Origin of the sequence: Allobosea sp. LjRoot9 (assembly GCF_964252745.1) — a bacterium.
Classification (GTDB): Bacteria; Pseudomonadota; Alphaproteobacteria; order Rhizobiales; family Beijerinckiaceae; genus Allobosea.
In genome coordinates, this window is sequence record NZ_CAXUPC020000003.1 from 111318 (window position 1) to 168273 (window position 56956).

The 56956-nt window shown below is 66.4% G+C and carries 49 protein-coding genes (2 of these 49 only partly in view); 24 read left to right on the top strand and 25 right to left on the bottom strand.

What is annotated here, in order from left to right; translation table 11 throughout:
* The 10 genes from ACSQ3P_RS15075 to ACSQ3P_RS15120 all read right to left on the bottom strand — a co-directional run.
* On the bottom strand, window positions 1-1413 hold the 5' portion of the coding sequence (locus ACSQ3P_RS15075) for an ABC transporter substrate-binding protein (protein ID WP_436166363.1). The gene continues 204 nt to the left of window position 1, outside the view; the window shows 1413 of its 1617 coding nt (coding positions 1-1413); it begins with the start codon at window positions 1411-1413; the stop codon falls past the left edge of the window.
* 137 nt (window positions 1414-1550) lie between these two features.
* A complete protein-coding gene (locus ACSQ3P_RS15080) occupies window positions 1551-3188 on the bottom strand; it encodes an ABC transporter substrate-binding protein (protein ID WP_436166364.1) in 1638 nt (545 codons plus the stop codon).
* A 188-nt stretch (window positions 3189-3376) separates the two neighbouring features.
* Window positions 3377-3898 (bottom strand): hypothetical protein, encoded by a 522-nt coding sequence (locus ACSQ3P_RS15085; protein WP_436166365.1) that lies wholly within the window; start codon window positions 3896-3898, stop codon window positions 3377-3379.
* A 35-nt stretch (window positions 3899-3933) separates the two neighbouring features.
* Complete coding sequence (locus ACSQ3P_RS15090; RefSeq protein WP_436166366.1) at window positions 3934-4860, bottom strand: nucleoside hydrolase; 927 nt, start codon at window positions 4858-4860, stop codon at window positions 3934-3936.
* 4 nt (window positions 4861-4864) lie between these two features.
* On the bottom strand, window positions 4865-5629 hold the full coding sequence (locus ACSQ3P_RS15095; protein WP_436166367.1) for an ATP-binding cassette domain-containing protein: 765 nt from the start codon (window positions 5627-5629) through the stop codon (window positions 4865-4867).
* Window positions 5630-5791: 162 nt separating this feature from the next.
* On the bottom strand, window positions 5792-6733 hold the full coding sequence (locus tag ACSQ3P_RS15100) for a sugar ABC transporter substrate-binding protein (protein ID WP_436166368.1): 942 nt from the start codon (window positions 6731-6733) through the stop codon (window positions 5792-5794).
* Window positions 6734-6754: 21 nt separating this feature from the next.
* On the bottom strand, window positions 6755-7711 hold the full coding sequence (locus ACSQ3P_RS15105) for an ABC transporter permease (protein ID WP_436166369.1): 957 nt from the start codon (window positions 7709-7711) through the stop codon (window positions 6755-6757).
* A gap of 4 nt (window positions 7712-7715) precedes the next feature.
* On the bottom strand, window positions 7716-8495 hold the full coding sequence (locus ACSQ3P_RS15110) for an SDR family NAD(P)-dependent oxidoreductase (protein WP_436166370.1): 780 nt from the start codon (window positions 8493-8495) through the stop codon (window positions 7716-7718).
* Entirely contained in the window at window positions 8492-10015 is a 1524-nt protein-coding gene (locus ACSQ3P_RS15115) for a xylulokinase (protein ID WP_436166371.1), read from the bottom strand. The genes ACSQ3P_RS15110 and ACSQ3P_RS15115 overlap by 4 nt, the downstream gene beginning before the upstream one ends.
* Window positions 10016-10279: 264 nt before the next feature.
* A complete protein-coding gene (locus ACSQ3P_RS15120; protein ID WP_436166372.1) occupies window positions 10280-11422 on the bottom strand; it encodes an acyl-CoA dehydrogenase family protein in 1143 nt (380 codons plus the stop codon).
* Between the two features lie 370 nt (window positions 11423-11792).
* Here ACSQ3P_RS15120 and ACSQ3P_RS15125 point away from each other — a divergent pair, with 370 nt between their 5' ends.
* From ACSQ3P_RS15125 to ACSQ3P_RS15150, 6 genes are all read left to right on the top strand, one after another.
* Entirely contained in the window at window positions 11793-12464 is a 672-nt protein-coding gene (locus tag ACSQ3P_RS15125) for an amino acid ABC transporter permease (RefSeq protein ID WP_103720040.1), read from the top strand.
* Window positions 12465-12475: 11 nt separating this feature from the next.
* The gene (locus ACSQ3P_RS15130) at window positions 12476-13126 is read left to right on the top strand and encodes an amino acid ABC transporter permease (RefSeq protein WP_436166373.1); all 651 of its coding nucleotides are present in this window, start codon (window positions 12476-12478) and stop codon (window positions 13124-13126) included.
* Window positions 13127-13173: 47 nt separating this feature from the next.
* Window positions 13174-13998 (top strand): transporter substrate-binding domain-containing protein, encoded by an 825-nt coding sequence (locus ACSQ3P_RS15135; RefSeq protein ID WP_436166374.1) that lies wholly within the window; start codon window positions 13174-13176, stop codon window positions 13996-13998.
* Window positions 13999-14432: 434 nt separating this feature from the next.
* On the top strand, window positions 14433-15032 hold the full coding sequence (locus ACSQ3P_RS15140) for a nitroreductase family protein (protein ID WP_436166375.1): 600 nt from the start codon (window positions 14433-14435) through the stop codon (window positions 15030-15032).
* 7 nt (window positions 15033-15039) lie between these two features.
* The gene (locus ACSQ3P_RS15145; RefSeq protein WP_310146913.1) at window positions 15040-15354 is read left to right on the top strand and encodes an NIPSNAP family protein; all 315 of its coding nucleotides are present in this window, start codon (window positions 15040-15042) and stop codon (window positions 15352-15354) included.
* Between the two features lie 218 nt (window positions 15355-15572).
* A complete protein-coding gene (locus ACSQ3P_RS15150) occupies window positions 15573-16352 on the top strand; it encodes a VOC family protein (RefSeq protein WP_436166376.1) in 780 nt (259 codons plus the stop codon).
* 10 nt (window positions 16353-16362) lie between these two features.
* Here the strand turns inward: ACSQ3P_RS15150 and ACSQ3P_RS15155 are convergent, their stop codons facing one another.
* The 11 genes from ACSQ3P_RS15155 to ACSQ3P_RS15205 all read right to left on the bottom strand — a co-directional run bounded on the left by ACSQ3P_RS15155 (window position 16363) and on the right by ACSQ3P_RS15205 (window position 26139).
* Complete coding sequence (locus tag ACSQ3P_RS15155) at window positions 16363-16932, bottom strand: flavin reductase family protein (RefSeq protein ID WP_436166377.1); 570 nt, start codon at window positions 16930-16932, stop codon at window positions 16363-16365.
* A 14-nt stretch (window positions 16933-16946) separates the two neighbouring features.
* Complete coding sequence (locus ACSQ3P_RS15160; protein ID WP_436166378.1) at window positions 16947-17777, bottom strand: ATP-binding cassette domain-containing protein; 831 nt, start codon at window positions 17775-17777, stop codon at window positions 16947-16949.
* A 10-nt stretch (window positions 17778-17787) separates the two neighbouring features.
* The gene (gene ssuC / locus ACSQ3P_RS15165; protein ID WP_436166379.1) at window positions 17788-18639 is read right to left on the bottom strand and encodes an aliphatic sulfonate ABC transporter permease SsuC; all 852 of its coding nucleotides are present in this window, start codon (window positions 18637-18639) and stop codon (window positions 17788-17790) included.
* Window positions 18636-19811 (bottom strand): FMNH2-dependent alkanesulfonate monooxygenase, encoded by a 1176-nt coding sequence (ssuD, locus tag ACSQ3P_RS15170; protein ID WP_436166380.1) that lies wholly within the window; start codon window positions 19809-19811, stop codon window positions 18636-18638. Before ssuD ends, ssuC begins: the two co-directional genes overlap by 4 nt.
* Entirely contained in the window at window positions 19808-20755 is a 948-nt protein-coding gene (locus tag ACSQ3P_RS15175; protein WP_436166381.1) for a sulfonate ABC transporter substrate-binding protein, read from the bottom strand. Before ACSQ3P_RS15175 ends, ssuD begins: the two co-directional genes overlap by 4 nt.
* A gap of 43 nt (window positions 20756-20798) precedes the next feature.
* Window positions 20799-21758 (bottom strand): sulfonate ABC transporter substrate-binding protein, encoded by a 960-nt coding sequence (locus ACSQ3P_RS15180; RefSeq protein ID WP_436166382.1) that lies wholly within the window; start codon window positions 21756-21758, stop codon window positions 20799-20801.
* A gap of 39 nt (window positions 21759-21797) precedes the next feature.
* A complete protein-coding gene (locus ACSQ3P_RS15185) occupies window positions 21798-22019 on the bottom strand; it encodes a hypothetical protein (protein WP_436166383.1) in 222 nt (73 codons plus the stop codon).
* A gap of 449 nt (window positions 22020-22468) precedes the next feature.
* On the bottom strand, window positions 22469-23794 hold the full coding sequence (locus tag ACSQ3P_RS15190; RefSeq protein ID WP_436166384.1) for an LLM class flavin-dependent oxidoreductase: 1326 nt from the start codon (window positions 23792-23794) through the stop codon (window positions 22469-22471).
* Window positions 23795-23977: 183 nt separating this feature from the next.
* Window positions 23978-24553 carry a peroxidase-related enzyme gene (locus tag ACSQ3P_RS15195; RefSeq protein WP_436166385.1) on the bottom strand — a complete coding sequence of 192 codons (576 nt, stop codon included), beginning with the start codon at window positions 24551-24553 and terminating at the stop codon, window positions 23978-23980.
* Window positions 24550-25029, bottom strand: coding sequence for a CMD domain-containing protein (locus ACSQ3P_RS15200; protein ID WP_436166386.1), 480 nt, complete (start codon window positions 25027-25029; stop codon window positions 24550-24552). The genes ACSQ3P_RS15195 and ACSQ3P_RS15200 overlap by 4 nt, the downstream gene beginning before the upstream one ends.
* A gap of 45 nt (window positions 25030-25074) precedes the next feature.
* On the bottom strand, window positions 25075-26139 hold the full coding sequence (locus tag ACSQ3P_RS15205) for a PLP-dependent cysteine synthase family protein (protein ID WP_436166387.1): 1065 nt from the start codon (window positions 26137-26139) through the stop codon (window positions 25075-25077).
* A gap of 141 nt (window positions 26140-26280) precedes the next feature.
* On the opposite strand from ACSQ3P_RS15205, the gene ACSQ3P_RS15210 reads away from it, so the two are divergent.
* From ACSQ3P_RS15210 to ACSQ3P_RS15260, 11 genes are read left to right on the top strand one after another with little or no spacing between them, the layout of a single operon-like run.
* Window positions 26281-27279, top strand: coding sequence for a LysR family transcriptional regulator (locus ACSQ3P_RS15210; RefSeq protein WP_436166388.1), 999 nt, complete (start codon window positions 26281-26283; stop codon window positions 27277-27279).
* Window positions 27276-28748 carry an NAD(P)-binding domain-containing protein gene (locus ACSQ3P_RS15215; protein WP_436166389.1) on the top strand — a complete coding sequence of 491 codons (1473 nt, stop codon included), beginning with the start codon at window positions 27276-27278 and terminating at the stop codon, window positions 28746-28748. The genes ACSQ3P_RS15210 and ACSQ3P_RS15215 overlap by 4 nt, the downstream gene beginning before the upstream one ends.
* Window positions 28735-29598 (top strand): alpha/beta fold hydrolase, encoded by an 864-nt coding sequence (locus tag ACSQ3P_RS15220; RefSeq protein ID WP_436166390.1) that lies wholly within the window; start codon window positions 28735-28737, stop codon window positions 29596-29598. Before ACSQ3P_RS15215 ends, ACSQ3P_RS15220 begins: the two co-directional genes overlap by 14 nt.
* The gene (locus tag ACSQ3P_RS15225) at window positions 29595-30515 is read left to right on the top strand and encodes an ABC transporter permease (protein ID WP_436166391.1); all 921 of its coding nucleotides are present in this window, start codon (window positions 29595-29597) and stop codon (window positions 30513-30515) included. Before ACSQ3P_RS15220 ends, ACSQ3P_RS15225 begins: the two co-directional genes overlap by 4 nt.
* Window position 30516: 1 nt before the next feature.
* Window positions 30517-31368, top strand: coding sequence for an ABC transporter permease (locus ACSQ3P_RS15230; protein WP_069688340.1), 852 nt, complete (start codon window positions 30517-30519; stop codon window positions 31366-31368).
* A 2-nt stretch (window positions 31369-31370) separates the two neighbouring features.
* Window positions 31371-32546 carry a M24 family metallopeptidase gene (locus ACSQ3P_RS15235; RefSeq protein ID WP_436166392.1) on the top strand — a complete coding sequence of 392 codons (1176 nt, stop codon included), beginning with the start codon at window positions 31371-31373 and terminating at the stop codon, window positions 32544-32546.
* An 11-nt stretch (window positions 32547-32557) separates the two neighbouring features.
* Complete coding sequence (locus tag ACSQ3P_RS15240) at window positions 32558-33571, top strand: ABC transporter ATP-binding protein (protein WP_436166393.1); 1014 nt, start codon at window positions 32558-32560, stop codon at window positions 33569-33571.
* Entirely contained in the window at window positions 33568-34482 is a 915-nt protein-coding gene (locus ACSQ3P_RS15245; RefSeq protein ID WP_436166394.1) for an ABC transporter ATP-binding protein, read from the top strand. The genes ACSQ3P_RS15240 and ACSQ3P_RS15245 overlap by 4 nt, the downstream gene beginning before the upstream one ends.
* A gap of 54 nt (window positions 34483-34536) precedes the next feature.
* Window positions 34537-36042, top strand: a complete 1506-nt coding sequence (locus ACSQ3P_RS15250) for an ABC transporter substrate-binding protein (RefSeq protein WP_436166395.1) — start codon at window positions 34537-34539, stop codon at window positions 36040-36042.
* Between the two features lie 10 nt (window positions 36043-36052).
* Window positions 36053-38317, top strand: a complete 2265-nt coding sequence (locus ACSQ3P_RS15255; protein WP_436166396.1) for a molybdopterin-dependent oxidoreductase — start codon at window positions 36053-36055, stop codon at window positions 38315-38317.
* Window positions 38318-38365: 48 nt separating this feature from the next.
* The gene (locus tag ACSQ3P_RS15260; protein WP_436166397.1) at window positions 38366-39664 is read left to right on the top strand and encodes an aspartate aminotransferase family protein; all 1299 of its coding nucleotides are present in this window, start codon (window positions 38366-38368) and stop codon (window positions 39662-39664) included.
* A 77-nt stretch (window positions 39665-39741) separates the two neighbouring features.
* On the opposite strand, the gene ACSQ3P_RS15265 is transcribed toward ACSQ3P_RS15260, so the two are convergent.
* The 3 genes from ACSQ3P_RS15265 to ACSQ3P_RS15275 are packed head-to-tail and all read right to left on the bottom strand — an operon-like array spanning window position 39742 to window position 45621.
* Window positions 39742-41205, bottom strand: coding sequence for an efflux transporter outer membrane subunit (locus ACSQ3P_RS15265; RefSeq protein ID WP_436166398.1), 1464 nt, complete (start codon window positions 41203-41205; stop codon window positions 39742-39744).
* 34 nt (window positions 41206-41239) lie between these two features.
* On the bottom strand, window positions 41240-44404 hold the full coding sequence (locus ACSQ3P_RS15270; RefSeq protein ID WP_436166399.1) for an efflux RND transporter permease subunit: 3165 nt from the start codon (window positions 44402-44404) through the stop codon (window positions 41240-41242).
* Window positions 44405-44406: 2 nt separating this feature from the next.
* On the bottom strand, window positions 44407-45621 hold the full coding sequence (locus ACSQ3P_RS15275; RefSeq protein WP_436166400.1) for an efflux RND transporter periplasmic adaptor subunit: 1215 nt from the start codon (window positions 45619-45621) through the stop codon (window positions 44407-44409).
* Window positions 45622-45762: 141 nt separating this feature from the next.
* Here ACSQ3P_RS15275 and ACSQ3P_RS15280 point away from each other — a divergent pair, with 141 nt between their 5' ends.
* Window positions 45763-46434 carry a TetR/AcrR family transcriptional regulator gene (locus ACSQ3P_RS15280; RefSeq protein ID WP_436166401.1) on the top strand — a complete coding sequence of 224 codons (672 nt, stop codon included), beginning with the start codon at window positions 45763-45765 and terminating at the stop codon, window positions 46432-46434.
* A gap of 30 nt (window positions 46435-46464) precedes the next feature.
* Here the strand turns inward: ACSQ3P_RS15280 and ggt are convergent, their stop codons facing one another.
* Window positions 46465-48072 (bottom strand): gamma-glutamyltransferase, encoded by a 1608-nt coding sequence (gene ggt / locus ACSQ3P_RS15285; protein ID WP_436166402.1) that lies wholly within the window; start codon window positions 48070-48072, stop codon window positions 46465-46467.
* 234 nt (window positions 48073-48306) lie between these two features.
* Between ggt and ACSQ3P_RS15290 the strand changes: the two genes are divergently transcribed.
* From ACSQ3P_RS15290 to fhuB, 6 genes are all read left to right on the top strand, one after another.
* Window positions 48307-49518, top strand: a complete 1212-nt coding sequence (locus tag ACSQ3P_RS15290; RefSeq protein WP_436166403.1) for a M24 family metallopeptidase — start codon at window positions 48307-48309, stop codon at window positions 49516-49518.
* Between the two features lie 425 nt (window positions 49519-49943).
* Window positions 49944-50447, top strand: coding sequence for a sigma-70 family RNA polymerase sigma factor (locus ACSQ3P_RS15295; RefSeq protein ID WP_436166404.1), 504 nt, complete (start codon window positions 49944-49946; stop codon window positions 50445-50447).
* A gap of 121 nt (window positions 50448-50568) precedes the next feature.
* A complete protein-coding gene (locus ACSQ3P_RS15300; protein ID WP_436166405.1) occupies window positions 50569-51531 on the top strand; it encodes a FecR family protein in 963 nt (320 codons plus the stop codon).
* A 164-nt stretch (window positions 51532-51695) separates the two neighbouring features.
* Window positions 51696-54056 carry a TonB-dependent siderophore receptor gene (locus tag ACSQ3P_RS15305; RefSeq protein WP_436166406.1) on the top strand — a complete coding sequence of 787 codons (2361 nt, stop codon included), beginning with the start codon at window positions 51696-51698 and terminating at the stop codon, window positions 54054-54056.
* A 16-nt stretch (window positions 54057-54072) separates the two neighbouring features.
* Window positions 54073-54978 carry an ABC transporter substrate-binding protein gene (locus ACSQ3P_RS15310; protein ID WP_436166407.1) on the top strand — a complete coding sequence of 302 codons (906 nt, stop codon included), beginning with the start codon at window positions 54073-54075 and terminating at the stop codon, window positions 54976-54978.
* Window positions 54971-56956, top strand: partial view of a Fe(3+)-hydroxamate ABC transporter permease FhuB gene (gene fhuB / locus ACSQ3P_RS15315; protein WP_436166408.1) — the 5' portion only. Its footprint extends 6 nt past the window's final position; the window shows 1986 of its 1992 coding nt (coding positions 1-1986); the start codon lies at window positions 54971-54973; its stop codon lies beyond the right edge, outside the window. Before ACSQ3P_RS15310 ends, fhuB begins: the two co-directional genes overlap by 8 nt.

Genomic DNA, 56956 nt, shown 5'->3' on the forward strand with positions numbered 1-56956 from the left:
GTCGGAGAACTCCTTGTTGCACCAACGCGCCCGGTTGGCGCCGGATTTGACGCCGTCGCAATGCCAGCCAGAGAGCAGGATCTGGCTCGGATCGGGATAATCCCAGGTGTAGCCGAACATGCCGACCTCATGGTCGCCGGCACGGCCGCGCTTGAGATATTCGCCCCATTCATAGCTCTGGATCTCGGCCTGGACGCCGATCTTGGCCCAGTCGGCCTGGATCAATTCGGCGGCGCGCCGGCCATTGGGCATATAGGCGCGCACCACCGGAATGGCCCAGAGCACGGTCTTGAAACCGTTGGGGTAGCCGGCCTCGGCGAGCAGCGCCTTGGCCTTCTCGGGGTCGTAAGGGCGCGGCTTCAAGGCGTCGTCATGCGACCAGAGCGAGGGTGGCACCAGCGCCGCCGCCTGTTTGCCGGTGCCCTGATAGACCGCATCGATGATGGCGGGGATATTGGTGGCGTAGACCAGCGCCTCGCGCACGCGCTTGTCGTCGAAGGGCTTCTTCTGCTGGTTGAAGGCAAGGAAACTCTGATCGGCAATGCTGCCCGAGAGCATGGTCAGGTTGGAGTCGGCCCGCATCGCCGGCAGGTCGCCGGGATTGGGATAGCGTGCGATCTGGCACTCGCCGGACTTGACCTTGGCGTAGCGCACCGAGGCGTCGGGCGTGATCACGAAGATCAGGTCGTTGACCAGCGCCATGCGATCGCGATTGCCGACGGCCTTGGTCCAATGATCCGGCACCGCCTTGAAGCGGATCGTCGCATCCTTCTGATAGACGACGAGGGAGAAGGGGCCGGTGCCGATCGGCGCCTGATTGACCTGCTCCGGCGTGCCTGCCTTCATCATCGCATCGGCATATTCGGCCGAGAGGATCGACATCGGCTCGACCGAGAGCGCGCTCAGGAGCGGTGCGTAGGGCTTGGTTAGCGTGACCTTGAGGGTGTAGTCGTCGAGCTTCTCGACCGCCTTCAGGCTCGGCTTTACGATCTCGCCGAAGAACTGGTAATTCGAGCCGCCGACTTTGTAATAGGGGTGGTTCTCGTCGAACATCCGCGTGATCGTGAAGATCACGTCGTCAGCGTTGAAGTCGCGCGTCGGCGTGAAGATCTTGCTGGAGTGCCACTTCACGCCGCGGCGCAGCTTGAAGGTGTAGGTCAGGCCGTCATCCGAGATCGTCCAGGATTCGGCGAGGCTGGGAATGATCTGCGAGCCGCCGCGCTCGGTCGTGACCAGCTTGTCGTAGATCTGGGCTGCGACATCATAAGCGGTGTTCTGCGACGAGAATTGTGGGTTGAGGAAATCGGGGCTGGCCTCGGAGCAAACGACGAGCGCCTGCGCGCCAGCCGTACTTGGCTGCAGAAGGGCGCTCAAGCCAAGGGCCGCCGCGGCGGCGAACATGCGAACGGACATCGTGGTCTCTCCGAAGCCTATCAAAGGCAGAGCTGGACTCGAGAACCGGTTTCCGCCTTTGACAAAACCTGCTCTAGCAAAACGGGCGCGGCTCGAAAGCCGCGCCCAGCCGTCAATGCATCAGGCGGGCCAAGGCCTCAATTGGCGATGTCGACGCCGTAGAAGACATGGCGGCTGAAGGGCGAAAGCTTGAAGTCCTTCACCTCCTTGCGGATCGGCTTCAACTGCACTGCGTGCGCAATGGTGAACCAGGGCGACTGCTCCTTGAAGATCACCTGAGCCTGGCGATAGAGCTCGGTGCGCTGCGCCGGGTCGGAGACCGTCTTGGCCTTCTGCACCAGCTCCTCGAAGGCCGGGAAGCAGAACTTGGCGACGTTGGAGCCGTTGGTCTTGGCGGAATCGCAGCCGAGCAGGGTGTGCAGGAAGTTGTCGGGATCGCCATTGTCGCCGGTCCAGCCGAGCATGCCGGTCTGGTGTTCGCCATTCTGCATGCGCTTGCGGTACTCGCCCCACTCAAAGCTCTTGATCTCGGCCTTGACGCCGACCTTGGCGAGGTCGGCCTGCATCAATTCGGCGATGCGCTTGGCGTTGGGATTATACGGACGCTGCACCGGCATCGCCCAGAGGTCGATCTCCATGCCATTGGGGTAACCCGCCTCGGCCAGCGCCTTCTTGGCGGCTTCCGGATCGAAGGGGTCGTCCTTGATCGTCTCGTTATAGGACCACATCGAGGGCGGGATCGGGTTGGTCGCGGCGATGCCGCTCGACAGATAGACCGCGTCGATGATCGCCTTCTTGTTGATCGCCATATTGACTGCGTGGCGGACCTTGACGTTGTCGAAGGGCTTCTTGGTGGTGTTGTAGGCGAGATAACCGATGTTCAGGCCCGGCTGCTCCAGGATCTGGACATTGGCGTCCTTCTTCATCGCTTCGAGATCGGCCGGATTCGGATAGGGCATGACATGGCATTCGCCCTTCTGGAGCTTGGCCCAGCGGACGGAGGCGTCAGGCGTGATCGCGAAGATCAGGTCGTCGATCTTGGCCTTGCCGGCCCAGTAATCGGGATGCGCCTTGTAGCGGATAATCGCGTCCTTCTGGTACTGCACCAGCGAGAACGGGCCGGTGCCGATCGGATCCTGGTCGATCTTTTCAGGTGTGCCGGCCTTGAGCATGGCGTCGGCATATTCCTTCGACTGCACGCTGGCGTACTGCATCGCGAGGTCGGAGAGGAACGGCGCTTCGGGTTGGTTGAGCGTGATCTTGACGGTGTAGTCGTCGATCTTCTCGACTGATTTCAGCAGCTTGGGCATGCCCATGTCGTTGAAATAGGAGTGGTTCGAGCTGGTGACCTTGAAATAGGGGTCGCTCTCCTTCCACTGCCGGTCGAGCATGAAGATGAAGTCGTCGGCGTTGAAGTCGCGCGTCGGCTTGAAGGCGCGGGTGTTGTGCCACTTCACGCCCTTGCGCAGGCTGAAAGTGTAGGTCAGCCCGTCCGCCGAGATATCCCATTTCTGGGCGAGAGCCGGCTCGACCTTGGTGCCGCCGCGCTCGAACTGCACGATGGTGTCGTAGATCTGGGTGTTGGCGTCGAAGGAGGTGCCGGTCGTGTTGATACTCGGCGCGAAATTCTCGGGGCTGCCTTCGGAGCAATAGACCAGGGTCTTGGCCATCAGCGGCTGCGCCGCCATCAAGGCCGACGCCGAGAGCGTGGCCAGCAAAATCTTCTTCATGATCAGCTTCCCCAGTGTGTGATCGCGCGGATCAGGGTCGTTCATGCCCAACTCCGTCCGATCTTTTCATGGGACCATGGCGCGAGCCTCGGCCCGGCCGGAATTTGGTCCCGATTGGGGCGGAGCTTATTGGAATGCGAGCAAGCTGGGTAGCGGATTTGCTGGGGTTGCAAGGCGGGGCGTCTTATCCAAATGGCTCAGATGCATGGTACAGGATCGTCTTGACGGTCGTCTCAGCGACAGAAATCGGCGCAAGCCTGGTCCCAGAACGGCGTGTTGGCTGCCGGCTGCGGAATCGACGGGCGCGGCTTGCTACCCGGCAGGTCGGCCGGCGTCGGGCTGACCTGGTCCCACCAGCCATGGGCGCATTGCGAGCGCCAGGCCATCTGGTCGGAGATCGAGGTGCCCTCGCGCGCGAGCACTGCGTCCAGAGCCTCGCAGCTCTGGCGCAGAATGGCGTCATGCGCGTCCGAGGGGGTGTTGGCGTAGTCGTGGAAGGCCTCGGTAAAAGCCTCCATCTCGCGGGCGATATGGGGCCATTGCGTGCGTTCGAGATTCCAGGCCTGCATCCACTCGCTCACGACGGTCTCCACAGCCTCGGCCTTCGGCTTGTCGGCGACCTTGCGCGCGGTCGTCAGCATGTGACGCATCAATTCGGCGCGGGCGTGGATATGGCGGGCGGCGAGTGCGGCTTGCTTCATGCGTGCGATGGCGCCGGCCGCTTCCTGCTGAAGCTCTTCGACGAAATGGGGCATGCGGGTTTCCTTGAGGGCGCACCGACGGCTTCCGGTCAGGGGAGGGTGGCGAGGCGCTGGGTCATGCGCTCGAACAGTTCATGGGCTTGCACGCCCGCGACGACATGGGCATTGGCCGGGCGCTTCAGCCGGCCGTTCCAGTCGATCGTCGTGCGGCCGCGCTGGGAGCCGTCCGAGGTCTCGACTGCGACGAAGCAATCGCGTCCCTCGAACAGTTCGGGCCAGAGCAGGAAGGCGATGACGCAAGGGTCGTGCATCGGGTGGCCGGCCGTGCCGAGGCCGCCGGGCCGCGGCCGTGTCAGCATGCCATGGATCGCTTTGCCGGTCGCGGTGCCGAGCGCGCCGAGGCTTGCGACCTGCTGATGGCTCGCGATCGCCTGATGCGTCACGCCCAGGCCCATCATCACGATCGGTCGGCCTGAAGCATAGACGATCGCGGCGGCATGGGGGTCGACATAGATGTTGAACTCGGCTGCCGGCGTCATGTTGCCGAGCCCGAGCGCGCCGCCCATCGAGACGATGCGCTTCACCTTCGGCAGAATGTCGGGCGCGAGGCGGAAGGCGAGCGCGAGATTGGTCAGCGGCCCGAGCGGGCAGAGCGTGACACTGTCATCGGGCGCAGCGCGGCAGAGTGCGATGATCGCCTCGACGGCATGGCCGGGCGCGGGCTCGCTTTGGGGCGGCGGCAGATCGGCGCCGGCCAACCCGTCCGGCCCGCTGACGAATTCGGCGGTTTCGAGCGGGACGAGCAGGGGGTTTTCCGCACCACGATGGACGGGTGTCTCGGCGCCGGCAAGCTCACGGATGCGCAGCGCATTCGCCGTCGTCTGGGCGACGGGGACATTGCCGGCGACCGTCGTGATGGCGCGCAGATCGAGCTGCTGGGTGCTGGCGAAAGCGAGCAGCAGGGCAACCGCGTCGTCCTGGCCCGGATCAGTGTCGATGATGATCGTCTCACGCATCGCTTCAGGCCGCCTTGGCGTTGCCGCTCATGATCATATGGGCGATGTCGTCGGCGCTGAGATCGCCGATCGGTCGGTCGACATATTTGCGGCCCGCTCCCATGATCACGACCCGGTCGGCCAGCGCCACGACATCGCGCATATTGTGGCTGATCAGGATCACGGTGCGCCCGTCCGCCTTGAGCTTGCGGATCAGGTCGAGCACCAGCGCCGTCTCCTTGACGCCGAGCGCCGCCGTCGGCTCGTCCATGATGATGATCTCGGCGTTCCAGCGCAGGGCACGCGAGATCGCGACCGCCTGGCGCTGGCCGCCGGAGAGCCGCTCCACTGGGCGGTCCATGTCGGCGACAGTGACCGAGAGCTGCGCGAGGAAGCCGCGCGCCTGCTCGCGCATCTGCGCCTTATCGAGCACGCGCAGGAAGGGCAGCAAGACCGGCCTCGTCAGCTCCGAGCCCATGAAGACGTTCTGGGCGATGGAGAGGCGCGGGGCAAGCGCGAGATCCTGGTAGATCGTTGCGACGCCGTGCTTGAGGGCCTCCTGCGGCGAGGCGAAAGCGACTGGCTTGCCGCGCATGGCGAGCGCGCCGGCCGTCGGTTCCTCCGCGCCGGAGATGACCTTGATCAGGCTCGACTTGCCCGCGCCATTGTCGCCGCAGATCGCCACGACCTCGCCGGGGAAGATGTCGAGATCGACCTCGCGCACGGCAGCGACGGCGCCATAGCTCTTGCTGACGCCGCGCAGCGAGAGGAGGGGAGTTGCTTCAGTCATATGTCGGAACCGGTTCGCAAAAGGCGTGGCGCCCTTCCCGTCATGCTCGCCCTTGTGGCGAGCATCCACGTCTTGAACACGACCCTCGACCAGCGAAGACGTGGATGGTCGGGACGAGCCCGACCATGACGGGTGAGGGAGCGCACGGACCCCTTCAAGGCTTCACTTCAGGAACTTGTCGACATTGGTCTTGTCGACCAGCACAGCCTCGGTGAAGAGATAGGGACCGCTGGTTACCGTCTCCTTCGGCTTCTTGTCGACGGCGATGATCTGGATCGCGTCGACCGCCTGCTTGCCCATCTCCTCGAAGGGGATCGAGACCGTCGCCGTGAAGGTCGAGGCCGGGTCGGCGATGCGGGCATAGGTTTCCTTGCCACCATCGACCGAGACCAGCGGGATCTGGCCCTTCTTGATCCCTTGAGCCTGCAGCAGGTCGTCGATGATGTAGGCTTGGCCGTCGAAGGAGGCCCAGATGCCGTTGATCTTGCCCTGGTTCTGCAGCAGCAGCGCCTGCATGCCGGCGCGGACATCATCCCTCCAGCTCTGGGTGCGGGCCATCGAGAACTTGCCGATCTCCTTCACGCCCTGGTTTTCGGCCAGCACATTGTCCAGCACCTTGCCGCGGATGCGCGAGGCGACATTGAGGTCGAAGCGGGCGGTGACGATGCTGCCCTGATAGCCGAGCTGGCCGAGCAGATAGAGCGCGGCATCGGCGCCGATCTTGTATTCATTGCTCTGGATGTCGAAGAGCGCATGCGGGCTCGCGCCCGACTGCACGGTGATCACCGGGATCTTGGCGTCCTTGGCCGCCTTGAACTGGGCGTCGGCCTCGACCGGCTTGCCCATGGCGATGATGATCGCGTCGACCTTCTTGGCGATCAGCGCGTCGAACTGCTCGGCATGCTTGGGCAGCGAGCCCTCCGAGTTCAAAAGCGTCACGCCCCAGCCCTTGGCCTTGGCGGCAGCGGCGGCGGCATTGGCGACGCGCGCATGCGTCTCCGAGGAGAACTGGAAGCCGATGACGCCAACCTCGAAAGCCCCAGCCGATTGGCAAAGCGCGATCAGCGTCGCAGTCGCGACCAGGAATTTGCGAAACCCTGACATGATGAACTCTCCCCCTGTCTTCTAGACCTTGAACGCCGCCTTCTTCATCGCGCTGGCCGAGAAGGCGACCGAGCCGATGATGATGACGCCGAGAACGATATCCTGAGCGTAATAGGGTGCGCCCATCATGACCAAGCCGTTGCCGAGAACCTTCAGCACCAGCGCGGCGAAGACCGTGCCCGGCACATTGGGTTTTCCGGGCTCGAACATGGTCATGCCGAGCAGCACGGCGGCGATCGCATAGAGCAGATAATCGCCTGCCATATTGGGCGCGGCAGAGGATAGGCTCGCCGCCAGCAGCATGGCCGTGATGCCGGCGAAGAGACCGGTCAGCAGCAGGCCGATCCGCTTCATCCTGCCCGTTGCGATGCCGGCGAGCCGCGCGGCTTCATCGGCCTCGCCGGTCGCCACCATATGCGCGCCGGTGCGGGTCCATTTGACCAGGCCATAGGCGAAGAGCGTGACCGCCGTCATCCAGAGGACGAGATTGGGAATGCCGAAGGAGGTGCCGCGCGCCAGCCCGGTGAAGCCGACCGGCCAGCGCCCGACGAAGGCGATGCCCTGCGTGATCATGAAGGCCAGGCCCTTGGCGATCGCCGCCGTGCCTAAAGTCATGATCAGCGAGGGGATGCGCAGCACGGTGACGCCGAAGCCGTTGAACAGGCCGAGCGCGCCGCCGACGCCGATCGCAGCCGCGACGGCGACGATGGGTGGATATTGCGACTGGATCAGCCAGCCACAGACGACGGCTGCCAGGCTCGCCGTCTCGGCGATCGAGAGATCGAGCTCGGCGACGGTGAGGGCGAGTGCGAAGCCGAGCGCCAGGATGGCGAGGCAGCTCGTATCCTTCAGCACATTGACGATATTGGTCGGGCTGGCGAAATTCGGCGCGAAAACCAGGAAGAAGACGATCAGCGCGAGCCCGGCGATCGCCGTGCCGTAATGTCCGACCACGTCACGCCAATTGAGCCCGAGCACGGCCTCAAGCTCCCTTGGCGATGGTCGAGATCGACGGCAGGATCTCGATGCCGCCGGTGATCGGGATCAGCGCGCCGGTGACGAAGGCGGCTCCAGGCGAGAGCAGGAAGGCGATCACGGCTGCGACATCCTCAGGCTTGCCCAGCCGGCCGAGCGGTGTGCGGACCGCCGCGCTTGCGACCAGGGCGTTGAACTGCTGCGCGAAGCCGCCACGCACCATCGGCGTGTCGATGATGCCGGGCGCGACTGCATTGACCCGGATCCCATGCGGGCCGAGCTGCTGGGCCATGCCATAGGTCAAGGTGGCGACGCCACCTTTGGCCGAACCGTAAGCGAGATTTGCACCGCCATTGGCATGGGCGATCGAAGAGATGTGGACGATGGCGCCGCCCTCGCCCTGGGCGATCAATTGCTTCGTCACGGCCTTGGAGATGCGGAAGACCGCCGACAGGTTGATGTCGACGAGCCTGTCCCACTCATCGTCCTCCATCTCGACGAGCTTGACGGGCCGCGTGGCTCCCGCTGCCGTGACGAGATTGTCGAGCCGGCCAAAGCGGGCGATGGCGAGATCGACGAGGTCCTGCGGCAAATCGTGTTCCCGGACATTTCCGGCGAGCGTCGCGACCTCACCGCCTGAGCGGGCGATCCCTTCGGCCATCTCCTCAAGCGGTGCGGCGTCGAGCCCGGAGAGGACGAGCCGATGGCCGGCAGCCGACAGCATTGCGGCAAGTGCGCCGCCGATGCCGCCTGATGCGCCGGTGACGAGCGTGACGGGAGCGCTCATGGCGCGGGCCTCCTTGCGGTCAGGGCGTCGGTGCCGTGCGACAGGGCCGCAAGCTCGGCCGAGATCGGCGCGAGCGCTGCTTCGCTGCGGCGGTAGAGCGAAAACAGGCTGTCGTAGAGCGCGGCGCGCGCCGGGTCGGGCTCGAAGCGCGCGGCAACGCCGACCAGCGCGGCCTGCGCCTCGGCGAGCGTGGCGAAGCGGCCGAACCCCGTCCAGGCGATGATCGCCGCGCCCAGAATGCCGGGCTCCTTCGCATGGCCGACCACGACGGGACGCTGGCAGATATCGGCTTTGATCTGGCACCAGAGCCGGTTGTTGGCAGCGCCGCCGCCGAAGCGGATTTCCGAGACCGGCGCACCGAGCGCGGCTTCCGCCCGCTCCAGCACGATCCGGTTGAGGAAGGCGACGCCTTCCAGCACCACCCAGGCGAGGTCGGTCGCGCCATGCTGGCGGTTGAGACCGATGAAGGCGCCACGCAGCGACGGGTTCCAGTAAGGTACGCGTTCGCCCTGCAGATAGGGCAGGAAGAGCAGCGGCTGGGCGTGGCGAGGCCCAGTGAGCAGGGCGTCGATATCGCGTCCGATGGCGGCGCGGTCGCCTTCACCGCGCGCCAGCAGCGACAGCAGCCAGGACACCGTATCGGCGCCGTTCTGGCTGGGGCCGCCAAGCTGCGACACGCCGCGCCAGTCGACGGTCATCAGCCCCTCGGCTTCTGCCGCGTGCTCGCTGACGACGCCGAGCACTTCGGTCGTGCCGGAGATGTTGTAGGCATAGCCCGGCCGCATGGCGCCGAGCCCGGTGACGGCGGCCCAGGTGTCGTTGGAGGAGCAGAACACCGGCACGCCCGCGATCGCATCGAACGGCGCGGGCAAACCGGCCAGGACCGGTCCGACGGCCTGGCAAGGCTCCAGCAGCTCGGGCAGGATCGCCGAGGAGAGGCCGACCGCGGCGAGCGGGTCTGCGCCTGCGACGATCTCGGCGGAGGCGAGCAGGCGCGCCATCGAGACCGGGTCGCCGGCCTGGCGGCCGGTCAGCCTGAAATTCAGATAGTCCTTCGGCTCCAGCACCGAGCCGAGGCTCGGGAGTGTCGCTTCCTCCTCCTCGTGCAGCCAGGCGAGGCGCGCCAGGGGATGGAAGGCGTTGATCCGCGCGCTTTCGGGATGTGCGTCGCCGAGCCGCTCGCGCAGGCGGGTAGCAGCGGCGTCCGAGCGGGTGTCCTTCCAGGTCATGGCGGGGCGCAACGGCTTGCCGTCGCGTCCGAGGAAAACTTGCGTGCGCGTGACGCCGCAGATCGCCACGGCCTGGACATGAGAGAACAGTGCCGGCTGCGCCTTCGCGATTGCGGAGCAGGCTTCGACCAGGATCTGCCACCATGCGGTCGGGTCGATCTCCGACCGACCCATCCGGTCGAGGCTTGCCGGCCCCAGGATCATGCTCTCGGCCAGCGTCGCGCCCTGGGCGTCGACGAGTGCGGCGCGGAAGCTGGTGCCGCCGAGATCGCAGGCGAGGACGACGCTCATGGCGCGACGCCCGGAGCTCGGCGCCGAATGATGAAGTGGTCGATGAGGTGGCGGATCACGTTAGTGCCGCTCTCGATGATCGTCGCCTGTCGGCGGGAGAGAGTGCTTCAGGCTGCCGACGATGTCCTGACGATCGATCACAATGCGGCCCCTCTCCAGCGCCGCATGTGAGGGACAAGCCCGGGAGAAATCAAGCCGGCGCGAGCGGCGCCTGCCGCAGTCCCCCGGGTCGTTTGCCGAATGGCGGGATCGGGGTTGGTCGGTTCAGGCGCCGTTCTTCATCAACTCTCTGGCGATGATCGTGCGCTGAATCTGGTTCGTGCCTTCATAGATCTGCGTGATCTTGGCGTCGCGGTAGAGGCGTTCGACCTCGAAACCCTGGATGTAGCCGGCGCCGCCAAAAATCTGCACGGCGTTGGCGGTCTGGGCGACGGCCATATCGCTGGCAAAACATTTGGCGATTGAGGCGGCCGAGGTCGCCGAGGCTCCAGCGTCGATCAGGCCGGCAGCCCGTTCGACCAAAGCGCGGCCGGCGGCGATGTCCTTGGCCATATCAGCCAGCATCCATTGCAGGCCCTGGTTCTCGAGGATCGGCTTGCCGAACTGGCGGCGCTCCCGGGCGTAGCCGAGCGCGGCCTGCAGCCCGGCCTGGGCGATGCCGACCGCCAGCGCGCCGATGCCGACGCGCCCTTTCTCCAGCACGCTCATCATGATGTGGAAGCCGCGATTGATCTCGCCGAGCAAGGCGTCGCTGGGCAGCAGGACATTGTCGAAGCTCAGGCCGCCGACCTGGCTCGCGCGCTGGCCCATCTTGTGCTCCTTCTGGCCGCGCGAGACGCCCTTGGCGTGCAGATCGACGATGAAGATGCTCATGCCGCGATGCCTGGCCTGCGGGTCGGTCGAAGCGAGCACGAAGCCGAGATCGGCGACCGGCGCGTTGTGGATCCAGAGCTTGCCGCCGTTCAGCACCCAGCCCCCGGCGGTGGGCTTCGCGGTCGTCCTGACATTGGACAGATCCGAGCCGGCCTCCGCCTCGGTGAGGCAATAGGCGACGCGGGTGCGAGCCTTGAGGATATCGGGCAGATGGCGCGCCTGTTGCGCGGCTGTGCCGTAGCGCGTGAGCAGCGTCCCGATCAGCTCGACCAGGCCGCATTGGTCGGCGATCGAGGCGTAGCCGCGGGACAACTCCTCCATGACGATCGTATAGGCCAGCGTGTCGAGCCCCGCCCCGCCGAGCGCTTCGGGGACGGTGATGCCGAACAGGCCGAGCTCGGCCATCTGTCGATAGATCTCGGTTGGAAAGGCCTCGCTGCGGTCGAGTTCCACTGCCACGGGACGGATGACGTCGTCTGCGAAACGGCGCGTGGTGTCGCGGATCTGGTCGTAGATGGCGCTGTCGATTGTCATGGCGGCGGTCGAGCTTTCGGGGTGAGAGGAGCGAGGTGGCCAGGTGGGCGTCGGAACGAGGGCGATTGTTCGGGAAATACCCCTATTGGCGAGGTGCTGCCGCCTCGTCTTCAGAGCCAGGGGAGGCTTGCCTTGTGCGCGGGATACAAGGCGGCCCTCGTTCGAAAGTCGGTTCCTCCTTTGGCGCGTCATGCTCTAAGGAACGAGTTGATGGGCCGCGCGCTTGCCGGAGCGATGTGGTTCGAGCGACTTTAAAACACGGTGGCCGGGTTCAACCGACTCCAGACTATCTGGGAATAAGGAAACCTGGTCTTGACCGAGCCTGCGCCGCCCGCTTGTTCCCGCTGCCCTGCCCGGATGCGGCGCTGACATGGGCTATCAATTCGAATTCGCGGATGTCTTCGCCTATTGGCCGGATCTGCTTGCGGGCGCGCTCCACACGCTGGTGCTGTCGGGGTTGGCCATGGCGATTGGCATGGTCGTGGCGGTACTTGGCGCGCTCGGCAAGACATCGGGCCCGCGCTGGCTGCAATGGTTCCTCGACGGGTATATCGAGGCGATCCGCAACACGCCCTTCCTGATCCAGATCTTCATGATCTATTTCGGCTTGCCGGCGGCCGGCATCCGATTGTCCTCCGACACGGCTGCTCTGCTCGCGCTCGTGGTCAATGTCGGCGCCTATGGCATCGAGATCATCCGCGCCGGCATCGAGAGCATTTCCAAGGGCCAGATCGAGGCGGGCAAGTCGCTGGGCCTGCGGCCCCTGCAGATCTTCCGCTTCATCATCCTGAAGCCGGCGATCCAGGCGATCTACCCGTCGCTGACCAGCCAGTTCATCCTGCTGATGCTGAATTCGAGCGTCTGCTCGGCGATCGCGGCGAGCGAGCTGACGGCGGCTGCCGGCGATATCCAGTCGCGCACCTTCCGCAGCTTCGAGGTCTATTTCATCGTGACCTGCATGTATTTCGCCATGTCGGTGCTGTTCTGGGGCGCTTTCGCCGCCATCGAGCGCATCTGGCTGCGCAAACCCAGCCTGCGCTAGGAGAGCCGACAATGCGCGTCCTCAGCGAAGGCGACATCCTCTTCATCGTGACGGCCGTCCGCTGGACGCTGCTGCTCTCCCTGGTCGCCTTTATCGGCGGCGGCATCGGAGGGCTCGTCGTGGCGCTGGCGCGCACGGCTGAGTTCAAATGGCTGCGCTTCCTGGCGCTCGGCTACATCAAGATCTTCCAGGGCACGCCGCTCCTGATGCAGCTCTTCCTGGCCTTCTTCGTGCCGGGCATCTTCGGCATCGACATCGATCCCTGGGGCGCCGCGGCGGTTGGCCTCTCGCTGCACGCCAGCGCCTTTCTCGGCGAGATCTGGCGCGGCTCGATCGAGGTCGTGCCGCGCGGCCAATCCGAGGCCGCGCGCGCGCTCGGCCTGACCTATGTGCCGCGCATGTTCCTGATCATCATCCCGCAAGCCTTCCGCATCGCGATTCCGCCGACGATCGGGTTCCTGGTGCAGTTGATCAAGGGCACCTCGCTCGCCTCGATCATCGGCTTCGTCGAGATCACGCGCGCGGCGCAGATCATCAACAACGCGACGTTCCGCCCCTTCACGATCTTCGCGCTCGTCGCGCTCGTCTATTTCCTGATCTGCTGGCCGCTCTCGGCCTATAGCAAGATCATGGAACGCAGACTGACCGTCGCAAGCCGGTGAGCGGTAATAATTAGAAAAACACCATCGAAACCACAGGAGAAACGACCATGACCATGAAGACGATATCCCGCAGGGCCTTGAGCCTGACGCTGGCGCTCGGTCTCGCAGCGGCGTTGCTGCCGTTCAGCCGCAACGCCGCCTCGGCTGCGACGCCAGAGGAGATCAAGGCGCGCGGCAAGTTTCTCGTCGGCGTGCTGACCGACTATCCGCCGTTCGGCGGCACCGACGCCAACCAGAAGCCGGCCGGCTACGATGCCGATGTCGCCGTGCTGATGGCGAAGTCGCTCGGCGTGCCGCTCGAGCTCGTCCCGGTGACCGGCCCCAACCGCATCCCCTATCTCCTGACCAACAAGATCGACGTCCTGATCGCCACCTTCGGCATCACCGCCGAGCGCCAGAAGCAGGTGCTGTTCTCCAACCCCTACAGCGCCCTGACGATCTATGTGCTGGCGCCCAAGAACGTCGTCATCCAGAAGCCCGAAGACCTGAAGAACGTGTCGATCGGCACGGCGCGCGCCAGCACGCAGGACACCGCGATCAGCGCGATCGCGCCTCCCGGCACCCAGCTCAAGCGCTATGACGACGATGCGACCGCCCTGCAGGCGATCATTTCTGGCCAGATCCAGGCGATCGGCGCGAGCAACACCATCCTGGCGCAGTTGAACAAGGACTATCCCCAGCTCAACATCGAGCCGAAGATCACCTTGAAGGAGCAGGCCAACGGCATGGCCTTCCGCAAGGCCGATACTGCGCTGGCGGAGTGGTCGAACAAGTTCATTGCCGAGATCGCCGCCAATGGCCAGCTCAGCGAGATCAACAAGCGCTGGTTCGGCATTCCGCTGTCGGCGCTGCCGCCGATGCCGACCTTCTGAGCGAGGTTGCCGGTTCGCGCGGCCGCCGGATAGGGGCGGCCGCGCGGAGACCACTTGGAGGAGTTGGAGCAACCAGCGCAACCGCCGCTGTCGGATCGCGTTCCGTTGCGAAACTATTCGTTGCGAAGCCCGGTTCTGGGTTTCAAGGCCGGCCCGGGCAGCTCAAATACGAATGCCGAGAAGGATTGCCGGGCAAGACTGTCTGACGTGCAGCCTGGACGGTTCGCGATAAGCGGCCATGCCCTCTGAAGCCATGGTTCACATAGGCGTTATTGCAGGCCTCGCTCTCCGAAAATGCGGCATATGGCGATATGCCGTGGACGCGCATCTTGCTAGTGGAAGAGGCGCGGCGTCGATGCACTGATCCGGACTATCTTGCCGATCGTGACGCGGCTCAATCCACCACTGTTCCGCATTCAGCAGGATATGTTTCCATGACGAGCATCAATCATCGCGTCGCCGAGCATGCGATCGACCCGCTTTTTCTCGAGCGTTGGTCGCCGCGCGCCTTCACCGTCGATGGCATCTCCGAGGCCGAACTCTTGTCCTTGTTCGAGGCGGCGCGCTGGGCCCCGTCCTCCTATAATTCGCAGCCTTGGCGGTTCGTCTATGCGCGGCGGGGTACGGCGCATTGGGACAAGCTGCTCGGCCTGCTGAACGAGTTCAACGCCTCCTGGGCGAAACACGCCGCTGCGCTGGTCATCGTGGTCTCGAAGCAGGCCATGGCCGTTCCCGGCAAGACGGAAGAGATCCCGTCCTACAGCCACTCCTTCGATGCCGGGGCGGCCTGGGCCCAGCTCGCCTTGCAGGCGACACGGTCGGGCTGGCAGGCCCATGGCATGGTCGGCTTCGATCATGCGCGCGCAGCGACCGAACTGAACGTGCCGGCCGGCTACCGCGTCGAGGCTGCGATCGCGATCGGCAAGCCGGGCGACAAGACGCAATTGCCGGAGGCGCTGCAGGCGCGCGAAACCCCGAGCCAGCGCAACCCGCTCTCGGCCAGCGTCTTCGAAGGCGCCTTCCCGGCAGGCTGACGACATCATGATCCTCGATGAACGCACCTACGCGATCAAGCCGGCCCATGTGCGCGACTATCTCGACCTCTATGTCCGCGAGGGCATGGAGCTGCAGGTCTCGCATCTCGGCCAGCTGATCGGCTGGTTCACCACCGATACGGGCGTCGTCAACGAAGTCGTCCATATGTGGCGCTTCGAGGATGCTGGTGATCGCGAGCGCCGGCGCGCGGCGATGGAGGCCGATCCGCGCTGGCAGGAGTTCCGCGCCAAGGCCGCACCCTATGTGCTCGAGATGCGCAGCCGCATTCTGCGCCCCACGGCTTTTTCGCCGCTGCGCTGAGAACCGCAGCGACTGGTCGAGCGCTGTGAGCCAAGACCAGGCCGTTCACCCGCCGCCAGATCTTGTCGATCTGGCGGCGGCTTCGTACTCCCGCTGGAGTCGTTTCTGATCCAATTGGATCGTTCAACAGCTCCTGCTCTTTGTCTCAACGCGTTTTCTTCACGCGAACCGGTATCCACTTCGCTCGAAAACGCTCCCGTTCACAAGGACACCCCGCGATGCCGCTTTCGATCGACCATATCGTCATCGCCGTCACCGATCTCGATCAGGCCGTTTGCGATTATGAGGCGCTGGGCTTCACGGTGCTGCCCGGCGGTGAGCATCCGCGCGGCTCGCGCAATGCGCTCGTGGTGCTTGCGGACGGCGCTTATCTCGAAATCATCGCCTTTTCCCGGCCGGTGCCGGATTTCCGCTGGTGGCGCGTCCTGGGCGAGGCCGGCAGCGGGCTGGTCGACTACGCCCTGCTGCCGGTTTCGCTCGACGTCGATCTGGCGCGTGCCCGCGCCAACGGAATCGAGATGGATGGCCCGATCGATGGCGCGCGCTTGCAGCCTGATGGCACGCGTCTCGCCTGGCGTTCGGCGCGCCCGCCCGAAAGCGACATCCCCTTCCTGTGCGAGGATGTCACGGCGCGGGCGCTGCGCGTGCCGGAGGGCGCTGCCCGCAAACATGCGAACGGGGTCACCGGCGTCGCCGGCGTGACCGTGGCGGTCCGCGATCTTGACGTGTCGGCAGCGCGCTATCGCACCCTGCTCGGCATGGCGCCTGCCGCCAGCGGCGGCGTGCCGGGGCTCGGCTTGGGGCTCGTGCAGTTCCAGCTCGGCCGCCAGGTATTGTCGCTGGTCGAGGGGCGGGCCGAAGCCTGCGAAGGGCTGACGCGCCATCTCGAACAGCGTGGCCAGGGCGCCTATGCGATCTCGTTCTTCGGCGGGAAGGACCAGGTGCTCGACACCAGCCTCACCCATGGCGCGAGGCTGGAGATCGTCAGGGAGCGCTGAGAGCTATGCTCTAATAAGCACGCAAACCTAGTGCGGTCGTGGCTTCCTCGATCATCCAGCCGAGCCGTTCATACTCGCCGCGCCAGTAGACCAGGGCGGCGTCGTCGCGGCCGAGCCTGACCTCGCGGACCCGGCCGATGATGATGGCGTGGGAGTGGCGCTCGATGATCTCCTCGACCTCGCAATCGAGGCTGGCCAGCGCGCCGTGCAGGAGCGGTGCGCCGGATACCCCGCTTGTCCAGTCCGCATCGGCGTAGCGCGCGGCGCCCTTCTCGCCGCCCCGGCCGGCGAAGCGATCGGCGACCTGCTTCTGAGACGCGCTCAGGAAATTCACGCCGAAGCTGCGGTGACGCTGGAGTACGGGATAGCTCGACGAGCTCAGATTGAGGCCGAAGAAGATGGTCGGCGGCTCGGCCGAGAGCGAAGAGACCGAGGTTGCGGTCAGGCCGGTGCGGTCTTCGCCGTGCCCTGTCGTGATCACGCTGACGCCGCCGGCGAGATGGCGGAAGGCGGCGCGGAAGCTGGCTGCGTCGTCGCGGACCGGGCGGATCGCCTTGGGCAGCAGGGTGATGACGGCCATCGCATTCATCTCCTTCAGATCGCGTATTCCGGCGGGTTGGCATCCTCGCGGATCAGATCCTTGAGGATGCGCTCTTCGAGCAAGGCGAGATCGACCGAGCCTCGCCGGCGCGGGCGCGGCAGGTCGACGGCGATGTCGAGCGTGATGCGGCCCTCGTCGATCATCACGACGCGGTCGGCGAGCGTCAGCGCCTCGGAGACGTCATGCGTCACCAGGATCGCGGTGAAGCCCTGGGCGAGCCAGACCCGTTCCAGCAGGCCCTGCATCTCGATGCGCGTCAGCGCGTCGAGCGCGCCGAGTGGCTCGTCCAGCGCCAGCACGCGCGGCCGGCTGACCAGGGCGCGGGCGAGCGCGACGCGCTGGCGCTGGCCACCGGAGAGCAAGGCCGGCCATTGCTGCGCCTTCGCTTCGAGGCCTACGGCGCGCAGCGTCTGGAAGGCGCGCTCCTCGGCTTCGGGCAGCTTGCGCTCGGCGCCCAGCCCGACCTCGACATTGGAGAGCACGCGCGCCCAGGGCAACAGGCGCGGCTCCTGGAACATGATACGCGGGGTCGCGGCCACGGCGCCTGCCTGGCCGAAACCGAGCGTGCCTTCGCTTGGCGTATCGAGCCCGGCGAGGATGCGCAGCAGCGTGCTCTTGCCGCAGCCGCTGCGCCCGACGATGGCGAGGAACTGCCCAGCGGGCACGTCGAGATCGATCCCGCGCAGAACCTTGAGCTCGCCGAACCGCTTGTTCAGGCCCCGTATCGCGATCGGCTGGCCGCGCGCGGCCCGGGCCTTCGCCGACTGGTCCTCGAACAGGGCCTCGAAAAGCCGGGCGCCGGGAGCCAATGTCGCTGTCGTCATGGCCGGCTCCTCAGTGCTTCTGGAAGGCGGGATGCCAGGACAGGCAGAGCCGCTCCAGCAGCCGCACCACGGAGTCCGCGAGCTTGCCCAGCGCCGCGTAGATCACGATCGCCAGCACGACGACGTCGACCAGCATGAACTCGCGCGCATTCATCGCCATGTAGCCGATGCCGGAATTGGCCGCGATCGTCTCCGCCACGATCAGCGTCAGCCACATGATGCCGAGCGCATAGCGCACACCGACGAAGATCGAGGGCAGGGCACCGGGCAGGATGACGCGCCGAAACAGCTCGAAATTGCTCATGCCATAGGAGCGTCCCATCTCGACGAGCTGGCTGTCGACGGTACGCACACCGTGGAAGGTGTTGATGTAGATCGGGAAGAAGACGCCGAGCGAGGTCAGGAACAGCTTCGCCTCCTCCTCGATGCCGAACCAGAGGATGACCAGCGGGATCAGCGCCAGGTTCGGGATGTTGCGCACCATCTGGATGGTGGTGTCGGTGACACGCTCGGAGGTCTTAGACAGGCCGTTGAACAGGCCAAGCGCGAAGGCGAGCGAGCCGCCGAGCAGGAAGCCGGAGATGGCGCGCTTGAAGCTGACCGCGATGTTCTCGGCGAGCTGTCCATTCAGCGTCAGCCGCCAGCCGGCGGCGAGCACGTCGCTTGGCGCCGGCAGGACATTGGCGGCGATGAAGCCCAGCCGCGAGGCCGCTTGCCAGACCACGAGGATGGCGAGCGGCAACAGCCAGGGCGTCAGGCGCGCGAGCCATGGCTGCAGTGATTTGGGCTGCAGCGACTTGAGGTCGGGCAGGCGCAGGCTGGCGCGTTGCCGGCGCGAGATCGGTTCTGCGCGGTCGGTCATGAGCTTGCGGCCCGCTTCTGCTCGGGCTTGGCGTCATTGGCGATGGTCTCGCCGAAGGGGCCGTTATTGACGATGCCGTTGATCGCGGGCTTGCCGTGGTTGAGCGGCAGCAGCGGGAAGACCAATTCGGCGAAGCGATAGGCCTCCTCCAGATGCGGGTAGCCCGACAGGATGAAGCTGTCGATGCCGAGCGCCATGTATTCCTTGATCCGATCCGCCACCTGCTCGGGGCTGCCGACCAGGGCCGTGCCGGCCCCGCCGCGCACCAGCCCGACGCCGGCCCAGAGATTGGGCGAGATCTCGAGCTTGCCGCGGTTGCCGCCATGCAGCGCCGACATCCGCCGCTGTCCCTCGGAATCCATGCGGGCGAAGATCTGTTGCGATTTGGCGATGGTGGCGTCGTCGAGATGGCTGATCAGCTTGTCGGCCGCCGCCCAGGCCTCAGCCTCGGTCTCGCGGACGATGACGTGCAGGCGAATGCCGAAGGAGAGTTTCCGTCCAGCAGCCTTGGCCGCGGCGGAGACGGTGGCGATCTTCTCGGCCACTGCTGCCGGCGGCTCGCCCCAGGTCAGGTATTTGTCGATGGTCTCAGCCGCGACATCGATGGCGGCGGGCGAGGAACCGCCGAAATAGAGCGGCGGCCCGCCAGCCTGCGTCGAGGGGTAGAGCAATTGCCCATCCTCGATGCGGATATGCTTGCCCTCATGCCGCACGGTCTCGCCGCGCAGCAGGGCGGAATAGACCGAGAGGAACTCGCGGGTCACCTCGTAGCGCTCGTCATGCGACAGGAAGATGCCGTCGCCGGCGTTCTCGACCGGGTCTCCGCCGGTGACGACATTGACCAGAAGCCGCCCGTTCGAGATGCGGTCGAGCGTTGCGGTCATGCGCGCCGCCAATGTCGGCGATTGCAGCCCGGGCCGGACCGCCACGAGATAACGCAGGTTCTGCGTCAATGGCGCGACCGCTGAGGCGACGATCCAGGAATCCTCGCAGCTCCGGCCGGTCGGCAGCAGGACGCCGTAATAGCCGAGCGTGTCGGCGGCCTGTGCGATCTGCCGCAGATAGGCGAAATCGGTCTGGCGGCCGCCCGTGGCCGTGCCGAGATAACGGCCGTCGCCATGGGTCGGCAGGAACCAGAGGACATTGGCGCTTTGTGCGGGCGCGACGCTCATGAGCCGATCCTCTTCACTGCGCTGGCGATGGTGACGGGCTTGGGCAGCAGGCCGAGCGCATGGAAGGTGTCGGCGATGCGCTGCTGCTCGGCGATCGTGGCCTCGTCGAGCGGCCTGATCCCGTAGCTCTGGCGCGCCAGCGCCAGCTGCAGGATCGGGGCTGGAATGCCGGTCGACGGGCTCAGCGCTTCGGCGACGGCGGCGATGTCGGCCTTGGCCCAGTCATCGACCTCGCTCAGCTGCTTGAGGAAGACCTTCAAGGCCGCGTCGTGATTGGCGACGAGCTTCTCGCTGGCGAGATAGAACTGGTGGTTGGCGACGATGCCGGTGCCATCGGTGAGCGTGCGCGCCCCGATCGTCGTCTCGGCTGCAGCCTGGAAGGGATCCCAGATCGCCCAGGCATCGACCGCGCCGCGCTCGAAGGCGGCGCGCGCATCGGCCGGGGTCAGGAACACCGGTGTGATGTCAGCATAGGCGACCCCCGCCTTCTCCAGGGCCTTGACCAGCAGGTAATGGACGTTGGAGCCCTTGTTCAGCGCGACCTTCTTGCCCTTGAGCTCGGCGACCGACTGGATCGGGCTGCCTTTGGGCACCAGGATGGCCTCGCCCTTCGGCGCCGGCGGTTCATAGGCGACATAGACCAGCGGCGCGCCCGCGGCCTGGGCGAAGATCGGCGGCGCTTCTCCGGTATTGCCGATGTCGATCGCCCCGACATTGACCGCTTCCAGCAATTGCGGGCCGGCCGGGAACTCGGTCCATGTGACCTTGTAGCCGAGCGGCTCCAGCGCCTTCTCCAGCGTGCCCTTGCCCTTGAGTAGGACGATCTTGCCGTATTTCTGGAAGCCGACGCGCAGCGTCTTCTCCTGCGCGGAGGCGCTGGTCGCAGACAGGCCGAGAGCCAGGCTCGTGGCCGAGAGGGTCAGGAAGGATCTCTTCGAAATCATCGGATGGGGTATCTTTCTCGGGGGGATGGAGGAGGCCGATCGTTCAGGCGGTCGGTTTCCAGTCCCAGACGATGTCGCGAACATTGATCGGCTTGGGGATCAGGCCGAGCCGGTGGAAGCGGTCGGCGACGCGCTGCTGCTCGTCGAGCACGCGCGGATTGAGCGGCGCGATGACGAAATCGGAGCGCTCAACCGAGCGCTTCCAGGGTTCGATCGGCAGGCCGGTCGCGGCTGCCTGGACGCTGGCGACCTCGCTGCGATGGCCGTCGGCCCAGCGCGCGACCTTGGCGAGCTCGTCATTGATCGCCGCGACGATCTCGGGGTTCTTCGTCGTGAAGTCGCGATTGGCCAGGTAGAACGAGTTCTGCGAGACGATGCCCTTCGACAGCGACAGGATGCGCACGCCGGGAATGGCCTCGGCGATAGCGAAGAAGGGATCCCAGATCGTCCAGGCATCGACCGAACCGCGCTCGAAGGCGGCTCGCGCATCGGCCGGCGGCAGATAGACCGGCGTGAACTCGTCATAGCCGAGCCCGGCCTTTTCGATCGCGGCGATGGTGAGGTTGTGCGAGCTCGATGCCTTGGCGAAGGCGATCTTCTTGCCCTTGAGCTCGGCGAGCGTCTGGATCGGCGATTTCGGCGGCAGCAGGATTGCGGCGCCGGAGCCGGCGGCCTCCTGCGTCGCGACATAGAGCAGGTTCGCCTTGGCGGCCTGGGCGAAGATCGGAGGAGCGTCGCCGGTCGGGCCGTAATCGATCGAGCCGACGTTCAGCGCCTCCAGCAGCGGCGGGCCGAACTGGAATTCGACCCATTTGATCTCGATGCCTTGCGGCTTGAAACGCTTCTCCAGCACGCCCTGCTGCTTGGCGATGAGCAGGACGCCGTTCTTCTGGAAGCCGATGCGCAGCTCCTTGGGCGAGAGGCTGGATTGGGCGGTGGCGGCCCCCGAGGCGAGGGCGAGTGACGAGCCGGCTAGGCTGGCGATGAAATCTCTACGGTCCATGGCGTGAGGGCCCTTGTCTGGATCGAGGGGCGAAAGGGTTCAGGCGGCCTTGCGGTCGTCTTTGCGGTGGTCCTGGGCGGTGCGATGCACGGCGGCGGTGCGGCGCGCCTGCTCGGCTGAATGAAAGGTCCGGCCGTCGAGCCTGTCGAAGGCCGGCTCGGAGGAGAAGAAGCGGAAATTTCCGGGGGAGCCGACGACGATGCCGGCCGTCGTGCCGGAGATTTCGATGATGATGGCTTGAGACATGATGGCTTTGGACATGGCTTGGCCTTCGCCGAGCGGGATCGGCGCCTTTTCGTCTGCGATGATTGTGTGAATCCTCGGCGGTCAGCCGGGTCGAGCGCGCAATGGGCGCACTGTCAACATCGCGTGGAACGCAGGAAGGCCGAAACGCGCAGCAAGCCTCGTATCACGAAGTGGGTGAGATAGATCATGACCGTGTCTCCATCGATTGGGAGCCCACGAATTCATCGTGGTGCTTTTAGCGTTGGTGACGCGGCGCAAGCTGCTCCAGCAAATCCCGCGATCGATCCGGACGACATCGTTTCGATACTTGAGTATTTCTCGATCGATCGGGTCCGGTCAATGAAACGTCCTTTCAAAGATCGCTGTCCGGGTGGGATGTCGAACTCTCCAGACGGCGCTCCGCGATAGCCTTTCGCTCAGTGCCGCTTATCCGGTCAGCCGCGGATGCGGCCTCCCGCTTGCTGTCAGGCGAAGAACCGGTTCGCCGGGCGGGGCAGGCCGAGATTCTCGCGCAAGGTCTTGCCGGCATACTCCGTCCGGAACAGGCCGCGCCGCTGCAGCACCGGCACGACCTTGTCGACGAAATCGTCGAGCCCTTCCGGCAGATAGGGGAACATCACGTTGAAGCCGTCGCTGCCGCGCGTCGTCAGCCATTCCTCCATCGAATCCGCGATGGTCTCGGGCGTGCCGACGAAGGCGAGCCCGCCATAGCCGCCCAGCCGCTGCGCCAATTGGCGCACGGTCAGATTCTCGCGCCGCGCCAGTTCGATGGTGCGCTCGCGGCCGCTCTTGCTTTGATTGGTCTCAGGGATGTCGGGCAGCGGCCCGTCGGGGTCGAAACCCGATGCGTCATGGCCGAGCGCGATCGAGAGCGAGGCGATGGCGCTGTCGTAATGCACGAAGCTGTCGAGCAAGGCGCGCTTCTCCTGCGCCTGCTCGACCGTGTCGCCGACCACGGTAAGGACGCCGGGCAGGATCTTGAGGTGGTCGGGATCGCGGCCGATTGCCTCCATCCGGCCCTTCACATCGGCATAGAAGGCCTGGCCGGCGTCGAGCGTCCGGTGGGCGGCGAAGACGACCTCGGCCGTCTCGGCTGCAAGCTGACGTCCGGGCTCGGAGGCGCCGGCCTGAACGATCACCGGCCAGCCCTGCGGCGTCCGGGCGATGTTGAGCGGGCCGCGCACCGAGAGGTGCTCGCCCTTATGCGCCAATACATGCATCTTTTCCGGGTCGAAGAAGAGCCCACTCTCGCGGTCGCGGATGAAGGCGTCGTCGGCGAATGAATCCCAGAGCCCGGTGACGACGTCGTAGAACTCGCGCGCCCGGTCATAGCGCTCGCCATTGTCCATATGCGCGTCGAGCCCGAAATTCAGCGCGGCGTCGGGGTTCGAGGTGGTGACGATGTTCCAGCCCGCCCGGCCGCCGCTGATATGGTCGAGCGAGGCGAAGCGCCGGGCGATATGATAGGCGGCATCAAAAGTCGTCGAGGCGGTGGCGACGAGCCCGATATGCTCGGTAACGCTGGCGAGCGCCGAGAGCAGGGTGAAGGGCTCGAAGGAGGTCACGGTGTGGCTGCGCTTCAGCGCCTCGACCGGCATGTTCAGCACGGCGAGATGATCGGCCATGAAGAAGGCGTCGAACTTGCCGGCCTCGAGCTTCTGCGCGAAGCGCTTCAAGTGTCCGAAGTTGAAATTGGCATCCGGGTAGGCGCCGGGATAGCGCCAGGCGCCGGTATGGATGCTGACCGGGCGCATGAAGGCGCCGAGATGAAGCTGGCGGGGAGCGGGCATGGAGCGGCCTGTCGTGAGGGTCTCGAGCGCCTCAACATTTAAGACAGGGGCATTCCGTTTTTTAGGAGAGGCCGAGCAAAGCGATATTCGGGCTCGCCATGTGGGTGCGGCAAGTGGATTTGTCCTGTCTCGATGCCTTGTGGTGGAACAATGATCCGCCCGGCGGACAGGCGGCGCCGGCTCTCAGGGTTCCAGCGGCTCGCCCAGCGTATGCATCAGCCGGTTCGCCCAGCCGAAGATGGCGGCGGAGAGAACGAGGTCGAGCATTTCAAGTTCGTCGAGCCCTGCCTTGCGCAGGGCGTCTGCGTCGCCTTGCGCGAGCTGTGATGGCGTCGTCGAGAGCCGCGCCGAAAAATCGAAGATCGCCTGCTCGCGCGGTGCGATCTTGGCGTCGAGCTCGTCCTTGAAAATTGCCTCGATGATTTCGGGGCGCTTGGCCAGGCCGTTGAAGCGCGAGGCGTGGACTGCCGCGCAGTAGATGCAGCGGTTGACGACGGAGGCGCCGACTGCCCCGAGCTCGCGTTCGGCGGAGGACAGGCCGTCCTTGCCATACATGATCAGGTTGAACAGCGGCGAGCGCACCGCCAGCGATTCCGGATCATGCGCCAAAGTGAGGACGTATTTCGAGACGCCCTTGTTGGAGGGCGTCACCTGCATCGCCGCCATCTGCTCGGGCGTCGCCGAGGCGAGGTCGACCGGCGTGACATAGGGCGACCAGACCGGGACCGTGCTGGTGAAGGCGTGGACGACGTTGCTCATCGGGATCCCCTCAAGACCTTGAGGCCGGCCAGGACGCGGACCTGATAGTTCACGAAGGCGGCGAGTTCGGCGAGGCGGACGATGTCGGGCTCCTCGACGCCGGCCGCCTTCAGCGCCTCGATATCCGCCCGTGTCGCGTCGCGCGGGGACAAGGTCAGCATGTCGGCATGGCGAAGGATCGCGGCGATGCGTCGCCGTTCTGGGTCGGAGAGGGGCACGGCCTCCACTTCGCCGGTGCGGGCGAGGCAGGTCTCGTAATGCGCCGTCAGGGCAGGGTCGGCGTTCTGCCGCGCCATGCGGGTAGCGAGCGCGGCACGCAGGCCATGGCTCAGGCCACCCGGTTCGCGCGGAACGATCACGGCGTCATGGCTCGCCTGGCTCAGGCGCATCACCTCGGCGCGGGTCGAGAGTGCTCGTGCGAGCGCGGAGCCGGGCTCGATGCCCGCGAGCTGCTCGATGAGAGTGGTGGAAGACATGCGTTCCTCTTGCGTCCCTCTTGCCTCTTGCGATCGGGTGGAGGCTCAGGCCTCTTCGAGATGGCAGTCGAACGCGCCGCCGGCCAGCAGGGTCTCGATCCTGACCTCATAGGGCGCGGGGTCGAGACCTTTCGAGACGACCCATTCGGGCTCGTAATAGGTCTTCAGATAGCGCTCGCCGGAATCGCAGATCAAGGTGACGAGCGAGCCCTCGACGCCGTTCGCCTTCATCTCATTGGCGAGCCAGCACAGCGCGAAGAAATTCGTGCCCGTCGAGCCGCCGACGCGGCGGCCGAGCCGGCGCGACAGGACGTTCATCCCCGCGATCGAGGCAGCATCGGGAATCTTGACCATGCGGTCGACGACGCCGGGTATGAAGGAGGGCTCGACGCGTGGCCGCCCGACGCCCTCGATCAGCGAGGCGTGCTCGCAGCAGCAGGCGGCGTCGCGCGTCCGGTAACCCTCGAAGAAGGCGGAATGCTCGACATCGGCGACGCAGAGCTTGGTCGCATGGTGCTTGTAGCGCAGATAGCGCCCGAGCGTTGCCGAGGTGCCGCCGGTGCCCGCGCCCATCACCATCCAGCGCGGGATGGGGTGACGCTCGCGCCGCATCTGCTCGAAGATGGATTCGGCGATGTTGTTGTTGCCGCGCCAGTCGGTGGCGCGCTCGGCGGCCTCGCTGTAGAGCAGTCGGCCGTCATCGATGAAATGGCAGGTTCCGCCGTAATGCTCGATTGCCGCCACCTTCTCCGCCGAGGTCGAGCGCGGCATCACTGCATAGAACGGCACGCCGATCATCTCAGCGAAATAGGCTTCCGAGACAGCTGTCGAGCCTGAGGAGGCCTCCACCACCGGCGTGTTCTCGCGGATATGCCCGTTGCAGAGTGCGTAGAGGAAGAGCGACCGTGCCAGCCGGTGCTTCAGGCTGCCCGTAGGATGGGTCGACTCGTCCTTCAGATAGATGTCGATCCCACTCAGGCCGGCGCAGCCGAGCTTGAAGAGATGCGTATCGGCCGAGCGATGCTGGTCGGCTTCGAGCACGGCGATGGCGTTGCCAACCCAGGCGCGAGGGCAATCGTCAGAACTGCGCGGAGAGCTGGAGATTTGCATGCTGTGCCGGGTTCCGATCGGGGGCGATCAGTCTCTCATTATGCGAATTCAGTATCAATATCTTCCAATCATTCAAAAATGTGCGGATCGCCGGCTATTGATCAGCGTTTTATGTTTGATCTGTATCAATGCGGACCTAGCATGTCGGATATGAATAATGACGCGCTCGACATCCGGCAGCTTGAAGCCTTCGTGGCGGTGATGTCGGCTGGCAGCATCACCGGCGCGGCGCGGCTGCTGGACCGCTCCCAGCCCGCCGTGACCCGGCAGATCCGGGATCTCGAAGCGGAGATCGGCTACGAGCTTTTGCATCGCAGCGGTCCGCGCATCAGTCCGACGCCGCGCGGTGTGCTGTTCCATGTGCAGGTCGAGCGCCTGTTCTTCGGCCTCAAGCATATCCGCGAGCGCGCGGCGGCGATCGGAGCCGGGGCACTGCCCGCGATCGAGCTCGCTGCGACCCCTGCTCTGGCTGCGGGCATCGTGCCGGATGCGCTGGCCGCGATGGACCCCGCTCTCCTGCCGCGGCAGATCCATATCGAGGCGCTCGCGGCCGAGGGCGTGGTGCAGCAGGTGCTGTCGCAATCGGCCGATTTCGGCCTGGCGAGCCTGCCGATCGAGCATCCCGGCCTCGATGTGCACTGGATCGGCGAGGCGCCTTGCCTCGCCGCGATGGCGGAAAGCGATCCGCTGGCGCGCCATGACGTCGTCGCGCTCTCTGATCTCGCCGCGCGGCGCGTCATCACCATGGCAAACCCCTACCGGCTGCGCCGGCGGGTGGACGAGGCTTTTGCGGCAGCCGGCATCGCGCCGCGCGAACTGATCGACGCCAATGCATCGCTCACGGCGCTCGCCTTGGCGCGTCGCGGTTTGGGCATCGCCATCATCGAGCCGGCGGCGGCCTGTGGCCTGCCCGTCAAGGGCGTCGTGCTGCGCCCGCTCGACGTGACGATCCCGTTCCTGTTCGGGGCGATCTCGCCTGTCGCGCGCCCGCTCACGCCCAGCATCGCGGCGCTGAACGAGGCGCTGCTGAAATCCGCCGCTGCGCTCATCCCAGGCTTCGTGCTGCGTGACGCGGCTGGCACCGAGATGCTGGCCGATGCCGTCTATGGCGCGGCAGACAATCAGGAGGCGCGCTCATGACCGTGTCATCCGCGACCCCGATGGGGCTGGCGGCGCTGGAAGCCCGCCTGCGTCAGGATCTGGAATGGCTGGAGCTTCCGGCAAAATCCTGGGTGCCGCCGCGCGAGATCGATGGGCGGCGCGTGCGCGACGTCGTCATCATCGGCGCCGGCATGGCGGGATTGGTCGCGTCGGGCATGCTGAAACGCCTCGGCGTCGACAATCACGTGCTCTACGACCGCGCGCCCGCGGGCCTGGAAGGACCATGGGTGACATTCGCGCGGATGCGCACCTTGCGCTCGCCGAAGCAATTGACGGGGCCGGCGATGGGCTTGCCGGCGCTGACCTTCCGCGCCTTCTACGAGGCCCAGTTCGGGCGGGCCGCCTGGGACGCGCTCGACAGGGCGCCGCGCGCGCTCTGGATGGATTACCTGATCTGGTACCGCAAAATGCTCGACCTGCCCGTCGAGAACGAGACCGAGGTCGCCGCGATCCATGCCCGACCCGATGGCATCCTTGCGCTTCAGATCGTCAAAGCGGGCGTGGCCGAGACCGTCCATGCGCGCCATGTCGTGCTGGCCACGGGGCGCGACGGGCTTGGCGGGCCCTATGTTCCGCCGATCACGGAGACGATCGACCGCCGCTACTGGGCCCATACCGCCGACGCCATCGATTTCGAGGAGCTGAAAGGCAAGCGCGTTGCCGTCATCGGCGCCGGCGCGTCATCGATGGACAACGCCGCCGTCGCGCTGGAGGCAGGCGCTGCGCGGCTCGACCTGTTTATCCGCCGCACCGACATACCCCGCGTCAACAAGTTCACGGGCATTGGCAGCCAGGGCGTCGTCCATGGCTTCGCCGGCCTGCCCGACGAATGGAAATGGCGCTTCCTCGACCATACCTTGCGCGCGCAGACGCCGCCGCCGCGCCCGAGCACCTTGCGGGTCTCGCAACATCCCAACGGGCATTTCCATCTGGGCAGCCCGATCCTCGACATCGAGGAGCGCGACGGTCACCTCGTCCTGACGACCCCGAAGGGGCGCTACGACACTGATTTCATCATCTTCGGCACAGGCTTCCGCGTCGAGCTGATGTCGCGCCCGGAACTTGCTGATTTCGCGCCGTATATTCGGCTCTGGCGCGATCGCTTCCCGGTCCCCGCCGACATGCCCAATGCGGAGCTCGAAACCTCGCCCGATCTCGGCGAGAGCTTTGAGTTCCTGGAGAAGACGCCGGGCGCCTGCCCGGCGCTCAAGGCGATCCACTGCTTCAATTTTCCCGCCACCTTGAGCCATGGCAAGCTCTCCGGCGACATCCCGGCGATCAGCGAGGGCGCGGACCGCCTCGCACGCGGCATCGTCCGCAGCCTGTTCGTCGCCGATCGCGAGATGCATTTCGCTACCCTCCAGGCCTTCGACACGCCCGAGCTCCAGGGCGACGAATGGACCGATGCCGACGCCCCCTCTCAGGACGCTTCCCATGCCGCCGAATGAAACCCCGCGCTGGATCGAGCTCAACGGCGCGACATTCTGCTACGACGTCGCCGGCGAGGAGCATGACGAGACCATCATCGTGCTGCATGGCGGGCGCGGCATCGGCGACCATCGCGGCGAGTTCGGCGCCTATCAGGCGCTGTCGGACCGCTATCGCGTGCTGGCCTTCGACCAGCGCGGCTGCGGCCGCAGCTCGCTGACGCCGCCTTTCCTGTTCGAGCAATTCGCCGACGATGTGGAGGCCTTCCGGCAGGCGCTCTGCGGCGGCCGCAAGATCGTGCTGATCGGCGGTTCCTTCGGCGGCATGATCGCACTGACCCATGCGGTCAAATATGGCAGCACCAGCCTGTCGCGCCTGATCCTGCGCGGAACCGCGCCGAGCCACCACCATGAGGCGGAGGCGATCGAGCATTTCAAGGCGCGCCTCCACAAGGCGCCCTGCGCTTCGATCGGCATGGTCGAGAAGCTGTTCTCCGACAAGATCATCGACGATACCGAGCTGCGGCTGATCTGGCTCGCCTTGCAGCCGCTCTATTTCGAGAATTTCGACCCGGACTCCGCGCTGGAGAAGACGCGCACGCTGCATCTGCATGCGCAAACCCATAACGCGCTCTTCGCCACCAAGGATTACGACCTGCGCGGCAGGCTCGCCGGCATCGACGTGCCGACGCTGGCGATCTGCGGCGCGGCCGACTGGATCTGCCCGCCGAGCCAGTCGCGCCTGATCGCCGAGATGGTTCCGGGCGCCGAGCTGCTGGAGATCGAGGGCGCCAACCACGCCGTCCATATCGAGGCCAATGCGCGCGTGCTGTCGGCCGTCAGAGACTTCCTCGCAAGGACGGCGCCGTGACGCGCTACTTTGCCGGAAAGCTCGGCGAGGCCCTCGTCGCGATCTGGGGCGTGGTGACGATCGTGTTCTTCGTCACGCGCTTCCTGGGCGATCCGGTCGCTCTGCTCCTGCCGGTCGGTGCTTCGCCCGAGCAGATGCAGGCACTGACGGCCGAGCTGGGGCTCGATCAGCCGATCTGGCGGCAATACATCACCTTTCTCGCCCAGGCCCTGACCGGTGATTTCGGCCAGTCCTTCCAGTTCGGACGCCCGGCCATCGGCGTCGTGCTGGAGCGGATGCCGGCGACGATCCAGCTCGCTTTGACCGCGATTGCGCTCGGTGTCCTGATTGGCGGCACGGCCGGGGCGATTGCCGCGATGCGGCGTGGCTCGATCGCCGAATTCGTGGTGATGACGCTGGCCTTGCTGGGGCAGGCGACGCCGGTGTTCTGGCTCGGCATCATGCTGATCCTGCTGTTTGCGGTCGATCTCGGCTGGCTGCCGACCGGCGGCTATGGCAGCCCGGCCAATCTGGTCCTGCCGGCCTTGACGCTTGCCGTCTTCGTCTCCGCTTCGATCGCGCGGTTGTTCCGCTCCAGCATGCTCGATGTGCTGAAGGAGGATTATGTCCGTACCGCCCGCGCCAAGGGGCTGATGCCGGCGACCGTCTTCACCTGGCATGTCGCCCGCAACGCGCTGATCCCTGTGGTGACGATGATCGGCATCCTGACCGGCGAATTGCTCGGTGGCTCGGTCGTCACCGAGACGGTGTTCGCCTGGCCGGGCGTCGGCCGGTTGATCGTCCAGGCGATCGAGACCAAGGATTTTCCCGTGATCCAGGCCGGCGTCGCGCTGATCGCGGCGATCTATGTCGCGACGAACCTGATCGTCGATCTGCTCTATGCGCTGCTCGACCCCCGCATCAAGGGGAGTGCCTGAGATGGCCGATTTCCTGCGCGCCTTGCTTCGCAGCCGGACCGGCCTGCTCGGTGCGGTTCTGCTGACATTGTTCATCGGAGCGGCGATCCTGGCGCCCTTGCTGGGGCTGCCCGATCCGGTCCGCTCGGATCTGCGCGGGCGCTTCGCGCCGCCGACATGGTCGGGCCTGTTCAGCCCGGGCGCCCATCCGCTCGGCGCCGACCAGCTCGGCCGCGACATCCTCAGCCGCATCATCTATGGCAGCCAGATCACGCTTTCGGTCGCGACCTGCGCCGTGGTGCTCGGAGGCATTGTCGGTGTCTTCCTCGGCATCGTCGCCGGCTATTTTGGCGGCGTCGTCGACCGCATCCTGATGCGCCTCGTCGATATCCAGCTCGCCATTCCGCTGATGCTGCTGGCGCTGCTCGTGGTCGCGGCGCTGGGCCCCAACCTGACCAATCTGGTCATCGTCTTGGCCGTCACCAGCTGGATCCGCTACGCCCGCATCATCCGTGGGCAGGTGCTGGCGCTGCGCTCGCGCGAATTCGTGCAATCGGCCCGGGCGATCGGCGCGAGCACCTGGCGCATCATGCTGCGCCATATCCTGCCCAATGTCCTGACGCCGGCGCTCGTCGTCGCGACGCTGGAACTCGCGCGCGTCATCATCATGGATGCGGCCCTGTCCTTCCTGGGCCTCGGCGTACAGCCGCCCGATGCGAGCTGGGGCCGGATGCTGGCCGAGGGGCGTGTCTACATCTCCACGGCCTGGTGGATCGTCACCTTTCCCGGCCTCGCCATCCTGCTGACGGTTCTGAGCGTCAACCTGCTCGGGGACTGGCTGCGCGACTATTTCGACCCGAAATTGAGGACGTGACCATGACCACTATCGCTCCCCGCACGGAACGCCTGCGCCAGAGGATGCACGCCGCCGGTCTCGATGTGATCCTCGCCTTCAAGCCCGAGAGCAGCTTCTACCTGACCGGCTTCAACCCGATCATCTACAGCCATCCGGTGATCGCGATTCTGCCTGTGCAGGGCAAGCCCTCGATGCTGATCCATGCCTTGCGCGACGACCATGCCCGCGCCTCGACCTTCATCGAGGACATCCGCCTCTACGGTGCCTGGTCGACCAAGGTCACGATGGGGCCGAACTGGCTCGACGCGCTGAAGACGATGCTGGAGGAGGCCGGCCTCGCCAAGGCCGTTATCGGCGTCGAGGAGGACTTCCTGCCGGTTACGCGGGCGCGCCAGCTTGCCGAGCTTCTGCCCGGCGCCTCCTTCCGCGACGCGTCCGAGATGATCATGACGACCCGTCTGGTGAAGGACGCCGACGAGATCGCCAATGCCCGCGACGCCGCCCGCATCGCCGATACCGGCATGATCGCCGCAGTCGAGGCCGTCCGGCAGGGCGGCTCGGAGCGTGATGTGTCGCTCGCGGCCATGGCGGCGATGAACCGCTTCTGGGCCGACAACTTCCCCGACAAGGAGGTCTGCGATTTCGGCAGCCTCGAAGGCGGCGCGCAGAACGGGCTCTGGGCCTGGGCGCTGGCCGGCGACCGCATGTTCATGAACTGCGACAACCCGACCAACCGCAAGCCTGAAGCCGGAGAGGCGATCAGCATCCTGATCTGGACGATCGTCAACGGCATCCATGCCGAGAACGAGCGCACGGTCGCGGTCGGCGCGCTGAACGATGAGCGTCGCCGGGCGCTCGATTCGATCATCGAGATCCGCAACGAGGTCGCGAGCTTGCTGAAGCCGGGCACGCCGATCAGCGCGCTGTTCGACGCGACCAAGGCCGGGCTCGAGGCGCGCGGCTACGGCAAGTACCTGCCGGGCCGCATCGGCCACGGCATAGGGCTCGGTGCGCATGAGCACCCTTCCCTCGACGCCAAGACCGGCATCCTGCTCGAACCCGGCATGATCCTGACACTCGAACCCAATCTGCGTATTCCCGGCATCGCCGCGACCCAGCTCTCCGACACCGTCCTGATCACGGAAGGCGGTTGCGAGTTCCTGACGCGCGCGCCGGACGTCGTGTTGAACGCCTGAGGCGAACCGGCATGGCCCCGCTCCTCGAAGTCAGGAACCTGACCGTCGCCTTCGATACGCCGGGCGGGGCGGTCCATGCCGTGAACGACGTCTCCTATGCGTTGAACGAGGGCGAGACGCTGGGCATCGTCGGGGAATCCGGCTCTGGCAAGAGCGTGCATGTGCTGGCGATGTGCGGGCTGATTCCGCGCCCGCCCGGCCGCATCGTCTCCGGGCAGGTGCTGTTCCAGGGGCGCGATCTGCTGAGCCTGCCTGAGCGGGACTTGCGCGACATTCGCGGCGGGCAGATCGGCTTCGTCTTCCAGGATCCGATGACCTCGCTCAACCCGGTGCTGACGGTGGAGCGGCAGCTGGTCGAACTGATCCGCCGGCACACAAAGCTCGACGCCAAGGCGGCGCGGGCGCGGGCGATCGAACTGCTCGAGATCGTGCGCATTCCCGATGCCGCGCGCCGCATCGGCCAGTATCCGCACCAGTTCTCGGGCGGCATGCGCCAGCGCGTGATGATCGCGATCGGCGTCGCCTGCCGGCCCAAGCTCCTGATCGCGGACGAGGCGACGACGGCGCTGGATGTGACCGTGCAGGCGCAGATCCTCGACATGGTCAAGGATCTGAAGCGCGAGTTCGGCACCACGGTGATCTGGATCACCCATGACATGGGCGTGGTTGCCGGCATCGCCGACAGCATCCAGGTGATGTATGGCGGGCGCATCATGGAGCGCGGCCCGGTCGATGCGATCTTCGCCGATCCGCGCAGCGCCTATAGCTGGGGCCTGCTGCAATCCTTGCCCACGGCGGAGCGCCGCACCGAGGGGCGGCTCCACCAGATCCCGGGCTCGCCGCCCGATCTCTACAAGCCGGCGGTGGGCGACCCCTTCGCGCCGCGCAATGCCTTCGCGACGCCGCGCTGCCTGCTGGAGATGCCGCCTTTGCGTCAGGTAGAGGGCAGCGTGCCGGGCCATCTCGTCGCCGCGTGGTATGATCTGCCTGCCGCGCTGAAGGCCCGCAGGGAGACCGTGGCATGAGCACGTCGCCGACGCATCCGCTCCTCAGCGTCCGTAACCTGGCGAAGCATTATACCAGCGGCGGCGGCTGGTTCGGCGGAGCGTCGCATCTCGTCAAGGCGATCGACGACATCTCCTTCGATATCGCGCCCCGCGAGATCGTCGGGCTGGTCGGAGAATCCGGTTCAGGCAAGAGCACGACCGGGCGCGTCGTGCTGCGCCTGGAAGAGCCGACCGGCGGCGAGATCCGCTTCGATGGCCACGACATCACGAGCTTGCCGGCGCGCGAACTGAAGGCCTTTCGCCGCCAGATGCAGGTCGTCTTCCAGGACCCTTACGCGGCGCTCAACCCGCGCATGACCGTGGGGGATTTCGTCGCCGAGCCGTTGATCGTGCATGGGCTTGTCACCAGCCGCTCGGAGCGAGCCGATCGCGTCGCGGCCCTGTTCAAGCAGGTCGGGCTCGATCCGCGCTTCATGACGCGCTATCCGCACGAATTCTCCGGCGGCCAGCGCCAGCGCGTCAACATCGCGCGGGCCGTCGCGATGCGCCCGCGTCTGATCATCGCCGACGAGCCGATCACGGCGCTTGACGTGTCGATCCAGGCCCAGATCATCAACCTGTTCCAGGACCTGCAGCAGGAGCTGGGCATGGCCTATCTCTTCATTGCGCATGACCTGTCGATGGTGCGCTATCTCTGTCATCGCGTCGCGGTGATGCTGCGCGGGCGCCTGGTCGAGATCGCCCCGACGGAGGCGATCTTTTCCGATCCGCGCCACCCCTATACGCGCTCGCTGCTCTCGGCGATTCCGATCCCGAACCCGGCGATCGAGCGCGCCAGGCGGCCGCTGGCCTTTGACTACGAGACGCAGAAGCCAGCCCCCGATGCCGTGCTGACCGAGGTTTCGCCCGGTCATTTCGTCCTGATTTGAGACTTCATTGCTTGCTCGCTGCCATTCCTTGCCACCGCCATTGGAGCCCGTGACATGACATCGTTCTGGATCAAGACCCTCAGCGCTGCCGCATTGGCCGCCGCGCTGTCTGCTTCGCCGGCGCTGGCCCAGACGGGGCGCACGGCGACGATCGCGCTCTCGGTCAACGTCAACACCTTCGACCCGCATATGACGGGCTCCTTCGGCTCCGATATGAGCCTGCTGAGCCATATCTATCCCTCGCTCGTCATCCGCGGCGCCGACCTCAAATTGGCGCCCGCGCTGGCGAAATCCTGGACGCTGGTGAACGACACGACATGGCGCTTCGACCTCGTCGAGGGCGCGAAATTCGTCAATGATGAGCTGCTCGATGCCGCGACGGTCAAATGGAACCTCGACCGCGTGCGCGATCCCAAGGTCAATGCGCGGATCAAGTCCTGGTTCGACCTGGTCAAGGAGGTTCGCGTCATCGACGCCAGGACCGTCGAGGTCGAGACCAGCGCGCCGTTCCCGGCCTTCGTCGACCAGCTCTCGATGTTCTTCCTGCTGCCGCCGCAATGGGCGGCGAGCCACAATCCGGCAACCGAGACGATGTCGGGCAGCCGCTACCGCATGACCGAGAACGCGCCGGGCGACCACATCACGCTCGCCGCCAATCCTGCCGGCTGGCAGGGCAAGCCCGATTTCGACACGGTCGTGTTCAAGACCATTCCCGAACCGGCAAGCCGCATCGCCGCGCTGCTGGCCGGCGAGGTCGATCTCGTGACCGGCATCCCGACCTCGGAGCTTGCACGGGTGAAGGCGAGCAAGAACGCCATTGCCGGCTCGGTGCAGAGCACGCGCAACGTCTTCATCAAGTTCAACACCCAGAAGGCGCCGCTCGACAACAAGCTGGTACGCCAGGCGATGAACTACGCTATCGACAAGGATGCGATCCGGGATTCGATCTTCGACGGGCAGGCCTATATCGAGCCCTGCCAGATCCTGACTCCGTCCTATTTCGGCTTCAATCCGGACCTCAAGCCCTATCCCCACGACGTGAAGAAGGCGCAGGCCCTGCTGAAGGAATCCGGCATCGATCTCAAGCAGGTGATCGAGATGGACATCCCCGTCGCGACCTACATCCAGGGGCAGGAGGTCGCCCAGGCGGTGGCCGCCATGCTCGGCGACGTCGGCCTGAAGGTGAAGATGAACGAGATGGATTTCGGCGCCTATATGAACAAGTATCTGCGGTCGCGCACCCTGGCGCAGACCTCGCTCCTGACCCATGGCTGGCCGACCCTGGACGCCGACGGTCAGCTGACCCTGCTCGCGCCCGGCAACCAGTACGCCTATTGGGATAATGCCGCCTTCGGCAAGGCACTCGAGGCCGGGCGCTCGACCATGGACAAGGACAAGCGCCTCGCAGCCTATAAGGACGCGACCAAGATCATGTGCGAGGAGGCGCCGGTGCTGTTCCTCTATGCGCAGCCGACCACCTATGGCGTCTCGAAGCGGGTGACCTGGCAGGCGCGCGGCGACGACTGGGTTCGCTCCTTCGATATGAAGCCGGCTCAATAGGAGGCGACCCTTGCACCTGTTCGGGACGCATTTCGGCACCTATGAGGTCGTCCGCGGCGCTTCCGGACAGGCGACCTTGCAGGGCTTCGGGCTCGACCCGCAGCCCTCGCCCATAGGGGCAGCCTATCTCGACCTCAAGGACCATCCGGCGCGTGTCCTTCATCCGATGGTGCGCAAGGGCTGGCTCGCGGCGGGGGAAAGCCCGGAGGGGCGCGGCCGAGACCGTGGCCGTGATGAGTTCATCCGCATCAACTGGGACGAGGCGGCGGCGCTCGTCGCCGGCGAAGTCGAGCGCGTCCGCACGGTTCACGGCAATGCCGCGATCTTCGGCGGATCCTATGGCTGGGCCAGTGCCGGGCGCTTCCACCATGCGCAGGGCCAGCTCAAGCGCTTCCTCAATCTCGCGGGCGGCTTCACCTCTGCCGTCAACACCTACAGTTTTGGCGCCGGCGCGGTCATCCTGCCGCATGTCATCGGCCCGCGCTTCAAATTCGCCACCGATGTCGCGCCGAGCTGGGACCAGATCGCCGCCCATGCCAAGCTGCTGATCTCCTTTGGCGGCTTTCGCCTGTCGAATGCGCAGGTCGAGGCCGGCGGTACCGGCCAGCACCGCTCCGAGCGTGGGCTGGCGGCAGCTGCGGCGGCGGGCGTGAGGATCGTCGTCGTCAGCCCGGTGCGTACTGACGTCCCCGACCTTCCGGGCGGGACGATCGACTACGTCGCGATCCGCCCCAACACCGACACGGCGATGCTGCTGGCGATGGCGCAGACGCTGCTGGCGGAGGGCTTGGCCGACCGCGCCTTCCTCGCGCGCTGCACGGTGGGGCTTGCAACTCTTGAGGCCTATCTCGCGGGTGAAAGCGACGGGGTGGTCAAGGACGCCGATTGGGCGGCCGAAATCTGCGGCGTGCCGGCGGTGACGATCCGGGATCTCGCTTGCGCCTTCGCCTCGGAGCCCGCGCTCGTCAATGCGGCCTGGTCGCTGCAGCGGGCGCGCTTCGGCGAGCAACCCTATTGGGCGGCGATCGCGCTTGCGGCCATTGCCGGCCATGCCGGACGGCCGGGCTGTGGCATCGCCTTCGGCCTGACCTCCGTCAGCACGGTCGGCCAGCCGATCCGGCGGCTGCGGGGCCCGGCCTTCGATCAGGGTCGCAATCCGGTCGAAAGCTTCATCCCCGTGGCGCGGATCACCGAGCTCCTGTCCCAGCCGGGCGCGACGCTGGACTATGACGGTCGACGCCTGGCGCTGCCCGATATCCGCCTGGTCTGGTGGGCGGGTGGCAATCCGTTCCACCACCATCAGGATCTCGCCGGCCTGACCGAGGCTTGGCGGCGGCCGGAGACGGTGATCGTCAATGAGCCGATGTGGACCGCGACCGCGCGCCATGCCGACATCGTGCTGCCGGCGAGCTTCCCGTTCGAGCGCGACGATATCGCCGCCTCCTCGCGCGACAACTGGCTCATCGCCAGCCGGCAGGTCTGCGCGCCGCCGGGCGAAGTCCTGTCCGACCACCAGATCATGGCCCGCATTGCTCGCGAGATGGGCTTCGAGCCCGCCTTCACCGAAGGGCGCGAGCCCCGGGAGTGGTTGCGCCGGATGTATGACGGCTACCGCACGGCCCATGCCGAATTGCCGGATTTCGAGGCGTTCTGGGCGCGCGGCTATGCCGCCCTCGACGAAGGCGAAGTGGCGCCGGCCCCGGTCACGCCCTTGGCCGATTTCGTCGCCGATCCCGAGGGGGAACCGTTGGAGACGCCGTCCGGCCGCATCGAGATCGCCTCCGCGACGATCGCCGGCTTCGGCTATGACGACTGCCCCGGCCATCCGACCTGGCTCGCGCCCGAGGAATGGCTCGGCTCGCCCTTGGCGCAGCGCTACCCGCTGCACCTGCTCTCGCCGCAGCCGGCGCATCGCCTGCACAGCCAGTTGGAATTGGCGGGGCCGAGCCAGGGGGCCAAGCGCGACGGCTATGAGGTCGTGCTGATGCACCCGGCCGAGGCGATCAAGCGCGGCCTCCGGGACGGCGACATCGTGGAGCTCTTCAACGATCGCGGCCGCTGCCTGGCGGCGCTCAGGTCGACGCGTGAGGTTGAGCCGGGCGTCGCCGTGCTGCCAACCGGGGCATGGTATGATCCGGTTTGGGATGGCGGCGCCTTGCCGCTCGATCGTGGCGGCAATCCCAACAGCCTCACCTCCAGCATGCCGACCTCGCGCCTGGCGCAGGCGACCGCGCCCAATTCTTGCCTGATCGAGATCAAGCGGGCAGTAGCCTGATCGCCGATCGAAACCGCCACCGCCATCTCGCATCGCAAGAGGCCGACCATGCCCTCGACTGCCGCCAATTCGCCTGAAGCCGGGGCGCTTGATGTCGCGCTCGCCGAGGCCCGCGAGGATTATGTGCGTCGCAACCCCGAAAGCCGGGCGCGCTTCATGGCGGCTGCGGAGTCGATGCCGGGCGGCAACACCCGGACCTCGCTCTTCTACGATCCCTTCCCGCTCTGCATGCTGCGTGGCGAGGGCTGCCGCCTGACCGATGCCGACGGGCACGAATATCTGGATTTCCTGGGCGAGTTCACCGCCGGCATTTTCGGCCATTCACCGGAGGTGCTGAAGCAGGCGATCCGCGCCGCGCTCGATGACGGGATCAACCTGTCCTCGCACAACGCCATCGAAGGGAAGCTCGCCCAGCGCATCTGCGCACGCTTTCCGTCAATGGATCTGCTGCGCTTCACCAATTCCGGTACGGAAGCCAATCTGATGGCGCTCGCCGCCGCGCTCACCTTCACCGAGCGGCGCAAGATCCTGGTGTTCGCGGGCGGCTATCATGGCGGCGTCTTGACCTTTCCGCCCGGTGGCACGCCCGTCACGGTGCCCCACGACTTCGTCGTCGCCTCCTATAACGACCTCGAAAAGACGCTGGATCTCGTCAAGCCGCATCGCAGCGAATTGGCGGCGATCCTGGTCGAGCCCATGCAGGGTGCGGGGGGCTGCATTCCCGGTGCTCCCGAATTCCTCGCCGGCCTGCGCCGGCTCGCCGACGAGACGGGTGCCGTGCTGATCTTCGACGAGATTCAGACCTCGCGGCTCTCGCTGGGTGGGCGCCAGCAACTGCTCGGCATCACGCCGGACATGACGACGATCGGCAAGTTCTTCGGTGGCGGCCTCGCCTTCGGCAGCTTCGGCGGTCGGCGCGAGATCATGCAGGTCTTCGACCCGCGCCGGCCGTCCTCGATCGGCCATGCCGGAACCTACAACAACAACACCTTGACCATGGCGGCAGGGCTCGCGGCGGTGGAGCAGCTCCTGACGGCCGAGGCGCTCGACGCCTTGAACGTGCGCGGCGACCGCTTCCGCGCCGATCTGAACGCGCTGTTCGCCGCCAAGAATGTGCCGATCACCGTGTCCGGCCTCGGCTCATTGATGAACATTCACCCGCAGGGCGCACCGCAGGTGGCGAACGCGAAACGCAGCCTGCTGTTCTTCGATCTCGTGAAGGCCGGTGTCTATTTCGCGCCGCGCGGCCTGATCGCCCTGTCCTTCCCGATCGGAGGCCAGGAGATTTCGGCTTTCCTGAACGCGCTGGACGGCATTCTCGACGCCCGCAGGAGCCTTCTTGTCTGAGGGCGGAAGGGGCGGGGCGTTGTCTTGCCCAGATAGGTTGTCTTGCCCAGTAGCTTGTCCTGCCCAGATAGCCGACGTCAGTAGCCCGTGCGCGGATGCGGCCCGGTGTTGACGTCGACCACCGCCGGCGAGGAGACCTCGACCGGCTTGGTCCAGCTGCCGCCGAGCGCCTTGTTGAGGGCGATGAAGTCCGTGGAGACGGCGACCCGGCTCTGCAGCAGCGTGTCCTCGGCGCTGTAGAGCGAGCGCTCCGCGTCGAGCACGTCGAGGAAGCTCGACGAGCCGGACTGGTAGAGCGTGCGGGAGAGCCGCGACGCGTCGCGGTAGGAGGCTGCGGCGGAGGACAGCTTGCCCGAGCGCAGGCGTTCCTGCGCCAGCGAGACCAGTGCGTTCTCGACATCCTGCATCGCGGTCAGCACCGAGAGCTTGAAGGCGGAATCATATTGATCGCGCTGGGCCTGGGCGACTTCGACTGCGGCCCGGAGCTCGCCGCCATTGAAGATCGGCACGCTCAGCGTCGGCCCGAAGGACCAGCCGATCGAGGAGTTCTTCGCGAGGTCGCCGGTTTTCAACGCCGATGTCGTGATGTTGCCGGTGAGGCTGACCGACGGATAGAGCGCGGCTTCCGCCTGGCCGATCTTGGCCGTGTACTGGGCGAGCTGGCGCTCGGCCTTGCGGACATCGGGGCGGTTGCGCAGGACGTCGGCGGGCAGGCCAGCGGGCGGCGTGCTGCGCGCGGCCGGGATCGGGCCGCCACGCGCCAGCCGGCCGGAGAGTGCGGTGGGCGCTTGCCCTGTCAGGATGCCGAGCTGATGCAGGCTCTGGGCATAGGCGGCCTCCAGGCTCGGAATCGCCGCCTCGGTCGAGCTCACCTGCGCGGCGGCCTTGGCGACGTCGACGGCCGAGGCGGATCCCGCCTGGAACTTGGTCCGTGTCAGGCCTTCGGTCTCGCGCTGCGATGTCGCGGTGCGCCTGGCCAGCGCGATACGGGCCTGGTAGCCGCGCGCCTCGACATAGTTCGAGGTCACGTCGCCGACCAGCGTCAGCAGGGTCGCGCGCAGGTCCTCATCGGCGGCATCAGTGCCATAGGTCGCGGCCTCGACGCCGCGGTAATTCGCGCCGAACAGGTCGAGCTCCCAGCTCGCATCGAAGCCGGCCTGGTACAGGCTGGAGGTGGCGTTGCCACCCGTGCTGGAGGTGGCAGCGCTGGTCCGCGACCGCGTGGCCGAGCCGGTGCCGTCGAGCGACGGAAACAGCGCTCCGACGGCCTGGCGCCTGGTCGCCCGCGCCTCGCGGATACGCGCCTTCGCCGAGGCGACGTCGAGATTGCCGGCAACAGCCTCTTCGACGATGCCATTCAGCGTCTTGTCGCCGAGACGCTTCCACCATTCATCCAGCGCCTTGGAGGCCAGCGGCCGTTTCGAGGCCGGCGCGTTGCCCCATTTCGCCGGCAGGCTCAGGGAGGGGCCGGCATAATCGGGCCCGACCGCGCAGGCACCCAGCGTCAGGCAGAGCGGCAGGGCCAGGCTGAGGCGTTTCATCGTCGCGCGGCTTCCGGTCATCATTGCGGCCATCTCAGCTTGCCTTTGCCGGCTCGGCCGCCGGCTCATCCGCGCGCTTGCCCTGCGAGTCCTTGCCCTGCACATCCTTGCCCTGGACAAGGCGGCGCACGCTGACGAAGAGCAGCGGCACGAAGAACACGCCGAGCGCGGTGGCGGCGATCATGCCGCCCATCACGCCGATGCCGATCGCGTTCTGGCTGCCCGAGCCCGCGCCGGTCGCGACCGCCAGCGGCGTCACGCCGAGGACGAAGGCGAGCGAGGTCATCAGGATCGGCCGCAGGCGCTGGCGCGCGGCCTCCAATGTCGCTTCGACCAGCCCCTTGCCGGCCTGCTGCTGCTCGATCGCGAATTCGACGATCAGGATCGCATTCTTGGCTGCAAGGCCGATCGTCGTCAGCAGTCCGACCTTGAAATAGACGTCGTTGGTCTGCCCGAACCAGGTCGCGGCCAGCAACGCTCCGAAGATGCCGATTGGCACGGAGAGCATGACTGCGAAGGGAATCGACCAGCTCTCATAGAGCGCGGCCAGGCAGAGGAAGACGACCAGCATGGCGAGCGCATAGAGCGCCGCCGCCTGACTGCCGGAGAGCCGCTCCTGATAGGACAGCCCGGTCCATTCATGAGCGTAGCCGGCCGGCAGCTGCTTCATCAGGGCATCGATCTCGTCCATCGCCGCGCCCGAGCTGACGCCGGCAGCGGCCGCACCCTGGATCTCCACCGCCGCCGAGCCGTTATAGCGCTCGAGCCGGGGCGAGCCGTAGGTCCAGCGCCCCGAGGAGAAGGCCGAGAACGGCACCATCGTGCCGCCGGAGTTGCGGACATACCATTTGTCGACATCCTGCGGCTGCATCCGGAATGGCGAACCGGACTGGACATAGACCGATTTCACCCGGCCGCGATCGATGAAGTCGTTGACATAGGCACTGCCCCAGGCGGTCGAGAGCGTCGCATTGATGTCGGCGAGCGAGAGCGTCAGCGCACTCGCCTTCTCCTGGTCGATCTCGACGGAGTATTGCGGCGTGTCCTCCTGGCCGTTGGGCCGGGTGCCGGACAAGACAGCGCTCTTGCCGGCGAGGCCGAGGAGCTGGTTGCGCGCCTCGATCAGCTTCTCATGGCCGGCGCCGGCGATGTCCTGCAGGTAGAAGTCGAAGCCCGCCGTGTTGCCGAAGCCCTGGATCGCGGGCGGCGCCAGCGCGAAGACCATGCCGTCCTTGATGGAGCGGAACGCGCCCATGGCCCGCATCGCCACGGCCTGCGCCGTCGCCTGCTTGCCCTTGCGTTCGGCGAAGGGTTTCAGCCGGACGAAGGCGAGACCGACATTCTGGCCCTCGCCGCCGAAGCCGAAGCCGGCGACCGTCAGCACGCCCTCGACCAGGTCCTTCTCCTTGCCGAGATAATGGGTGCGGATCTGGTCGAGCACGCGCAACGTGCGGTCCTGCGTTACGCCGACCGGCATCTGCACGATGGTGAACAGCGTGCCCTGGTCCTCCTCCGGCAGGAAGGAGCTCGGCAGGCGCGTGAACAGCACGGCCATGCCGACGCCGATCAGCAGGAAGACGGCGAGGAACCGGAATGGCCGCGCGATCATGCCGGCGATGCCGCTGCGATAGCCGTGGGTCGCCTTGTCGAAATTGCGGTTGAACCAGCCGAAGGGGCCCTTCTGGGTGGCATGGTCCGTCGGCGGCTTCAGCATGGTGGCGCAGAGCGCCGGCGTCAGCACGAGCGCGACGAGCACGGACAGCATCATGGCGGTGACGATGGTGACCGAGAACTGCCGGTAGATCACGCCGACGGAGCCGCCGAAGAAGGCCATCGGCACGAACACGGCCGAGAGCACGGTGGCGATGCCGACCAGCGCGCCGGTGATCTCGCCCATCGATTTGATCGTCGCCTCCTTCGGCGACAATTTCTCCTCCTGCATCACGCGCTCGACATTCTCGACGACGACGATCGCGTCGTCGACGAGCAGGCCGATGGCGAGCACCATGGCGAACATGGTCAAGGTGTTGATCGAATAGCCGGCGACCGCCAGCACGCCGAAGGTGCCGAGCAGCACGACCGGAACGGCGAGCATCGGGATGATCGTCGCGCGCAGATTCTGCAGGAAGACGAACATCACCACGAAGACGAGCACGATCGCCTCGATCAAGGTCTCGACCACCTTCTCGATCGAGAGCCGGACGAAGGGCGTGGTGTCGTAGGGGTAGACGACCTCGACACCCTCCGGGAAGGTCTGCGACAGCCGCGTGATCGCCTTCTGCACCGCCTCGGCGGTCGAGATGGCGTTGGCGCCGGTCGCCAGGCTGATCGCGAGCGCCGCCGTCGGCTGGCCGTTGTAGCGGGCGGCCGTGCGGTAATCCTTGGCGCCGAGCTCGACCGTCGCGACATCGTTCAGCCGTACGATCGAGCCGGAGCTGCCGCTCTTCAGGATGATGTTCTCGAACTGCGGGACGGTCTGAAGGCGGCTCATCGCCGTCACCGTCGCGTTGAGCTGCTGACCGGGCTTCTGCGGCAAGCCGCCGAGCTGGCCGGCCGAGACTTGCGTGTTCTGCGCCGTGATCGCGTTGGAGACGTCGCTCGGCATCAGCGCGTATTTCTGCAGCTTGTCGGGGTCGAGCCAGATGCGCATCGCATAGCCCGAGCCGAAGAGCTGGCTCGAGCCGACGCCGGGGACGCGCTTGAGCGTGTCGTTCAGCGTCGAGTCGACATAGTCGGCGAGGTCGGTCGAGGACATCTTGCCGTCGCGCGAGACGAAGGCGATGACCATCAGGAAGCCGGTCGAGGATTTCGATACGGTGATGCCGGTGTTCTGGACCGTCTGCGGCAATTGCGAGGTGACGAGCTGCAGCTTGTTCTGCACCTGCATCTGCGCGACGTCGGGATCGGCGGCGTTGGTGAAGGTCAGCGTCAGCGAAGCGTTGCCCGACGAGGTTGACGTCGCGGTCATGTATTGCAGATTGTCGACGCCGGTCATGCCCTGCTCGATGACCTTCGTCACCGAGTTTTCGACCGTCTGGGCGTCGGCGCCGGCATAGCTCGCGCTGATGTTCACGGTTGTCGGCGCGATCTGCGGATATTGCGAGATCGGCAGGGACTGCAGCGCCAGCACGCCAGCGAGCATGATGACGATGGCGACGACCCAGGCGAAGATCGGCCTGTCGATGAAGAAGCGAGACATGTTCAGTTCTTCACCGTGCCGGGCTTGTCCGTCTCTGCGGCCGCGCGCTGCGCCGCCGGGCGCAATTCCCCGCTCGCCTCGTCGATCGTGACCTCGTTGGCCGTGACCGTCTGGCCGACGCGCACGAGCTGCCCGCCCTCGACGATCACCCTGTCGCCGTCGCTGAGGCCGGTATCGACCAGCCAGTTGTTGCCGATGGTGCGACGGGTCACGAGCACGCGCTCCTCGACCTTGCCGTCCTTGTTGACGAACTTGGCCGTGGCTTCGCCCTTGGTGTTGCGGCCGACGGCGCGCTGCGGCACCAGGTAATTATTCTCGGCGATGCCCTCCTGGAGGATGGCGCGCGCATACATGCCGGGCAGCAGCAGCCGGTCGGGATTGGGGAATTCCGCCCGCAGGGTGAAGGTGCCCGTGGTCTGGTCGACATTGGCCTCGGCGAATTCGAAGCGTCCGTCCTGATTGTAGAGCGTGCCGGTATCGAGCCTGAGCTTGACCGCGACATTGGGGCCGCTGAGCTTCAACCGGCCCTCGGCGAGCGCGCTGCGGAACTTCAGCAGGTTGGTGCTCGACTGGGTGATGTCGACATTGATCGGGTCGAGCTGGCGGATCGTGGTGAGCGCGTCGGTCTGGCTCGCCGTCACCAGGGCGCCGGGCGTCAGGGAGGATTTGTCGATCCGCCCGCCGATCGGGGCAACGACCTTGGTGTAGTCGAGATTGATTTTAGCCGTGGCGAGGCTCGCCTTGGCCGAGGCGACATCGGCATTGGCCTGGGCCAGGGCCGAGATCGCGTCGTCGAGGTCCTGCTTGCTGACGGCGCTCTGGCGGACCAGGTCGCGGTAGCGGTCAAGCTTTGCCTGGGCGCTCGGCACAGTGGCCTCGGCTTTCTGCAAGGCTGCGGCGGAGCTGTCATAGGCCGCCTGGTAGCTCGCCGGGTCGATCTCGTAGAGCACGGTCCCGGCCGCGACCTCGCCGCCTTCCTTGAAGAGGCGCGACTTGATGATGCCGTTGACCTGCGGACGCACCTCCGCGACGAGGCTCGCCGAAACCCGGCCCGGCAGTTCGGCGGTGATCGCGACGGGCTGCGGACGCAGGCTGACGACGCTGACCTGCATCTGCGCGGTCGGCGGAGCGGGGCCGGCCGCCTTCTCGTTGCAGGCCGAGAGCAGAAGCCCCGCCGCAATGGCTGCGACCGCGCTTCGCCCACGCAATACGGTCATGCCGCAGTGCACAAGGCTGGACTCGCAGTTTTGCATCCTCAAGCGCTGCACGGCATCACCCTATTTTGGAAACTTAGGAGTACCTTTATGGCTTGCAATCTTGCGCTGTCAATCGCATGGAGGTGAAATAAGGGGAAACACATGGCGCAGGGTCTGACGATAACGTGTGAGGACGCGGCAGCGGCCACCAGGGTGACGCCCGCGCGCGGGCGCCCGAAAATCATGGCCGATGAGGCTGTGCGCGCGATGATCGTGGCCCATGCCAGGGATGCCTTCCTCGAGGTCGGCTATGCCGGTACGACGATGGATCTCGTCGCGGCACGTTGCCGCATCTCGAAGCGGACGCTCTATCGCCTCTTCCCCGGCAAGACCGATCTGTTCACGGCAGTCGTCATCCTGCACCGGCAGTCGATGCTGGATCTGCCGCGTCCCGACGATGAAGATCTGCCCGTGGCCGAAGCCCTCGAAGCGATCTTCAAGATCGACATCGACGAGGTGGCCGATCGTGAGCGCATCGCGTTCATTCGTCTGGTCATCACGGAATCAACCCGGTTTCCCGAGATCGAGCTCTTGATCCTACGCGACGGCGCCGAGGCATCGCGTCGCCTTCTCGCGGAATGGCTGATGCGTCAGGTGGAGCGCGGTCTCATCGCGCTCGCCGATCCCTCAAAGGCCGCACAGATGCTGATGGATATGGTGTTCGGCGTGTTCGCGCGCCGGCGTCACCATGGCGAGTGGGGCTCGCGCGAGGAGCGCCGCGCCTATGTGCGGATGTGCATCGACATCTTCGTCAATGGCGTCGCTCGCGGCTGAAGCGCGGAGCGCGTGCCGGGCGCGCCGGCTTCAGACCTTCAGGGCCATGCCGTCGCGCTGCGGATCGGCGCCGCCCGACCAGTTCGCCCCCTCCGCGCGGATGCCATGCGGCGCGCCGAAGGCGAAGGACTGGTAGGACCGGTTTACGGCGTAGCCTTTGGCTTCCAATGCGGCGGTGACGCGGCGCTCGATGCGGTTGGAGACGTCGATCGTGTCGCTCAGGCAGACGATGCGCGGCGCGGCGACCGCCTCCGCCATGCTCATCCCGAAATCGATGACGTTGCTCAGCGCCTGGGCAATGGCGGGCACGATGAAGGTACCGCCTGGCGCGCCGATGGCGATGACGGGTGTCTCGTCCTTGAACATGATCGTCGGCGCCATCGCGCTGCTGCGCGCCTTGCCGGGAGCGATCGAACCGGCGCGGCCGGGGCGGGGGTCGAAACCGCTCATCGAGCCATTATACATGAAGCCCAGGCCGGGGGTGATGGCGCCCGATGGCTGGCCGAGGGTGTGGGTGAGCGTCACCGCATTGCCCTCTTCATCCATGACGCAGACGACGGTCGTGTCCGGCGGATCCCTGGACAATTCCGAGCGCGCCACGCGCGCCTTCTCGCCTGACCGGATCCTGGCGGCGTGGCCGGCGGCATGGGCCTGCGAGAGCAGCCTGTCGATCGGCACATCGACGAAGTCGGGATCGCCGATATGGGCGTCGCGGTCGATCGTCATCCACTTCATCGCCTCGGCGAGGATCGCGATGTGCTCGGCGCTGTTGTGCTCGAGCGCGCCGATCTCGAATTCCTGCAGGATATGCATGAGTTCGATCAGCGAGACGCCGCCAGCGGCGGGCGGGTTGCCGGCGATGCGCAGACCGCGATAGGCGCCCCAGACGGGCTGCTTCTCGCGCACCCTGTACTCCGCGAGATCGCGCTTCGTCAGGAGCCCGCCTTGCGCCGCCATGTCGGCGGCGATCTCTTCGGCGATCGCGCCGGTGTAGAAGATCTCAGGGCCTGCTGCGGCGATGCGCTCCAGCGTGCGGGCGAGGTCGGGATTGGTGACGGTATCGCCGGGGCGCCTCAGCGTGCCGTCGGGGTGGAAATAGATTCTGCGCCCGGTCTCGCTGTGGCGGAGTTTGTTCTCGGTGTTGATCTGGCCGGTGCTGCGCTGGTCGATCGTCCAGTAGTAGTGGACATAGGGGCGGATCGTGAAACCGTCGCGCGCCTGCCGGATCGCCGGCGCCATGACATCCCCGAGATCCATCGTGCCGAAGCGCGACAGGGCCTCGGTGTAACCCTTGACGTTGCCTGGCGTGCCGGCCGCGAGATGGCCGAGCTCATTGGCATGGTCGCTGAGCAGGAAGACGAAGCCGTCGCGCGTCTGGCCGACGAAACGGTCGGCCCACATCTCGGGCGTGGCTGCGAGCGGCGCCAGCGCCAGGAATTCGAGCACGGTGTGTACGCCGCGTTTCGGCATGCTGATCTGCATCGCGCCGAACCCGCCGATCCCGCACATCTGGGGGTCGACTACGCCCTGGCTGAAGGCGCAGGCGATGGCGGCATCGATGGCGTTGCCGCCCCGGCGCAGAATGTCACCGCCGGCTTCGGCGGCCTCGGGTTGGGCCGCTACGATCATGCCGCGCATCTGTGTCTCCCTGGTCCCGTCGCGCATCGTCGCCTTGAGCGCGCGTCGTTCTGGAAGAGGCAGCATCGCGCGTTGGGTGGCTATCCACCACCCGCAAATCCGCATGCGCTTGCAGCCGACAGCGCAGGTGCCGTTTCCGGCGGATGCGGTCCATAACAGGCCTTTCGCCGCTCCGATCGGTCTCTAGAGGTTGATCGGCCCCATGCTTTTGCGACCAGACGGAGGACACGACCTATGACGATCGGAGTGGGCGGATCGAGCTTCGAGGCGGAACTCGCCAAATTGAAGCCGATGACTGATGGCATCGAGCCGATCGCGGTAACTGAGTTCAAGGTTCGCATCGCCAAGGCGCAGGCGCTGCTGCGCGAGCAGGGTCTCCAGGCGCTCTATCTCGATACCTCCACGAGCCTTGCCTACTTCACCGGCATCCAGCTCACCTTGTCCGAGCGCCTGCATGGCGCGGTCATCCCGGCGGAGGGCGAGATCGTCTATCTCAGCCCAACCTTCGAGGAGCCGAAGACGCGGGAATTGATGCGCTTCGGCGAGGAGGTGCGCTGCTGGGAGGAGCATGAGGACCCGACGGAGCTGGTGATCGAAACCATCCGCAGCCTGGGCTATGAGAGCGGCCAGGTCGCGCTCGATCCGCATACGCCGTTCTATATCGTCGATGGGCTGCGCAAGGCCGGCAACCGCTTCTCCTTCAGCCACGGCAACGTGATCACCGCGGCTTGCCGGCAGTTGAAATCGGCCGCCGAGATCGCTCTGATCCAGCGCGCCATGGACATCACCATGGAGGTCCACCGGGCGGCGGCCCGGGCGCTGCAGGTCGGCGTCACCACCGCTCAGGTCAAGCTGTTCCTCGACCAGGCGCATCGCAAGCTCGGCATGAACTGGACCAGCGGCGCGGCCCAGTTCGGCGAGGCGACGGCCTATCCCCATGGCGTGCCCTATGAGCAGACGCTGCAGGATGGCGACATGGTGCTGATCGACATGGGCACCAAGGTCGGCGGTTATCGCTCCGACATCACCCGCACCTATGTCTTCGGCGAAGCGACCGAGCGCCAGCGCGAGATCTGGAACCTGGAGAAGCGGGCGCAGCTGGCGGCGTTCGATGCGGCTGTCCTGGGTGCACCCTGCGAGGCGGTGGACGCGGCGGCGCGCGGCGTCATCGAGGCAGCGGGCTTCGGCCCGGGCTACAAGGTGCCGGGCCTGCCGCATCGCACCGGCCATGGGCTCGGCCTCGACGTGCATGAGGAGGCCTTCATGGTGAAGGGCAACAAGACGCCGCTCCAGGTCGGCATGTGCTTCTCCGACGAGCCGATGATCTGCATCTATGGCGAGTTCGGCGTACGCCTCGAGGACATCATCTACATGGCCGAGGACGGAGCCCATTGGTTCACGACGCCGGCCCATTCCGTGGACGATCCCTTCGGCTACGAAGCCTGAACGCGCGGCGACCGGTGACCGGAGCCCCGTATGGGGCTCTGTCACCCCCTGATCGCCTGCCGGACGCGCGGTCTGCCGTTTCATCAGGTCGGCCGTTGCAGCCGGGCAACGGTTTGCGGCAATTCCCTGCGCTGTCCGAAGCGCCGTTTTTTGCTGGCGGGAGCCGGCTTGAGCGAGCCGAATACCGGTATCTGCCGGAGAATACTTGGTTTTTCCGGCCGGCAGCCGGCATGGCAATTGTTTCTGCGATGAATAGCTTAGAATCTATCTAAATATCTGTACTTGCGGGGAAATTTGGATTCACGCTACTGCGCTGCAGCACCTGGGGCGGGTTTGAACCCGAAAGCCTTGGGATGGCGGCAAGGGTCGGCAGCGGGATCACATCCAGCTGCGCCCCGACGCCGGCGGCATGGAGGCGGGACCGGGTGGTCTGGGATATTCAAAAGCTGTTCCGGCATCACGCCAAGGATATCGCGCGATCGCTTCGGCGGCGCGGCCTGACGGCCGAGATGGCGGCCGACCTGACGCAGGACACCTTCCTGCGCGTGCTGTCGTCGCCGCCCAGGGACGATGCGGCGCATCACAATCCCAAGGCTTATCTCTACCAGGTCTCGCGCAATCTCAGCATCAACCAGATCAGGCGCGAGCGCCTGGTCGAGCGGGTGGAGCTCGACGACGAGGCGTTCGCGCAGCTTGCCGAGCCGTTGCCGTCTCCCGAAACCATCGTCCATGACCGTCAGCGTCTGAAGCTGGTGGAGGCCGCGCTGGCCGAGCTCCCCGCCCGCACGCGCACCGCTTTCGAGATGCATCGCCTGGGAGACCGCACCATCGCCGAGGTCGCCCGCGAGCTCGACCTGTCGGTGACGCGGACCTGGACTTTGATCCGGGATGCCTACCGCCATATCGTCGTGCGCACTGAAAATTTGTAATTGGAAATATCTCAGGGAGAGAAAAACCCGGCCGGCCGGTTGTAATAGAGGGTGGGAGACGCAAGCCGAACAGGTGGCTATGCCCATGCCGGAAGGACTGGCCCATGCCGGAAGGACGGGAATGACCGAGGCTGCGCCGGATCTCGATCGCTTGCTCGACGAGGCGATCGACCTCGTCATTCGCTTGCAGAACGATCCCGGCAACCCCGTTGCCATCGAGATGATCAGAGCATGGCGGGCGAGGAGCCCGGCGCATGAGCAGAGCTGGGCGCGCATCGCCAGCGCCCATGGGATGGCCGGCAAGGTCCTGACCGATCGCCGGAAGGCCGAGCAGCGCGCGGCGCTGGGGCTGACCCGCCGTAACCTCGTCATCGCTGGCGCGATCGGCCTGGGTGCCGTGGGCGCCGGCTCGCTGATGATGTCGGACGCTTGGCTCCAGCCGCGGGCCGACCATCGCACCGCCAAGGGCGAGATCCGCCAGGTCGCGCTTCCCGACGGCAGCATGGCGACGCTCGGCCCCGACAGTGCGCTGGCGCTCGCCTATGGGCCGGACGAGCGGCGCGTCGCGCTGCTGCAGGGCATGTCGTTCTTCGAGGTTGCGCCGGATAAGGCGCGCCCGTTCCGGGTCCAGGCGGGCCATCTCACCGCGACGGCCCTTGGAACGGCCTTCGATGTCTCCAGCGATGCGGGGATCGTGACGGTTTCCGTTGATCATGGGCTCGTCGAGGCGCGGGCCCCGGATTCGGCGCTGGCCGCGGGCGAGCGACTGGGCGCCGGAGACTGGATGGCGTTCGATGCGGCCTCGCAGAGCCTCGATCGCGGAAGGCGCGAGGCGGGCCAGGTCGCGACGTGGCGCGACCGCTTGATCGTGGCCGAGCAGGAGCCGGTCTCGGCGCTGATCGCCCGGATCGGCCGCTGGCTGCCCGGGCGCATCGTCGTCGCGGGGTCCTTCGGTGGCTCGCAAAAGGTGAGCGGGCTCTTCGACCTGCGCGATCCCGCGCGGGCGCTCGAGGCGGTGGTGCATCCGACCGGCGGCCATGTCCGTCGGATCTCGTCGTTCCTGACGGTGATTTCGTCCTTCTGAAAAAAACCGGGCGGAAGGGAGAAAAAATCCGATCCCCGTTTGTATCAGCTTCAAGGGTTGCGCCATTCACGTCGGCACGCCCTCCCGATGCAATCGACAGGAGCGGCTTCACCATGGGGCGAGGGGCGGAGATCAGTTCGCGCAGGACAGCCGGACGCAAAGCGTTGCTTGCAGCGCTGCTGGCGACGACATCGGTCGGAGCAAGCGTCACGGCGATAGTGCCCAGCGCCTTCGCCCAGGCCGCGCGGACGAGTTACTCCATCCCCGCCGGCCCGCTGAACCAGGCCCTGACCGCTTTCGGGCGCCAGTCGGGCCTCCAGATCACCTATCTGGCCTCCGTCGCTTCCGGCAAGACCTCGCCCGGCGTCTCGGGCGCCGTGACGCGGGAGCAGGCGCTGGCGCGCATCCTCCAGGGCTCGGGGCTGGTCTACTCCTTCCCGAACCCGACCACCGTTGCGATCTCGACGCGTGCGGCGGGCAACGGCTCCGTTGCGGCAGACGGCGCCGTGGTGCTCGATACGATCGACGTGCAGGGATCGACTGACGGCAGCGTTGGCTATGTCGCGACGCGCAGCGCGGCGGGCACCAAGACCAACACGCCCCTGATCGAGACGCCGCAATCGGTCTCCGTCGTCACGCGGCAGGAGCTCGACGACCGCAATGTGCAGACGCTGACCCAGTCGGTCGCCTATACGCCGGGCGTGCGCTCCGAATCGTCCGGCTTCGATCCCCGTTTCGACGCCTTCTACATCCGCGGCTTCAATGCGACCTATAACGGGGTCTATCGCGACGGCTTGCGCCTGCCCGGCAATAATATGGCGGTGTTCAAGGTCGCGCCCTATGGCGTGGAGAGCGTCACCGTGTTGCGCGGCCCGAGCTCGGCGCTCTATGGCCTCGGTTCGCCGGGCGGGCTCGTCGACATCACCTCCAAGCGCCCGGTCGATCAGCCATTCGGCGAAGTGGAATTGCAGGCGGGCAACAAGAATCGCGTCCAGAGCAATTTCGATGTGGGCGGCCGGCTCGATCCCAACGGAACGCTGCTCTACCGCCTGACGGGCTCCGTCCGCGACAGCCATACGGCCAATGTGGTGGGCGGCGACGACAACCTGCTCAACCTCGCCCCGGCCTTCACCTGGCGCCCGAACGACCAGACGAAGCTGACCATCCTCGGCGAATTCCAGGATTCGAAGAATCCGGGCGCGCTTCCATACTATGCCTGGAGCGGCGCGCGGTCGCAGAGCTTCCTGCGGAGCGACCCGGACTACAACAGCCTGGAGCAGACCCAGAACCGCATCGGCTACCAGTTCGAGCACAAGTTCAACGAGGTCTTCACGGTCCGGCAGAATCTGCGCTGGGGCCAGGTCGACACGAAGAACCGCTTCACCGGCAATTCGGGAGTCGACGCCAGCGGCACGGTCCTCAATCGTTACACCGGCTATGTGCACGACGTGCTGAATTCATTCGCGGTCGACAATCAGGTGCAGGCTGATTTCGGGACCGGGCCGATCCAGCACCGCCTGCTCGCGGGCCTCGACTACACTCATCTCAGACTCAGCGACCGGATCGGCTATGGCACGGCGCCGGGCTTGAGCCTAGTGACGCTGCAATCGCTCGGCCGCTTCACGGACCCGGCCTTCAGCACGATCGGCAGGCAGACCCAGGACCAGATCGGCGCCTATGTCCAGGAGCAGGCCAAGTTCGGCCGCTGGACGCTGACGCTGTCGGGACGGCAGGACTGGGTGCGTACGAAGACCGTGGACCGCGTCAGCACCAGCCGGCAGGAGGCTGACGACCAGGCTTTCACCGGCCGCGTCGGTCTGACCTATCAGTTCGACAACGGCATCGCGCCCTATGCGACCTATTCGACCTCCTTCGCGCCCAATCTCGGCGTCGATCCGACGGGCGTGCCCTTCAAGCCGACCACGGCCGAGCAGGCCGAGATCGGCGTGAAGTACGCGCCGACCGGCTTCGACGGCTTCTTCACCGCCTCGCTCTTCCGGATCACGCAAGATGGCGGCCTCGTCGCCTCCGACGCCAACCCCTATGTGCAGGTCCAGCGCGGAGAGGTGCGCGGCCAGGGGCTCGAACTGGAGGCGGTCGCCAATCTCGGGGCGGGCTTCCGCGTCAGGGGCTCCTATGCCTATCTCGATCTGGAGACCATCACCGGCACCGCGGGGACGGTCGGCAAGGTGCCCGCGGCGGTGCCGCGCCACAGCTTCGCGGCCTGGACCGACTATACCGTGCCGGACGGGTTGACGCTCGCCGGGCTCGGGCTCGGCGTGGGTGTCCGCTACACCGGTTCCAGCTATGGCGACGCCCAGAACACTTTCAAGAATGATGCGGTCGCACTCGTCGACGCCACGCTGAACTATGATCTCGGGCGGGTGAACCCCGCGCTGAAGGGCTGGTCGGCGAAGGTCAACGCCCAGAACCTGTTCGACACCAAATACACGACCTGCGAGGCCGGCTATTGCTACAAGGGCACCCGCAGCAGCGTCATCGCGAGCCTGCGCTATCGCTGGTGAGGCTGCTGGTCCGGCCATGCGTATCCCAGCCGGCCTGGATCGTCGGACCCTCCTCGCCGCCGCCTGCTGCATGGCTGTGCACGGCGGTGCGGCTCGCGCCGGCGAGCCTTCACCGCCGGCGCGCATCGTCTCGCTCGACTATGGCCTGACCGAGACGCTGCTCGCGCTCGGCGTCGCGCCGGTCGGTATGGTGCAGGTCGGCGCTTGGGCGGATTGGGTGGTCGAACCTGCCTTGCCGGCCGGCATGATCGACCTCGGCGCCGATCGCGAGCCGAATCTCGAATTGCTGGCGGCGATCAGGCCGGATCTGATCGTGACGACGCCCTATCTCGCCGCGATCCGCCCCGTGCTGGAGCGTTTCGCCCCGACCCGGACCTTCTCGATCTATGCTCCGCCGGGCGGTCGGCCCTATGAGTTGAGCGTCGCGGCGACGCGCGAACTGGCTGGTCTGCTCGGCCGCGCGACGGAGGGCGAGGCCCTGATCGCGCGGGCCGAGGCGCGGATGGCGGAGATCCGCGCCAGGCTCCGCGATAGGGCCGATATCCCGCTGCTGATCGTGAGTTTTCTCGATGCGCATCATGTCCGGGTTTATGGCGCAGGCAGCCTCTTCGACGGTGCGCTGAAGCGCTGCGGCCTTGCGAATGGCTGGCGGGGACCGAGCAATTACTGGGGCTTCGCCACGGTCGGCATCGAGGCCCTGGCGGCCGTGCCGGAGAGCCGGCTGGTCTATCTGGAGCCGATCTCCGGCGATGTCCTGACGAAGCTCGCGGGCAGCCCGCTCTGGAACAGCCTGGCCTTCGTCCGCGCCGGGCGGATCCAGCGGCTGCCGGCGGCGCTGATGTTCGGCATGCTGCCCTCGGCGATGCGCTTCGCCGCGCTTTTGGGCGAGCATCTTTCCGCGACGGGGCGTTCCAGTGGCTGAGGCTCTCCATCGCAAGGGACCGGCCGGCATCGTCGCGCTCCTTCTGGCCGCGGCCGGCGCGGCGAGCCTATGGACGCTGGTGAAGTTGCTGCCGCCGGAGCTGTGGTTCGACGCCCTGCGCGGGCCGGACCTTGCCGATGCGCGCCAGATGCTGGCGGCCTATAGCGTCATGCCGCGGCTCGTCACCAGCATCCTGTGCGGCGCGGCGCTGGGCCTGGCCGGGGCGCTGCTGCAATTGGTGCTGCGCAATCCGATCGCCTCGCCGACCACGCTCGGGGTCGAGGCGGGGGCCAATCTCGCCTTGTCGGTCGCCATGCTCTGGGCGCCCGGGCTGCTCGCCTTCGGCCGGGAATGGACGGCAATGGCGGGCGGGCTGCTTGCTGTCGCCGGCGTGCTCGCCTTGTCCTGGCGCAAGGGGCTGGCGCCGGTCTCGGTCGTGCTCTCAGGGCTCGTCATCGGCCTCACCTGCAGCGCCGTCGTCGCGACGCTGGTCCTGTTCAAGACGCATTACCTCGCCGGCCTGTTCATGTGGGGGAGCGGGTCGCTCAGCCAGCAGGACTGGTCGGCCGCTATCTTCCTCACGCCGCGCTTCGTTGCTGTGGCGGCATTGAGTGCCTTCCTGGTGCGCCCCTTGACCTTGCTGAGCCTCGACGACGCCAATGCGCGCAATCTCGGCCTGTCGATCGGGGCCGCCCGGCTCGCCGCGCTTATCCTCGCCGTCGCCTTGACGGCTTGCGTCGTCAGCGCGGTCGGCATCATCGGCTTCCTCGGCCTCGCCGCCCCGGCGCTCGCGCATGTCGCCGGGGCAAGGCGGGTCGGGGAGCGCCTGGCCTGGTCCGCGCTGCTGGGTGCGGCTTTGCTTTGGCTGACCGACCAATGCGTGCAGCTCGCGGCCGGTGCTGACGGCACGACGCTGCCGACGGGCGTGGTCACGGCGCTGTTCGGCGCGCCGTTGCTGCTGTGGCTGCTGCCGCGCCTGCGCCAGCCGCAGGGCGCGCCGCCCTCCTCAGCCGGGCCGGCGCCTCGCCGCAGCGCCCATGTGGGGCGGGTGCTTGGCTGTCTCGGTGGGCTGCTCGTGATTGCGACCATACTCTCCGTCATGGTCGGGCGAGGTCTCGACGGCTGGCATTTGAGCCTGGGTGGCGAGCTCGATCTCCTGCTGCCTCTGCGTCTGCCGCGCGCGCTCGCCGCCCTGTCGGCGGGCGCGATGCTCGCGGTCGCCGGCTGCATGCTGCAGCGCCTGACCGCCAACCCGATGGCGAGCCCGGAGGTGCTGGGCGTCAGTGCCGGCGCTGCCTTCGGCTTCGCCGTCGCGCTGTTGACGCTGTCCGAGGTCGGGCGGGGCATGCAGCTTCTCGCCGCCTCCGCAGGAGCGCTGGTTGCGCTTCTGGCGATCCTCGTGCTGGGCCGGGGGAGGGGCGGGGCGTCGGGATCGACCCTGCTCGTCGGCATCGCGCTCGGCGCATTGTTCGACGCCGTCGTGACGGCGCTGATGGCGGGCGGCGACCCCAGGGCCGTGCTGCTGCTGAACTGGATGACCGGCTCGACCTACGCGATCGACGCATGGGGTGCGACCGTCACTCTTGCCACAGCCGGTGGATTGCTCGTCCTCCTGCCGCTTGGCGCGCGCTGGCTCGACATCGTGCCGCTCGGGGCAGGGACGTCTCTGGCGCTGGGGCTTCACCCCAGGCGCAGCCAGGCGATGATATTGGCATCGAGCGCCGTCCTGACGGCGATTGCGACGCTGATCGTCGGTCCGCTGACCTTCGTGGGCCTGATGGCGCCGCATCTGGCGCGGCAACTTGGCCTGCGGCGGGCCATGCCTGAGTTCATGGGAGCCGCCTTCGCGGGCGGCCTCGTCATGGTCGCGGCCGATTGGGCCGGCCGCAGCATCGCCTTTCCCTGGCAGATTCCGGCCGGGCTCGCCGCTTCGATGATCGGCTGTCCCGTGCTGTTGTGGCTCCTCTCGCGAAAGTCT

Coding starts and splice junctions, on each gene's coding strand:
- ACSQ3P_RS15300 (WP_436166405.1), top strand. CDS start 50,569: ATGACCGAGGCTGCGCCGGATCTCGATCGCTTGCTCGACGAGGCGATC.
- ggt (WP_436166402.1), bottom strand. CDS start 48,072: ATGCGCGGCATGATCGTAGCGGCCCAACCCGAGGCCGCCGAAGCCGGC.
- ACSQ3P_RS15250 (WP_436166395.1), top strand. CDS start 34,537: ATGACATCGTTCTGGATCAAGACCCTCAGCGCTGCCGCATTGGCCGCC.
- ACSQ3P_RS15115 (WP_436166371.1), bottom strand. CDS start 10,015: ATGAGCGTCGTCCTCGCCTGCGATCTCGGCGGCACCAGCTTCCGCGCC.
- ACSQ3P_RS15275 (WP_436166400.1), bottom strand. CDS start 45,621: ATGACCGTATTGCGTGGGCGAAGCGCGGTCGCAGCCATTGCGGCGGGG.
- ACSQ3P_RS15110 (WP_436166370.1), bottom strand. CDS start 8,495: ATGAGCGCTCCCGTCACGCTCGTCACCGGCGCATCAGGCGGCATCGGC.
- ssuC (WP_436166379.1), bottom strand. CDS start 18,639: ATGACCGACCGCGCAGAACCGATCTCGCGCCGGCAACGCGCCAGCCTG.
- ACSQ3P_RS15155 (WP_436166377.1), bottom strand. CDS start 16,932: ATGGCCGTCATCACCCTGCTGCCCAAGGCGATCCGCCCGGTCCGCGAC.
- ACSQ3P_RS15200 (WP_436166386.1), bottom strand. CDS start 25,029: ATGTCTTCCACCACTCTCATCGAGCAGCTCGCGGGCATCGAGCCCGGC.
- ssuD (WP_436166380.1), bottom strand. CDS start 19,811: ATGAGCGTCGCGCCCGCACAAAGCGCCAATGTCCTCTGGTTCCTGCCG.
- ACSQ3P_RS15210 (WP_436166388.1), top strand. CDS start 26,281: ATGTCGGATATGAATAATGACGCGCTCGACATCCGGCAGCTTGAAGCC.
- ACSQ3P_RS15175 (WP_436166381.1), bottom strand. CDS start 20,755: ATGATTTCGAAGAGATCCTTCCTGACCCTCTCGGCCACGAGCCTGGCT.
- ACSQ3P_RS15090 (WP_436166366.1), bottom strand. CDS start 4,860: ATGCGTGAGACGATCATCATCGACACTGATCCGGGCCAGGACGACGCG.
- ACSQ3P_RS15215 (WP_436166389.1), top strand. CDS start 27,276: ATGACCGTGTCATCCGCGACCCCGATGGGGCTGGCGGCGCTGGAAGCC.
- ACSQ3P_RS15080 (WP_436166364.1), bottom strand. CDS start 3,188: ATGAACGACCCTGATCCGCGCGATCACACACTGGGGAAGCTGATCATG.
- ACSQ3P_RS15085 (WP_436166365.1), bottom strand. CDS start 3,898: ATGCCCCATTTCGTCGAAGAGCTTCAGCAGGAAGCGGCCGGCGCCATC.
- ACSQ3P_RS15130 (WP_436166373.1), top strand. CDS start 12,476: ATGCGCGTCCTCAGCGAAGGCGACATCCTCTTCATCGTGACGGCCGTC.
- ACSQ3P_RS15260 (WP_436166397.1), top strand. CDS start 38,366: ATGCCCTCGACTGCCGCCAATTCGCCTGAAGCCGGGGCGCTTGATGTC.
- ACSQ3P_RS15280 (WP_436166401.1), top strand. CDS start 45,763: ATGGCGCAGGGTCTGACGATAACGTGTGAGGACGCGGCAGCGGCCACC.
- ACSQ3P_RS15220 (WP_436166390.1), top strand. CDS start 28,735: ATGCCGCCGAATGAAACCCCGCGCTGGATCGAGCTCAACGGCGCGACA.
- ACSQ3P_RS15160 (WP_436166378.1), bottom strand. CDS start 17,777: ATGACGACAGCGACATTGGCTCCCGGCGCCCGGCTTTTCGAGGCCCTG.
- ACSQ3P_RS15270 (WP_436166399.1), bottom strand. CDS start 44,404: ATGTCTCGCTTCTTCATCGACAGGCCGATCTTCGCCTGGGTCGTCGCC.
- ACSQ3P_RS15245 (WP_436166394.1), top strand. CDS start 33,568: ATGAGCACGTCGCCGACGCATCCGCTCCTCAGCGTCCGTAACCTGGCG.
- ACSQ3P_RS15240 (WP_436166393.1), top strand. CDS start 32,558: ATGGCCCCGCTCCTCGAAGTCAGGAACCTGACCGTCGCCTTCGATACG.
- ACSQ3P_RS15185 (WP_436166383.1), bottom strand. CDS start 22,019: ATGTCCAAAGCCATCATGTCTCAAGCCATCATCATCGAAATCTCCGGC.
- ACSQ3P_RS15120 (WP_436166372.1), bottom strand. CDS start 11,422: ATGACAATCGACAGCGCCATCTACGACCAGATCCGCGACACCACGCGC.
- ACSQ3P_RS15125 (WP_103720040.1), top strand. CDS start 11,793: ATGGGCTATCAATTCGAATTCGCGGATGTCTTCGCCTATTGGCCGGAT.
- ACSQ3P_RS15195 (WP_436166385.1), bottom strand. CDS start 24,553: ATGAGCAACGTCGTCCACGCCTTCACCAGCACGGTCCCGGTCTGGTCG.
- ACSQ3P_RS15265 (WP_436166398.1), bottom strand. CDS start 41,205: ATGAAACGCCTCAGCCTGGCCCTGCCGCTCTGCCTGACGCTGGGTGCC.
- ACSQ3P_RS15235 (WP_436166392.1), top strand. CDS start 31,371: ATGACCACTATCGCTCCCCGCACGGAACGCCTGCGCCAGAGGATGCAC.
- ACSQ3P_RS15180 (WP_436166382.1), bottom strand. CDS start 21,758: ATGGACCGTAGAGATTTCATCGCCAGCCTAGCCGGCTCGTCACTCGCC.
- ACSQ3P_RS15095 (WP_436166367.1), bottom strand. CDS start 5,629: ATGACTGAAGCAACTCCCCTCCTCTCGCTGCGCGGCGTCAGCAAGAGC.
- ACSQ3P_RS15310 (WP_436166407.1), top strand. CDS start 54,073: ATGCGTATCCCAGCCGGCCTGGATCGTCGGACCCTCCTCGCCGCCGCC.
- ACSQ3P_RS15100 (WP_436166368.1), bottom strand. CDS start 6,733: ATGTCAGGGTTTCGCAAATTCCTGGTCGCGACTGCGACGCTGATCGCG.
- ACSQ3P_RS15290 (WP_436166403.1), top strand. CDS start 48,307: ATGACGATCGGAGTGGGCGGATCGAGCTTCGAGGCGGAACTCGCCAAA.
- ACSQ3P_RS15135 (WP_436166374.1), top strand. CDS start 13,174: ATGACCATGAAGACGATATCCCGCAGGGCCTTGAGCCTGACGCTGGCG.
- ACSQ3P_RS15150 (WP_436166376.1), top strand. CDS start 15,573: ATGCCGCTTTCGATCGACCATATCGTCATCGCCGTCACCGATCTCGAT.
- ACSQ3P_RS15145 (WP_310146913.1), top strand. CDS start 15,040: ATGATCCTCGATGAACGCACCTACGCGATCAAGCCGGCCCATGTGCGC.
- ACSQ3P_RS15190 (WP_436166384.1), bottom strand. CDS start 23,794: ATGCCCGCTCCCCGCCAGCTTCATCTCGGCGCCTTCATGCGCCCGGTC.
- ACSQ3P_RS15140 (WP_436166375.1), top strand. CDS start 14,433: ATGACGAGCATCAATCATCGCGTCGCCGAGCATGCGATCGACCCGCTT.
- ACSQ3P_RS15230 (WP_069688340.1), top strand. CDS start 30,517: ATGGCCGATTTCCTGCGCGCCTTGCTTCGCAGCCGGACCGGCCTGCTC.
- ACSQ3P_RS15205 (WP_436166387.1), bottom strand. CDS start 26,139: ATGCAAATCTCCAGCTCTCCGCGCAGTTCTGACGATTGCCCTCGCGCC.